Below are 57,671 nucleotides of genomic sequence, written 5' to 3'. Positions count from 1 at the left end.
CATTTATTAATTCATCCACTTCATGCTGATTCTCCGTAAGAAAATTCTTAACTTCGCCGCTATTTTCTTCGACAGCCTGCAAATTCTCTTTTAGGGCCGTCAGCTGTTCTAAGGCTTGATTGATTTCTTGTTGATTTTGAGGCTCTTCCTCTGAATCTTCTTGCCGGTCACTGCTCTGTTCTTGAATATTGATTAATGCTGCTTCAACACTTTCAATATTTTCAATGGATGTTGCTACTTGTTCATCAATCCGTGCACTAAACTGCTTTCCCTCTTCTAAATTAAGATCAGAAGACTGGACTCGATTCATAAAATTATTGATTTCATTCGCTGATGTCTGCACTTTTTCTAAATCTTCCTGTACTCGAGGAGCGATTTCATCGAGACGGTTTTCCGCTTTGTTTAAGTAAGCTGTTGTTTCATCAATTGTCTGTAGTCCCTCTCCTGTCACCCGCTCCGCTTCAGGCAGTAAAGCCTGCGCATCATCAATAATTGATTGTGCGTCATTTGCATCAGATAATGATTTTTCGATTAATTCGTGAGCTTCAGGCAGACTTGCTTCCATTTCGAAAATATAATTCTCAAATCGTTTAATGTCTGGTAAATCACTTTCGAGCTCTACTCCGATTTCATTAAACATTTCAAAGATGACGCCATTGACGGAAGAGATAAATTCACTCGTAATTTGATCTACTATAGTACCAGCACCACTCTCCGTTATTTTTGGAGCGATCGCATTCGTCTTTTCATTAACGTAGTACTCAATATCCGCTTTCTCAGGTTGATCGTTTACAACGGTACCCAGCTTACTAGAAAAATTTTCCGGAATGATTATCGCTGCAAAATAGTCGCCATACTCCACCTGCTCCATGGCTTCTTCACGATCTACAAACTTCCAAGCCATTTTTTCATTGTCTTGAAGTTGTTTGACAAGTTCGGCTCCTACATCAAGCTCTTCTCCTCGTACATCTGCTCCTGCATCCTCGTTTACCACAGCCACGGGAAGCTGATCCGTATTACCGTAGGGATCCCAGGCTGCTTCAATGTTAAACCAGGCATAGAGCGATGGTAAAAGGGTGAGACCTCCGATTAAAATGGCCGCTACCCAGTTCGTTCCTATATTCTTCATATCATTTGAAAAGATTTTCCATATATTTCTCATTATCATCTTCCTGTCCAAAAAAGTGTTATGAATGATTGTTCATTCTGTCACAAGAATCAATTATACCACTTTCAAACAGGAAAATTCTTATTGTTATTTTACAATTTAGTGAAGTAAAAAACTGTTGTAGTAGTCAGCTCTTTCATCGTAGTAGTTATGGATTTATTTTGAGAAGAAATTCTCTCATGGAAGCTCTTCTCTCTATTTATTATAATCCCATAAAATCGTCCATTCTTCTTCTTCCTTGGCTGCGAACACGTTTTGATATAGGTCAAAATGGCCGTACTTCCCTTTATAAGTCTGAATCACTGTCATCATGTACACTTCATTAAGAGCTTCAAGGTCCTCTTCCATCTTCCAATCTTTTATTTTTTCTACCCCTTCAACTTCATAGGAAAAGGTGGTAACCCCAAAATGGTTCATAAACACATGAGCCCGGTCTTGGATATAATGTCCTTTTGTAAACTTGTCTTTCATATAAGGGTGAAGGAGCTGCCATGAAGAAGAGAAATCTCCTTCTTGCTCATATGTATAAAAGTCATGTACCACACGTTTTGCTTGTTGCTCTGAAGAATTAAAAAGGAAGAATAATAGTACTATGATAAGAGCAATGAAGCCAACTGCGAGAATCGGCAGGATTCTAATCCTGTTCTTTTTCATACATACTGTCTCCTTAAACCCGACGTTTTACCACATTGTATGCTTGATCAGCTCAGGATATCATTCAGGAACAAAGGGGCATGAGCCCTGGCGAGATACAAGACGAAAAAGCTAAACGGCCGGAGGGAGGCTGCCTTTCTTCCGCAGATCGATTTGCTTATGGTCCAGGCGCTGGAGATGAATGTCACTTTTTTAAAAAGACAAGAATTTAATTTAATTTATTATTATTCAGACCACAAAATAATTTAATAAAATGGTCCGTGGGGGATTTATGCCGGCTTAACTTCATAGTTACCTGAACGGTCCAACACCGAATCCCTCACTTTTATGTATTACTTTCATTGCACAAGAAAAAAAAGAGTGACTTTCTTTTATAAATCAAAGAAAGTCACTCTTTATCGTTTCACCTCCGTTGATTCCACGATGAGCTTTCAGTGATAACGCCTGATCGATTAAAACCGGCCACGTCCTGTGGCCAACATCTACGCTAGCACGTCCGGAGCGTCGCGGGAACAGCGCGAGTTGAAGATCTACTTGGTCAAGTGATCTTCCTGGCCAACTTAGCTGTGGCCGTGCCCGCGGCAAGCATCCACCACTAAGTGATGTGTGAGAATAACAAAAACGTTAACAGCGGCCTCTTTTAACGAGAGCCTTTTTATCCAAAATATGAATCATTCTTTTTTTTCTCTTCTTTGTGGTGTTCCTGTACCATCCACATAATAAATTCCTTTTCTTCCCTCTTTAACTCTCTTCCCATTTTGTCAGTGAATTCTCTTTTTAAATCTTGATACATTTTCTCCTTATTCACAAAAATCCAACCCACCTTCATCCCCGAAAAACTAAACTTTTATAAGTGTATCAAAAATACAGGTTTAATGTGAGGGTAAAGGTGAAATTTACACTCACTATCTAAGTTTTTTTTATGAAAGAATGTTTAACCCTGCTTCAGCTAGGAAACTAAATACTATTCAATAATAATAAAAGTGGTGATTATATGCTTCAAATCGACAAATACTTTCCAAATACGTACGAAGAATCCAGAAATGAATTTCGTCAGCTTCTTCATAAAATTCAAAAGAAGTGGCCGGATGCTAGTCTCTCAACTAAGTCTATAGGTGAAGAAAAGGATAATACCATTGACACTATTTACTCGGAGGCGCTTAATGCAAATAAACAAGTGGTCTTCCTTACGTCTGGCGAGCATGGAATTGAAGGTTATGCCGGTGCTGCTGTCATTCGAATGTTTGTTGAAAAATATATTGATCAGATAGACTCTTCCACAACCGGCATCTGTTTAATTCACGCTCTTAACCCTTGGGGAATGAAACACTACCGCCGAGTAACTGAGAACAATGTAGACTTAAATCGTAATTATTTTTATCATCCAGATTCCATTCCTTTAGATATAAATGAGAATTACGCAGAAGAGAGTAACTTATTTTTACCAAATGGTAAGATAAGAGATATAAAAAAAGAAAAGACTGATCTCTATCACCAATTAAGCAGAGGGATGACTGATCAGGGTTATGAGGGTGTCAAAAAAGCAAAAGGTATGGGTCAATACGAATTTAAACGCGGTGTTTACTATGGAGGCACCAGTGAAGAGGAGTCTACTCTCTATTTAAAAGATGAGCAGCGCAAATTGCTTTCAACGTTTCCAAAAGTCATTCACATGGATTGGCATACTGCACTTGGTCCTACTAATGAAGTTACAATTGTAGTCTCAGAGCACGATCCACGCAATGAGGATGAAATCAAAGAAGATTATCAGATGCAGAACGTTCAAAAGTTTACCCCTCAAAAGGTAAAAGGCGATTCTACCAATCACTTTTACAAGCTGAAGAATGAGGAATTCCCAGAAACTCATTTATTTTCTGCTCTGTTTGAGTTTGGTACGTTTGGAGCTGACCGCGAAGCAGAACTGCGTGAGTTTACGACAATTTTATTAGAAAATCAATTGTACTGGGAAGGTGCAGAGCGAGAGCAAGATCGAAAATGGCTATTAGAAGAATTAAGAAACATGTTCTATCCCCCCGGAGCGGAATGGAGAGAAGCCGTTATTAAAGAAGCGCAGCTTGTGATTGAATCTGTATTGAGCAAAGAGAAAATTCTTAAGTAGGAAAAGAGGCGGAGTTTCGCCTCTTTTTTTGATGAAAGTATTTTTGCTGAACTAATCCAATTGAGCTTAACTTCTATAATCACTTATCATGTCCAATTTTGATTTATTTTTAACATAAATGATCCGAACTGATTACTACAAAATCGTTCGGATTATTTTATGTTTTATTCAGTGGTGCTCATTTTTTTATGTCCTACCCCCACGTTCTTAAATTTCACCTATCCTCGTACTATAGTCCTTAAAACCTTTAGCCTCTCCTTCAAATCACCTACTTCCACATGGTTACTTGTTATTATTTTCCTCAAATTAAAAGGAATTCCAATATTCATTATTGAAGTGGTCTAGACAATAAAATTTGAAGGAGGATGTTGATTGATGAAGAAAAAAGTCTTATCGGTAGCTTTAGCAGGTAGTTTACTTGTTTCTGGAGCAGCAACAGGAACAGTATTAGCAGGTGATAATGGTGCCAACGGACCAAACTATGAGGGTAATGAAACGATTAAAAATGAGCGCCTTCACAATTATGAAGAGATGATCAAAGTATTGGAAAAGGCTGACAATCAATCTGAAGCTATGGAACTTGAAACTTACGGAGAGTCTGTAAAAGGACGTGACTTATACTTAGCCAAATTTGGTTCTAATGACGATAACCCTACTGTATTGTTCCTTACACAGCAGCATGGAAACGAGACGTTAACGACTGAAGGAGCTCTTAAACTTATTCAGAATTTAACTTCTAAAGGTAAGAAAACTCAGGAAATTTTAGATAATGTAAATGTTCTTATTGCTCCTCGCTTAAATGTAGATGGAGCAGAAGGTGATGTAAACTTCTCTTTGGATGATTACGTATCAGGAACACATACGCGCTACAATGCAAACGAAGTGGACTTAAACCGTGATCACGTGGATCGTGAACAGCCAGAAACGAAGGCTTTTCATGAAAATGTTTTGCAAAAGTACAGCCCCGATTACATGATTGACCTTCACCACCAGGGTACACAAACAACACTCGGGGATTCTGATGAGCTTGTGTCTGGTTCTATATTATATCCAACCACTGAAAATGTAGATGATAAAGTACTCGAACGTTCGAAGCAGCTTGGTTCAGTTGTTTATAATGCTGTAAGTGATAAAGGGTATGGCTTACTTTCTAAGTATCCTGGTGGCTCAGCAGAAACGATCAGCCGTAACGGTCTTGCAGTAGAATATGATGTCGCCACTTTATTGTTTGAAATGCGTGGAATGGCCGATCACGAATACGATGATTATGTCCTGGGACAAAAGAGTAACGGGAAGCTGATCCAGCAAGCTGTTACTGCAATGGAAGCAACACTTGAAGCTTTAGCTGATGGTTCTATTAACAATGCAGACACGTCCTTCTGGGAGGACCTTCCTGAAAGCGGTTATGGAGAGTAAAACAATTTTAAGGAGTGGAGAGCATGAAGAAAAAAGTTTTCACTGTTGTCAGTACTCTAGCCCTTTGTACAAGTTTAGCAATGCCAGCATATGCAGCAGGTAACCATCCAGGTACACCTGATCAGCAAAACTACAACAGCTCTGGTTTTACGGACTATGAACAGCTTGGTAAAAAACTTGAGAAGATTGAACAATCAAGCCAGGGGCGTGTAGATGTTGAAGTTGTAGGTCAATCCAACAACGGTCGAGACATCCATCAGGCACGTGTCGGTGAAGGAGATCGTGTCATTTTAATCGAAAGTGAAATTCATGGCAATGAAAAAACCGGTACTGAAGCGGTTTTAAATCTTCTGCAACATTTAGGATCCAGTAATTCTCCTGAGGTAAAGTCCCTGCTAGAAGAGGTTACGCTTGTCACGCTGCCTAAAATGAACCCAGACGCTTCCGAACTCGATCGTCGCGGCAATGCCATGTCATGGAATGAAGTTCTACAGGACTTCCCTCAATTAGATGGAGCAGATGGTCCGACGTGGAACTACTATTCTTCCTCTTTGCAAGGAGATGACTATTCTTCTCAACCTGGTTTTGATGTGAACCGAGATTTCAATCCAGACTTAGACTACACGCCTGAGCCGGAAGATGTGCCTGGTTCTTCTTCAGAACCAGGATGGTATATAACTCCTGAAGCTCAAACCGTTCGTGATGTATATAAAGGATTAGAAGACGAATTCGGTAAAGTCGATGTATTTGTAGACCTACATCACCAGGGACTTTATTACGTAGAGGGGACCTCAGAGCCCGTCACTCTGTCGCTGTCTGGACAATTCGTTCCTGATCCTTCAAGTGAAGAAGGAGCTAAGTATGCGGAGTACGACGATAACTATGACTACGATTTTTCACGCCAGCTGAATCTAGCTGCCTATGATGCTCTTCAATCTATGGGAAATTCACCATTTGACAACATTACATTGTACAGTCAAGGGTTAGACTTGCCGGGTACAGCACTAGGCTCATTTGCATTAAACGGAAGTGGTACTGTACTCTTTGAAGTTACAGGACAAACACAAAGTATGGGACAAAAGAAAAAAGGAATGCTTGTTAAGGCCGTAGAAACAGGGTTACAAGCAATTATCGCAGGAGTAGCAGACGGCTCAGTAAATGAACTTGATCCTGAACGCTACGAAGATATTCCTGAAACCTCTTATCGACCAGGAATTTAATAGTAAAAAAAGCTGTGCTCTAGTGTAGAGGACAGCTTTTTTTACTATTAATACGCTCGTATGGCACCATCTTCAATTGCCACACCAAAGGATATATCTTCTAAGTACGTCCATATATCATCCTTGTACTGCTCTCCAGGGTTTATGATTTGATCATCTTTAATTTTCCACGGTTCAAATTTCATTTGTACTTCTCCATTATGTAACTCAAGATAAAGCAAACCAGTTTGAGCTTGAGGACCTTCTACATAATCCGGGAATAAAAAATTCCCTAAGGAATAAGCTACAGGTGTTCCCTCAATTGTTTCAAAACCTTGCAGTACGTGAGGATGCGAGCCAATGACAGCATCAGCTCCTGCATGGACCATGCGAGTGGCGTAATCTCTCGTTTCCTGCTCAGGAATGGCTTCGCCTTCTTTGCCCCAGTGCATGTACACAATTGTATAATCTGACATTTCGTTTGCTTTATCAATAAGTTCAATGCATCGCTCTTGTTGATATCCGCTGGCTATTCCTGTCTGCTCCCCTCTGGCATACCAATCCGTACTAGGAAGTACTTGGGAGAACGCTAGTAAACTGACCGTCTTCCCGTTCAATTCAATTGTATGGAATTGATAAGCTTCTTTTTCGTTATGACCAGCTCCTGCGTAATCTAAATTATATGTATGTAAATAAGACAACGTATCTAATAACCCTTCTCTTCCATAATCCAACGTATGATTGTTAGCTAGTGATACAAAGTCAAACCCGGCCCTTACCAACCCTTCAAGATTTTCTGGATCTGTTCTAAAATTATAAACTTTTTCCTCTTTCACTCCCTTATCTGTAACTGCTGTTTCAAGGTTAGTGATCGCATAATCAGCACTTGTAATTTGTTCTGAAACCTGCTCAAACGGATATTGAGGGCCTTTTTCCTCTATTGTTTGTTCCAGCGACCATTCAAACATTACATCTCCCGTGGCTACTAGTTCAATCGGTTCATGCATGTCTGTATTTGTACCCTTAAGAGCTGTAGAATCCTTCCAGTTCCATTCGCTTAACGTTTTATTTGAATGGGCGGAAAACGTTTCTTTTTTTGCTGCTTTTGAGTCCTCCACTACCCCGCTGCATCCCGCCAAAATGAACGATAAAATAAATACTGCTCGTACCAAATATGATTTCCTCCCTATGGTTCCACTGTTAGATGTTCCCATCTATCATAGTGGAAGCCCCTTTATTTGAATAGAGAATATATGACTACCTTTAGATGCTCTTAGATCGTAGAAAAAGCACCCATATATATAAAATAAGACAGGTGCTTTTACCTATTTTTTCAATAAAACAATTTCGGTTTTGGAGCATCATCATGTTTGCCATCGTCCTTCTTTTCTTCAAAGCCATCATTAATTAATGAGGTACACTCTTTTGGAAAGTCAAACGGAATAAACTGCTGATAATTTAACGGATCAATCTTTGCGTTTAAGTAGCGCCTTGATGGATGATCGACTGGTCTGCGACCTCTTTCCTTCTGCCCCTTAAGATGTTCGACAATAACAGAGCCAATGTACCTTCCGAGTCGTAACCCTTCTTCATTGTCTGAAGGAAAGTGAACTCCTCCGTACAAACGACTAACCGCATCATCTTCTGCAATTTTTTTAAGCTTTTTCGCCTCCATGGGGAAGAAGTAACTTAGGATTACTTCCGAACAACCTGACATCGTGGCGTGACCGGACGGATAAGTTGGAAAACGTGGAGTACATAATAAAGTTTCCATTTTTTGATCGTATTGATCTGGTCTTGCTACATCCCATTTATACTTTAAATCCCAAACGATAATCATCGTATCATTTACAGCTGCCTGAACTACAGCTAATACTCTGGCTGCACTTGTTGGACTGACATTATACGTATCAATTAAACGATCAATCACCGGCGTCCACTGCTTCGTTGGAACTCCTGTTCCATAATAAATCCCAATGTTCCTTTCCTCAGTGGTAAGATATTTTAACGTTTTTTGTACTTCCACCAGCTCTTTTTCAAAATCAATACGACTGGGATGTTCAATCGGTAAATTCATTTTTTCACCATTCGGTTTTAGATAATACCCGTATGGATCTCTCTTAAGCATCATAAGCGGCCATGACCCAGCTAAAGGCGTTACTGGATCGTTAGGTGGCTGCCGTTCTCCCGCGTATGGTTCCATGGACCATCTCAGATAATTTTCCCCCAATGTTTATCATCTCCTTGTGTTTATAACCTATATTATGAAAAGTGTCCCAGAAGTTATTGGACTCTTCATAATTTTTTAAGGTTCACTCCTGATGAATAAGGGTATGGATTATCGACGCTTACAAGAAGGGGGATATATATGTTAACAACACAAACATTAACTTCACTAAAAGGAGGCTGGCTTCTCCTTCGATCAGTCGCTGTAATCTCCTCTAGTGTAGCTACGATCATATCAACTATTCTTCCTATGTATCTTTACACCTCGATTTCACCTCAAGAATTATATCTATTATTTTTTCTATTGTTTCTGGGGGCCTTTATTATACACGGCGTCCTTACCCACATTTTAAACGACTATGTGGATCATAGATCTGGGACAGATCAACGCAGTCCCGCGATTTTATCGGGTGGCAGCCGTGTGATTCAAACTGGTTACATATCTCCAGAAAACCTTTGGCGTATAGGGAAAAGTCTTTTATTACTCTTATTTCTCCTAATACTCGCCTTTTTATTTTTTGGGTATTATAAGTTAGCAATCTTGCTATCTATTGGAATATGGGGAGCTGTTTCTTATTCCCTGCCCCCTTTGCAATTTAGTTACCGCCCCTTCATTGGGGAATGGTTTTCAACCTTCCCGTCTGTCTTATTTCTAGGTTTAGCCGGGGCATGGCTGTCGCTAGACCACCTGCCTGAATGGGTATGGCAGAACGCTCTAATTAACGCTCTTTTCTGTATTGCCTGGGTGATGGTGCATCATATACCTGATCGCGATGCTGATAGACAGGCAAGGCCAATGAAGCGAACGAGTGTGGTCTGGTCGATAGAAAAATTCGGCTTAGCATTCAGCAGGCTTCCCGCCCTGCTTTATTTTGGATTCACCGGCACGTGTGCGGTGTGGTTGGGATTGGACAGAATTGAAGCTGCAGCAGGGACGCTTGTGTTAACAATAGCAGCGATCATTCTTGTGCTAAAGATGAGGGTGGGAGACGACGAACAAGTCTCATCTTATGAAAAAATCATCTTGCTTTTGGCGATGATAAATGCCGTTTGGCTCGGTATTTTTATATAAATGTCTTGCTGATCCCGCTGATAAACTGAAGGGGCAGGAAAGGTAGAATTAATTTCCACTCTCACCGCTTTTATTCTAATTTTTAAGAGGTGTGCGCCTTTTATCACTTCATAAGTTTAACGATTCAATTCTTTAACTGGGCAAAATCGGCATTGCATCTTGTATCATACAAACGAGTTTTAAGACTGTTGTCATGAGGAGCATCTCATTCTTGCTCCCTTCTTTTGTATAATAATTTGTTATACTTAGAGGTAAGACAAACACTCATTTGTAAAAACTACTATTAACATTGCTATCAATAAAGCACTATCATTTCACCCCGTGTAAAATATGAATTTATTCGTATCCAAATTCGGTAATTACTACCGAGTATTTATAAAGAATATCAAGTACAAACCTAAAAATAGAAAATTAATTTGGAGGCACATAAATATGCAAGTAAAAGAAAAGTTACTACCTAACGGCTGGAAAGCATTCACTATGGATAATGACACTGGCATGTCCATCTGCGCTTTAAATTATGGCGGCATCATCACAGAAATTAATGTTCCTGACCGCAAAGGTACTGTTGAAAATGTAGTCCTTTCTTACAAAAATTACGAAGATTATGTAGGAGACCCCAATTATTTTGGAGCATTGATTGGACGAGTGGCGGGACGAGTTGATGGAGCCTCGTTCATACTCAATGGGGAGAAGTATGTGTTAGATGCTAATGACGGAGATAACTCACTCCACGGAGGGAAGCAAGGGTTTAATACTAAGATTTGGAACGCTTCCCCCTTTCAAATGACAAATGCAGCAGGAGTAGAATTCACGTTGGAGATTCCAGATTTAGAAGGAGGTTACCCTGGCAGCCTTTCCTTGAAAATCACCTACCAATTAACAAATGAAAACCAATTCTCCATCGATTATCAAGCCGTTAGTGATAAAGACACGGCCGTCACTTTAACGAATCATAGTTATTTTAACTTGAGCGGAAATGCAAAACGGACCATTCATGACCATAAAGTGAAAATAAGCAGTACTCAATTTGTAGAATTGGATGAGAACCTTATTCCTACAGGTGAAATTAATTCTAGTGAGGGGACCCCTTTTGATTTAAGCAAAGACTCTACCTTGCAAGCTGGGATCGACTCCAGCCATCCCCAAATTCTGTTAGCGTCCCAAGGATTTGATCACTATTTTCTTTTTAGTGAAACAGAAGAGGAACATGTCAGCCTAAAAGATGAGGAGAGCGGAAGAGCTTTAAGAGTCTTCACCGATCAACCCGGTATGGTTTTATATACAGGAAATAATTTAAATAGTGAGCACCTCTTAGAAAGCGGTCCTGCTCAAAAACATTCAGGGTTATGTTTAGAAACCCAAGCTTCTCCTGCTTCCCTACATCACAAAGACTTTCCCAGCGTGTTTTTAAAAGCTAATGATGTCTATAAAAAGAAGACAACCTTCATGTTTGAAACCATTTAAGAGACAGGAATAGGCCTGCCTTCTGGAGGTTGAAAAAGCTTAGCCAAATATAATATAAAATTAATTGGTTGGAGGAAAGAAACGATTGAAACCATTATAGGAGGACTGCTCTGCTATCCTCTGATTCCATAAAGGTACAGTTTCGGTTAAGTAAAAACAAAAGACAGGAAAAATCCTGTCTTATTCAGTCTGTCAAAAAACTAAGATGCCCTTCATATAAGTATGGAGAAAGGACAGTAAAAAGCGCCGCCCATAGGAGTCGGCACTTTTTACTGTCCTTTGAACAAAATGGAATCATGGAACCTTCGTAATAATGTGAAGGGCCTTTTGCAATCGATGCTTTTTATACGGGTACAGCTTGAGTAAAAGATTTTGCCAGTGATCTATTACGAAAAAGGGTATGAGGAAATGGGAATAAGATGTGACCCCGGAGGGCTGACAAAGCCTGAGGAAGCACACCATTCGCCCGCGGAGCGGAAAGGGAGTCGCTTCCTAAAACCCTTTACTCTCTAACGCAAGGTATCTACAATCTGCAAAAGACAGGTAAAATCCCCTCTTTTTCTTTAGGAATGCCTTTATCTCTTCCTCAAACGATTACTTTCACCTTTCAGTAGATGGGAAGTTGCGCTCACTGTGTGATATAGTATAAATAAACTATTTTTTACTAAACATTTTTTACTTACTATAGAAGGAGAGTACTTGATGGCGACGATTCGTGATATAGCGGAAAAAACCGGTTTTTCCATCGCTACAGTATCCAGGGTCTTAAATTACGATTCTACTTTATCTGTATCTGAAGCGACAAAGAAACGAATTTTTAAGGTTTCTGAAGAGCTGAATTATCGCACGTTAAAACAACGTGCTTCAAAGAATGATAGAAAAAAGTACCGACTTGGGATTATTCTTTTCCATACCGAGCAAGATGAGATCAGCGACCCTTATTTTTTAGCGATTCGTCTTGGGATTGAAAAAGAATGCGCGGCCAAAAAAATCGATTTAGTAAAAGTTTACCGAAAAAATAATCAGTTAGATTTATCAGCTGTTAATGATATCGACGGGATGATCATTGTGGGAAGAATTCCACAGGAAGAAGTTGAGGAAATAAGTGAAATAACAAGTGCGATTACTTTTGTAGATTTTTCTCCATCTGATTTAACCTATGATTCTGTTGTGATTGACTTTCAAAGGGCTATGATCGAGGTATTAGACCACCTCATATCTTTAGACCACCGTCACATTGGCTTCATTGGGGGAGTTTTAGAAATTGGATCTGACAAAACGTTAATGGACTATCGTGAAAAATCCTTTAGAGAATACTTAATATCAAAAGAAACTTTTAACGAAGATTTTGTTTTTGTTGGTCGATTTGGAACGGAAGAAGGCTACCTTTTAATGAAAAAAGCATTACAGCAGCCAAATCTGCCTACGGCATTTGTTGTAGCCAGTGACTCTATGGCAATTGGAGCGTTAAGAGCTCTACATGAAAACAACATGCGTGTTCCAGATCAGGTATCTATTATTGGTTTTAATGATATTGCCGCTGCCAACTACCTTCAGCCTTCTTTATCAACCGTTAAGGTATATACAGAATTCATGGGAGAAACTGCAGTTGAATTAATGATCGAACGACTGGATACAAAACGGGAAATCCCTAAAAAAGTAGTTATTCCTACAAAATTAATACAAAGAGAAAGCACATCAAAGCTCAAATAATTAGATCTTACTTACAAGCCACGTCTTAAAGGTTGGATGTTTCCTAATGTTCACCTTAACCGTACAGGAACTGAAAAAATTGTTTAGGAATCGAGGCGCCCACGTAAAGCGGAATATAGTGAAGGAGCGTTGGATTACATTCAATTAAATATAAATAATCCGAACTTTGATTTCAATCGAATCGTTCGGATTATTTGTGTTTTATTTAGTTTTGTTCTGTCCTTTTTAAAAATGGTTTATTCTTTGGCTGTTAGCTTGTAAAGGGAGGAGGTGAAGTCTCCAAGTTTTTCGTTCTCCGGAGTTACCGATCCTGAATACTCATTATCGAGCATGAGGCCTGTTCTCATCAGTTCATCACCGTAATAGCTTCCATCTGTGCCTTCGATTTCATACTCTTGCTGGTCATTCAAACCTTTTAAAAACAGTCGTTTAAACCCTGGATTCGGCTCAGCAAGAATCTTGTAATAGCCAACGAGTGCTTCCTTTTGATCGGGAGAAACGACCATCCATGCTACTCGGTTGCCTCCCTCCTCAAACGGACTGAGCAAACGATAAAACGTGCCATACTGGATGAGCTCACGGTGTTGTTTGTAATAGTGTACTTGCTGCTTCACTTCGTCTTTTTCTTCAGGCGTCATAGTCGTAATATCCAGCTCATAGCCAAAGGTTCCAAAGAAAGAGACATCTCCCCGCGTCGATAGACTCGTATTTCGGTGCACCTGGTGATTGGGTACATCTGATACGTGAGCCCCTATCGTACTCAATGGGTAAGCCATCGAGGTTCCATATTGAATTTTCAAACGCTCCACTGCATCAGTATCATCACTCGTCCATGTCTGCGGCGCATAATAGAGCATTCCCGGATCAAATCGGGCTCCTCCACTGGCGCATGACTCGAATAAAACCTCTGGAAATTGAGACGTTAAGCGTTCGTACAGATCATACACTCCTAAAATATAGCGGTGGGCCACTTCACTCTGCCGTTCCGCTGGTAAATCAAGGGAACCGATCTCAGTCATATAACGGTTCATATCCCATTTCACATAAGTAATTGGCGATTCCCTTAAGACTTCTGCCATTTGCTCATACAAATTATCGACTACTTCTTTGCGGGAAAAATCAAGCACATATTGATTTCTACCGGGGGAATGTGTTCTCCCTTTTACCTGAATAATCCAGTCCGGGTGCTGTTTGTACAACTCGCTGGCTTTATTGACCATTTCTGGTTCAAACCACAAGCCGAATTTCATGCCGAGGTCGGTGATTTTCCTGGCTACCCCTTCTACTCCATTAGGAAGTTTTTCTGTATCAGAAAACCAGTCACCGAGTGAAGTTGTATCATCATCACGTTTCCCAAACCAGCCGTCATCCAGCACAAACAGTTCAATGCCAAGCTCTTTTGATTCTTTTGCAATCGACAACAGCTTCTCCTCATCAAAATCAAAATAAGTCGCTTCCCAGTTATTTATTAATACAGGACGTTCCTACTTTTTCCACGGACCGCGCACGAGACGTTCACGGTATAAGTCATGATAAGTTTGACTCATCCCGTTCATGCCTTCATCAGAATAAACCATTACGACTTCTGGTGTTTGAAATGTTTCTCTAGGCTTTATGAGCCAACGAAAATCAAAAGGATTAATTCCCATCGTCACCCTCGCCACATCATACTGATCCACCTCAACTTGAGCAAGGAAGTTTCCACTATACACTAAGTTAAAGCCATACACTTCCCCTTGATTTTCATCCGCTGTCGGACGTTTTAACGCAAGAAACGGATTTTGCTGAGAACTGCTCGTTCCTCTCGTACTCGAGATACTTTGGATTCCAGGGACGAGCTCTCTTGATTTCACATGACGCTCTCTCGACCACGAACCAGAAAGCTGAACCATTTCAAAGTCAGCATCAAATAAATCAACGCTGGTGCTTAGTGCACGCGTTAATTCAAGTTTTTGAGTTCCATTATTAACAAATTCTGTGCTGCGCGTAATGACATTGCGGTTTTCATAAACGGTATACGACAGCTTTATTTCTGCATCAATTAATGAATCAACTAACGTGACGACGAGTGTAGATGCTTCCCCCTCTTCCTCGGTATAAGCAGCGGGCAGTCCGTTCAAAGCAGGTTTTCCGTCAAAAATTTTATGACTTTGATATTCAAACTGAGTCGTCCGGCTGCCGTTTTCTTGAAGAATTTGATAGGCAGGCTCACGGTAGTCGGTCGTCCCGTATGAAGGGTATTCCTGCTTTAGTAAATCAAGTGAAAAAGTAAGATCACCTTCAAATACATTCGACATACCGGCACGGGCTTGAGTTCTTAACAGGTGTTGAAAAGAATCACGGTGGTGAATTTTTTTACCATAATACAGATGACCAAGTTGATTATTTTTCATAATGCAGAAAATATAACTCAGTCCCTGGTTTTGTATATGAAACTCTTTGGTATTTTCGTTAAAGTATATAGGCATGTGCAAGTCCTCCGTTACAACAATTTCAATAATTAGTAGTTATCTTTCAGGAGTATTATCCTTTTACAGCACCAGATGATAGTCCAGCGATAAAGTATTTTTGTAAGAATAGGAATAAAACAGCCATTGGGATCATCGCCATAAATGCTGCTGCTCCAACTAGTCCTAAATTATTTTGGTTCTCTCCAAAGAAACTGGCCATAGCAACCGTTAATGTCTGCACATCACTGCTCTGAAGGAAGAAAATCGCAAATTGATAATCATTCCAGATAAAGACACATGCGATAATTAATACAGATGCCGTTACTGGTTTTAATAAAGGAAATACTACTTTAAAGAAAATTCCGAGGGTGGTGGCACCATCAATCTTTGCTGCTTCTTCCAATTCTTTAGGGATAGTCGAACGAATAAATCCGGAATAAAGAAAAACAGTTAATGGCAGAAAGGCAGCGACGTTATTTAAAACCGCAATCGTCCGAGTATTGAGCATGCCTATATCCACTACAAGCTGATAGAGCGGCACAAGAGCCGTAAGAGGAGGCACTACCATAATAGCGATAAAGAACATCATGGCTGCTTTATTCAATTTTGTACTACGACGAGCCAGTGGATAGGCAGCCATAGAACCAACAAAAATTAATAACACAGCGGCAAAGAACGTGATAATCGTTGAATTAAAGAAAGCAGGCCCAAGGTTTGCTTCCTGCCAGGCTGTACTGAAATTTTCCAGTGTGAAATAATCTGGAAGCACCCAACGAGAACTGAAATCCCCTCTAATTTTCAAGGAGGTCGTAATTAAAATGTAGAAAGGAATCACGTGAACAGCTGCAACAATAAGTGCAAGAACGGATAACAGTATATTTTTCTTACTTTTAAACATTAGGCTTCAATCTCCTTCCGTTTGAAATACCATAACGCTGCTAAGCTGAGTATAAGAATGATAAAGGCAATTAAAACCCCTTGAGTGGCAGCATAACCAGCATCCTGTCTACTGAAATATAGATCGTACATAAATGTAGAGCTGGACTGGGAGGCGTTGCCGGGTCCCCCATTGGTTAAAGCTACGATCACGTCAAAAAGTTTTAATCCACCGATGATATTAATAACGACATTTATGGTGATGGACGGGGCCAGCATCGGAAGTGTAATTTTTTTAAACTTTTGAAAAGCTGAAGCCCCGTCAATGTCAGCGGCTTCATAGAAATCTTTTGAAATCCCCTGCAAACCTGCCAAATAGATGATCATAGCAATTCCGACGAACTGATAAGTATTCACTAATACAATAATATAAGGGTTAATGTCAGCATTCCCAAGCGCATTAATCGGACTAAAACCAAAAAACATTAAAGCATCATTCAAGGCTCCATTTTGATAAGCAAAGAAAAGGTAGAAAATGTAACCCATAATAAGCGGGCTGATAATAACGGGAAGATATACGATCGTACGGGTAATTGTTCTGAATTTAATGGAATTGTTTAAAAGTATGGCATACAGAAGACCCAGCCCGTTTTGTAATATTGTACTTCCGATCCCATATAATAGGGTGTTTCTAATCACAGTCCACGTGGTCGGATCATTGAACATTCTCGTATATTGCTCCAGCCCGACGAAATTAAATGACTGTGAAAAACCATTCCAATCCGTAAATGAGATTCTTACGCCATCCATAAAAGGATAGACGATAAATACGGTGACAAATAAAACAGCAGGAAGGTACATCCACCAGAGGGAGCTTTCTTTGCTGCTTTTCTGTTTCTTACTGGAATTCCCTGCTCTTGACTTCAACTTTCCAACAAGTTCGCTCATCCTGTCATCTCCTTATACTTCACGATGTCTCATAAACATAGAAGGGAGAGAAAGTTCTCTCTCCCTTATTAATCAAATGAATATTTATTCGTCATCGTTTTCTTCTCTTAAACGCTCATATTCAGATTCCATCGTATTAGCTGCTTCTTCAGGTGTTCCACCGGCTAACAATTCCTCGGTAGTGGTGGACATGACATCCCACATACCGCTCGGAAGATAAACACGGTCGAAGTAGCTTACAACTTCAACACCTGAATATTTCTCCAGGTCTTCAGAGAAATAAGTGTCTGCTTCCACCCCTTCAATAGCTGATGCTAAATTTGTACCTTCCGCAATACGTTGAGCATTTTCAGGCTCAGCTATAAACTCAATGAACTGCTCGGCTTCCTCTTTCATTTCAGACTCTTCAAAAATGGCAAGAGCAAAGCGTTCTCCACCAATCCATACCGGCTCGTCTCCTTCATGTACCGTTGGAGTCGGCATTAACCCAACTTCAACCTCTTCATTCAAGGCGGTCGTATCCGGTCCAATCGATCCGCCGGCAAACATAAATGCAGCTTGCTCGCCAGCCATAATTTCAGGAGCCTGTGCATACTTTGCCGTCAGCACGTCTTGGTTGAGAAGATCATTTTCTTGAAGCATTAACAATTGTTCAGGCAGCCATTCATATCGACTCCAATCAAATGACCCATCAAGCAATTCCTCCGTATAATCATTATCTTCGTCGGTTTCAAACATTGGCGTCATCATTTGGTCCACCAACTGACCTAATGGGAACCCATCTCCACCGGCAATCCACAATGGAGCAACTTGTCCATTTGCTTCATCACGCACGGTTTCCAACGCAGATACAAACTCATCCCAAGTCTCAGGAACTTCAATTCCGTACTCTTCTAAAATATTCTCGTTGTAGATCACCCCGTCTTGAGCCATATTTACTGGATAGGTATATACTTTTCCTTCCTCATCTGTCACAACGTCTTCCATTTCAGGCTTCATATTGTCTACCCAGTCCATGTCCTGCTGATCGTGTGTATATTCTCCATATCGAAGCTGTGACCACCCATGAGTATCAAATACATCAGGCAGATCGTTAGCAGCCATCTGCACTCTCATTTGATCTTCATAGCCTCCACCAGGAAAACTAGCTTCCACTTCAACATCATTTTTTTCCTCGAACTCCTCGATTAATCCTTCAAAAGCAGCTCTTTCCCCTTCACTGCTTGCTGTAAGAGCAATGGTTAGTTTTCCTTCTTCACTGCCGCTTATTTCCTCTTCTCCTCCATTTCCGTTTCCATCTCCATTACTTCCTCCACAAGCCGCTAACAGTGTCACCATACCGATACTGCCAACAAATTTTAAAACTGATTTTTTCATTGCCATCCCCCTCGTTTGTATTTAATTTAAAGAGACCTTTACCTTTCCGCCATAACAATTTGTAAAAAGATAAATAAAATTCGTTAACTTTTTACTAAAATTTTCACTTTGTAGTTACGAATATATCAAACTGAGAAATCGCTTACAAGTGTTTTTCAGAAATTTCTTTTAACTTATCATTGTGAATTCAACCTATATTATAAGCAACAAAACAGCCATTTATGGATTAATCTGAAAAATTGTTTTGTATATACTTGTTTTTTATGATAGTTTAAAATTAAGTAAAATTTAGTAAAAGAAATAGAGGTGAAACATGACTAGCTTAAAAGATGTAGCAAAAGAAGCAAACGTATCCATAGCGACTGTATCGAGAGTATTAAGGGAAGATATTACTCTCTCAGTAGCAGAAACGACTAAAAATCGCATCTATGAATCAGCTGAAAAATTAAACTATATGACTTTATCTCATAAGAAAAAATTCTCTTCTCCTCATTCAAGAGAATCTATCGGACTTCTTATTTTTTGTTCAAAGGATTATGAATATGAAGATGAGTACTTTATTAAAATCAGGCGGGGAATTGAGGCCGAATGTTCACGTTTACAATTAAATATCTCTACAGTAATTAGAAAGGTGGAGTCCGCTGATCAAGAGACAAGCCTTAATGATCTCAGCGGAGTGATCGTAGTCGGTAACATAGCTCCTGAAACTGTGCAGCAAATCTATTCCCAATGTGACAGAGTCGTTTTCATTGATGATTCTCCGGGAATTGAAGTATTCGACAGTGTCACTTCTGATCTTTATGGAGCTACTTCGCGTCTTTTGGAACACCTTCTCTCACTCGGTCATAAGAACATTGGGTATATTGGTGGGCAGGAAATCATTCACTCCTCTAATAAGGAAACCGATCTTGACAGTATAGATAATCTCGAAAAATTAAGGTATTTTCCTTATAAGAAAATCATGAAAAGTAAAGGGTACTATGAGGAAAAAAATGTATTTATAGGAGATTGGTCTACCGATGAAGGATATCGATTAATGATGGAGGCAATTAGCAGAGGACAACTCCCTACAGCTTTTGTTGCCGCCAGCGATCCACTTGCCATTGGTGCTCTCCGTGCTCTTCATGAAATGGGAGTTCACGTACCTGAGGACGTATCTATTGTCAGCTACAATGATATAGAACTAGCAAGTTACTTAACCCCTCCCCTGACTACAGCCAGGGTTTATTCTGAACAAATGGGAAAATCAGCGGTCAAACTTTTAAACGAACGTATAAATGGGCGGAAGGTTCCAACTAAAATTATTCATCCCTGTCACATTCAGTTTCGTGATTCAACAGCAGTAAGCCGGAATGATCGCTGTGCAGCAACAGTCTAGCTTATACGTTTAGAAGATCTTATATGAAAAATAGGAGGAAACCATATGTCAAAAATTACTTTTATCGGAGCTGGAAGTACAATTTTCGCGAAGAATATTCTTGGGGACTGCATGTTTGTTCCAGCCCTTGAAGGATTTGAATTTGCCCTTCATGATATTGATGAAAAAAGGCTGAAAGAATCGGAGCACATGTTAAAAAATTTATCACAAAAATATAATCAGTCGATTCACATCGTTACTTACTTGGACAGAAAAGAAGCATTATCTGATGCCAAATATGTGATTAACGCGATTCAAGTAGGCGGATATAAACCAAGTACGGTTATCGACTTTGAGATACCAAAAAAATACGGATTACAGCAAACGATTGGTGACACAATCGGCATCGGCGGAATCTTTCGAACGTTACGGACAATACCTGTAATGCTGGAAATGGCAAATGATATGGAGGAAGTCTGCCCTGACGCTTGGCTCTTAAACTATACAAATCCAATGGCCACCTTAACAGGATTTATGAATCGCCACACAAATGTGAAAACCATCGGTCTCTGTCATAGCGTTCAAGTTTGCACGAAGGAATTATTTGAAACACTCGATATGGATCAAGAAGGAATTGAAGAGCGGATCGCCGGGATCAATCATATGGCATGGCTCTTAGAAGTAAAGAAAGACGGACAAGACTTGTATCCTGAAATTAAGAAACGTGCCAAAGAGAAACAAAAGGAAAAGCATAATGATATGGTGCGTTTTGAGCTTATGGATAAATTCGGTTATTACATTACTGAATCATCAGAGCATAACGCTGAATACCATCCGTATTTTATTAAAAACCAATACCCAGAACTGGTTGAACGCTTTAACATACCTTTAGACGAATATCCACGCCGCTGCGTCACTCAAATTAAAGAGTGGGAAGACATGCGCGAAGAAATCGTACATAATTCCCAGCTATCTCACGAGAGGTCTAAAGAATATGGCTCCCATATCATCGAAGCAATGGAAACAAATTCTCCTTTTAAATTTGGAGGAAATGTAGTGAACACAGGCGGTCTTATCTCAAATCTTCCTGAAAACGCCTGTGTAGAAGTTCCCTGTGTGGCAGACCGAAATGGTATTCTTCCAACCTATATTGGAGAACTGCCTGAGCAGCTGGCTGCCCTGAATCGAACGAATATCAATACTCAATTGTTAACAATAGAAGCTGCTGTAACTGGCAAGAAAGAACACATTTACCAAGCGGCACTGCTGGATCCTCATACGAGTGCAGAGCTTTCCATGGATGATATTATTGCTATGTGTAACGATCTTATAGAAGCTCACGGTGACTGGCTTCCTGAATATAAGTAATTCTTTTATTGAGAAAAGACGACTGAAACGGGCTGGGTGTCAGCCTTATCAGTCGTCTTTTTTACTTTCTGTATATAGCTATCCTTCAATACACGCCGCGAATATGAGCATGAACTTCTTCATTATAAAACTTCCGCAGCCTGCGTAACTCTTCCTGACTATAGTCCTTAACATCTACCGCTCGAATGTTGTCCTTCACTTGTTGTACATTTCGAAATCCTGGAATAACACTAGTAACAGCTTCCTGCTGAATAATCCATTTTAAAGCAGCACGCGTCATATTTTCACGTTCGTCAGCAATCCAACTTAAGTTTTGACTTAATTCGATTCCTTTTGAAAATTCTAAACCACCAAATGTTTCCCCTACGTTAAAAGCTTCGCCGTCTTGATTAAAATGGCGGTGGTCATCTTCTTCAAATGTGTGGTCTCGATTAAACTTTCCTGTCAATAATCCACTTGCCAACGGAACACGAGCTAAAATTCCAACATTTTCTTCAATTGCGGCAGGAAAAAGTTTGTCTAATGGCTTCTGACGGAGAATATTAAATATGACTTGAAGGGCACTTGCATTTGAATTTTTTAACACATGCAACCCTTCTTCAACTGTCTCTACACTTACCCCATAATATCTGATTTTACCTTGCTCTTTTAGTTTTTCAAGAACTTCAAATACAGACCCGTCTTTTATAATCTCAAATGAAGGACAGTGAATCTGGTACAGATCGACCTGATCTCTATTTAACCTCTTTAAGCTGTCTTCTAAATAAGAAGACACTTGTTCCATCGAATAATTAGCGGGATCATTTATATCTCCTTGCCGGCAAAATTTCGTAGCAATTTTAATCTCAGATTCCTTTCCTTTAGTGGCTTCTGCCAGTAGTTCTTCGCTATGTCCCATTCCATATACATCTGCTGTATCAAAAAAGTTAACACCGGCATCCATAGCCGTTTGAAGCCCTTTTAAAGCCGCCCGGTCATCCGTCTTTCCCCAGCTTCCACCAATTGCCCACGTGCCAAAGCTTAATTCGCTGATTTCCAAATCAGTACTTCCTAGCCGATTATATTTCATGTAATTAACCACCTCGCAAATATTTTAGTAAGCCTTTTCATTTCATAGTATCATATATTATTAAACTCTATATGAAATCCGCTTAGCGGATTCCCCAGGTCTAAAAGAAAAACCTTGCAGAGAGTGTCCCTGCAAGGCCATGACTATTTAATTGTTTGTAACAATTGATAGGCTTCTTCTTTCGTTTTCACACTTAGTAAATCATTTCTAAATTCATCATTCATCAATCGACGAGACAACATTTGCAAAATACGCAAATGATCATCGCCTTCTCGTTCTTTAGGTACTGCAATCATAAAGATAAGCTTAGCGTCTGATCCGTCCATGCTGTTCCAATCCACGCCGTCTCGTTTAATGCCAAACACAACAGCCGGCTTCTTAACAGCAGATGATTTTCCATGGGGGATGGCAATATTCATTCCAAGCCCCGTTGTACTTTCATTTTCACGGGCAATAATAGCCTCTTTAAATTGGTGTGGCGACTGTAGAAGATGATTCCTATCGAGTGTTCCAATCAATTCATCAATTACCTCATCACGTGTAGATCCATTTAAATCAGTATTAATAAGCTCTGGTGTAGTAATGTCTGTTAGCTTGTTAATTTCTTTAGACTGTTTTTCATTCGTCTTCTCTGCTTCTTGCGCTGATGGTTTTACTTCTGTTTCTGGTGCAGCCTCCTCTTGTACGATCGGGTCCTCTGAAACCTTTACATCTTTTTTCAACAAATTAACCATTAAAGCGGTCACAACCATACCTATAGCAGCAGCTATAAAGAACATGAATACGTTGTCTACTGCTCCAAGTAGAGCCACAATAGGACCTCCGTGAGCAACACGGTCACCGACACTGCTTAGCATAGCAATGACAGCTCCAACCATTGACCCTGTCACAATACTAGGTATAACCCGGAACGGGTCTTGAGCCGCAAATGGGATCGCTCCTTCAGTAATGCCGAAGAAACCCATTGTAAAAGAAGCTTTCCCTGTTTCCCGTTCAGCTTGTTGATATTTCCGCTTATTCAAAAAGGTAGCCAGTCCCATACCTAAAGGTGGGATACAAATCGCCACGGCTATCGCACCCATAATTTCATAATTCCCTTCTGCAATCATCGCTGAACCAAACAAGAAAGCAACCTTATTAAATGGGCCACCCATATCGATCGCAATCATGGCTCCCAATATCAATGCAAGAAATACAGCACTCGTCCCCTGCATCCCTTCAAGCCAGACCGTTAATCCTTCAAAAATTCCAGCTACTGGTGCCCCTATAACAAAAATAAACAGCATCCCCACAATTAGAGAACCTAAAATGGGAATAAAAATGATTGGCATGACGGGTTGTACTGCTTGAGGAACTTTAATTTTTTTAATCCACAATACAACGTACCCCGCTAGAAAACCAGCAATAATTCCACCTATAAACCCAGCTCCAGCTTCACTTCCGTAAAAGCTTCCGTCTGTAGCGATATAACCACCAATAATTCCCGGAGCCAACCCAGGTCGATCAGCTATACTATAAGCAATAAAACCAGCTAAGATCGGTACCATAAAGCTGAATGAAGCAGCTCCCAGGTTCTCTATCTGCTTCCAAAATGAATCCTCCGGAATAATAATCCCTTCAGCACTCTGTTCTCCTCCAATTGCTAATGAAATTGCGATAAGCAATCCACCAACGACAATAAATGGAATCATGTAGCTTACACCGTTCATTAAATGACGGTAGATGGGATTTTCTTTTTCTTTCTTTTTTTGTTTCACCGTTTCTGCAGATGGCATACTCTCTTTGTAAACGGATACATCTTTATCCACAATTCGCTGAATTAACTGCTTTGGTTCACGAATTCCTTCCTGTACACCAACGACTAGTAGAGGTTTTCCGCCAAATCGCTCTTTGGAAACTTCTTTATCACTCGCAATAATAATCCCATCGGCTTCTGCAATATCTTTTTCTGTAAGTTCGTTTTCTACACCTATAGAGCCTTGCGTTTCTACTTTCATATTAACGCCCATCTCATCAGCTGCTTTTTGCAGGTTTTCCGCAGCCATATACGTATGAGCAATGCCGACTGGACAAGCAGTGACAGCTAGTATTTTCATGGTTTTTATCCCCTCTCTCTTACTTCTACATCAATCTTACTCCAATAAACTCCTCTAAAAAAAATTCATTTTTACCATACCTGCGGTAAAAATGAATTTTTTAAAATGCTTATCGATTAAAATAGTTTTTAATTTCAGAGAACGTAGTTGCTTGCATAAGATTCTCTACATCACCTGGATGCTCACTTATCTGAGAAATCACCTTCATAAGCGGACGAATGAGCGTTTGGTCTTCTTGAGAAATAGCCAGTAAAAATACAACAGATACCTTTTCCTTGCCCCATTCAATAGGTTTATCCAGGATCGCCATCCCTATCGTAGATTCATACACTTCATCTGGGTGAGCATGTGGAATGGCAATCCCGCCCCCGATCGCAGTCGCAGAGGAGCGTTCCCTGAGAATAGCCCGATGTGCAAATGATTCGGTTACTTTTTCCTTTTCCTTTAAGCAGTTCGCAATCATTTCAATCACTTGATAAGGGTGTTCAGCTTTCACACCTATAAAAGTAAAATCTTCTCCTACGTAGTTCTCAAGGTTTTCCCCTCTTGTATCGGCTGGAGTTTGTTGATCAATTTGATCTAAAAATTGATCCAATTTCTTTTTATCTTTTGCTTCTAACAAGGGGGAAATGACAACCGATGGTGGATTTGTCAAGCTAAGGGGTTTAGTGGAGACAATTACATCGATGCTTTGTTCTTTTACAACCTGTTCAATCTCTCGTGTTCTAACACAGGCTACAATATCCATACCTTTATAAGCTTGCTCAAGTTTCGCCTGTAAAAGGTGAGACATGCCCACTCCCAGTTCACATACAATCAAGACCTTTTTTGACGCTTCACGTCTCTTCTCTAAACGTTCTACCGCAGCTTGAAAGTGAAGCACTAAATATGCGGCTTCGTCCTCTGGTATATTTAAGTCATATTTCTCATTCACTTCTTCTAAAGCGAGAACAACCATGCTGAACATGTAAGGGTACATCTTTTTAATATCAGCGAGCATCGGATTACGAATCGTCAATCCATAACGTACGCGGTGAATCGTTGACTCAAGATGGATGCGTAGACCATCTAGTAATAAAGAATCATTTCGAAAATCCATCATCGTCATAATCTGTAATTGAAAAGTAAGCTGATGCACTACTTCTTTTGAAAGATCATCATAGGGGGAAAGAGAAGAAGGTTCTCTACGTTTGCAGCTTATTAAATGCCAAGTAAAGTAAACCTTTTCTTCATCAGGGAAAGTGAGCCGTAAAACTCCCCCCACCTTATGGAAGAACCATTCCGTCATCTCAAATTCTAAAGATCCTACCAGTGCTCTTTTTTCTGTCTCATCAATTTTTATAGGAGAACGCTGTTTTGTACGTTTCATCATCACCAATGCATGAATTAGCAGGCTTTCTATTTCTTCATCTTCAAGTTGAAATGAAAAAGTTAGCTGCATTTTCCTCAATGATTGCCTGACTACATCCACCTCATAAGACGGAAAAAGATGAAGAAGATAATCGCTTGATATGCCCGCTGAAGACACAAGTTCAGGTAAATGGGCCAATGCATTTCTTTTATCGAGTTCTCTTCCAATAATCACACTGCCTAAACGTTGTTTTGAAACGATTTCTAGTTTAAAATTTTCCAGCCAGCGATTGATTAACTCTATATCCTTCTTAATAATAGGCACAGTCGTCAAATGGTTTTCTGCCATTTTTGTTAACGTCATCGATTGCTCCTCAACCAGCAAATGGTACGCTAACTCAAGAATCCGATCCTGATCTGATTTTGATTCTGTTTGATATAAGTATTGAAATAGTCTGGTCTTCTCCTCCGAAGTAGCTGAGAGATACACACCTATTCCAGGCTTGCGAACAATTTCCGCTTCGCTTTGAAGAAACTGCTCTATAGCCTTCAAGTCATTTCTTAACGTTTTCTCGGAACATTCCAGTTCTTCCGCAAGATCGCTCACGTGGAAGACATCTTTAGTTTGAACTACTAACTTCCTTAACAATTCCGTTTGTCGCTCATTCATTTCCGCACCTACTTCATGAATATGAAACCATTTTCATTCTAACGAATAAATGCTAACTTCGACAACTTTTAAGACAATATAATACTTGCAGCTTATGGAAAATCCCCTCATTTTCATATCTTTTAAAAACTCCTGTACTTCGCTCAACCCGGCCAGATGAAGCGGGGCTTTTTCATGTTCGTTTCCCCGATATAGATGAACTATGATTTACTAGTTACCCAAAATATTCTCGAATGCCTGTAAAGTTATACATTGTCGTTTTTAACCATTTTACTCCGAAGGCACCTCGTCTGCCCTATTGATGGTTGTACTATATAGTGGTATGGTTAAGGTGCAAGAAAGATTGAGGAGGGACCTATATGACCCAAACGATCACCATTCAAGATAAGAATCAGAGCCGTGACCTGGCAATAGATCGAATGACCATCTATAAGCAGAGCCGTATTATTGAAGCTAGAGATGCTAAGGGCCACCCCCATTATGTTTTCTTTTACGAGAATGAATATCTGAACTACGTCATTCCAAAAGCGGATACTACTTATCCATATGTAAAAGCCGCCTTTCAAAAAGGCACTACCTTCACTCCGCCTCATCCTTTGGTCCATGCCCAATGTGCTAACACCCCTTTTAAGAAAAAAAGTTTTAACGACTTATTTGCAAAACTACCCAAACAACGCACCTTACAAGAAACTGCCTTGATTGCTACCTATTTCGAAGGTTTTATTATGAAAGAAAAGCTTGTACACCTCATTAAAAAGCTTTATTATCAAAACCGACGTGATGGAAAATTGTTATCCTGTTTTCGAATCCTCAACATTCTCCGAGATTTCGCACCAAATCATAGCGTGACGCACTCCTTTACGAGCGATTTACAGTTTACTCAATACGCAGCCCTGTACAAAACAAATGATGACTCTGTACTGAGCAGAGATCCTATTTATGTCGAAAATCAGGCATATGCAAAGCTTCCTAAATCTTCTGCCTTTCAAACATTAGATCATCTATATCAGCAGCAAAATCGCTGGATAGACCGCCTCACCCTGCACATTTATCGTGTACAGCATACAAAAAATGAAAACCACTACCTTTTCCTTAAAACATTAATTCATGAATACGGTCCCGAAAATCGATTCCAAATATTAAAAGACTTATCAAACCGCGGTTTGACTAATGAATCATTTTCCCAAGACATGCTGCAAGCTTATTTAAACGAATCCCAACTTGAGTCAGCTCTCCAGCTGATCTGCCAGCATGAACTTAATCTCTCTCCCACTCAATCTGAACAGCTGATCACCATCGTTAAACAAAAAGAATTAATAACCCAATCACTTACGCCAGAAGGATTACAAAAGTTAATATTAACCGTTTGTGATAATATCGATGAAGAGCAAGCAAGCACTATTCTTTATGAGGCCTTATCCTCCTTATTGATTGATCAAACACCGGCTTATATTCAAAACTGGGCTCAGCCAATTAAAAATATCAAAATCGCTGAACCTCTTCTCAAAAAAATCGATGAAATGAATATCCTGCTGGAAGATCCGAATCAACAACGACGTCTTGGCGAGCTGTATCATTACTTCCATCAACCGCAAAAAGCTATTGAATGCATGAGCTGGGAAATGGAACTAAATAATGAAGATCCAAAACCTGTTCAATGGCTGTCTAAGCTCTATCACGAAGTAGGTATGCTCGATGAACATAAGGCCTATCAGAAACTATACGTCGATATGGTAAAACGAGCATAAAAAAAGCTGAGGGAGCCTCAGCTTTTTTTACTATTATTCCATTTCTTTTAACTCATTTTCTGTTACCCATTTATGATTGGTGACTTTTTCGTCACTATCTGTTGTCGTGAAATCAACCATGTATGCAGTCGTTTCTTCAGCAGACTCAATATTTCCAGCAGCGCCGTCCATCCCTTCCATGTGAGATGCTTCAATCGTCACTTCATCGCCAGATTCAAATGACTCCTCACCTGCTTCTTCAATTTCTTCATGAATAATCCATTTATGATCCTCTACACGGTCGCCTCCGTTTACAGGATCGTATGAAATCACGTATGCTGTAGTATCATAAGCGCCAACGATTGTGGCTTCCGCTCCTTCCATTCCTTGCATATGAGAAGCTGTAATTATTGCTTGATCCCCCTCTTCAAAAGTTGGATCTTCAGCTTCTTCCAGATCATCCGGGACTTCTCCTGACCCGGAGTGATCCATATCGCTATGGTCCATTTCTCCCTCATCACTTGATTTTTCATTTTCTTCTTCCATTGTTTCCTCACCGTGCTCTGAGTCCTCTTCTGTAGATTCTTCATTATCACTGCCACATGCAGCTAGTGTTAATAAAGAGATAAAAAAAAGTGTTCCAAGTATCCAATTAATCCGATTCATGTTCATCTTCCTCTCTGTAATAGTTGTACATTTGCAGGATACCCAGTAATTATGCATGATTGGTGCAGAGAGAAAAACTTTTCTTTATCCATGTTCAGTCTCTGTTTGTTTCATTTATATCAATTATCGTAATCTTAAAGCCCTGTTCGGTTGTTGTTACTTCATAATCCTTTACCCGGTCATAAATTGTTTCATTCCCCTCGTAATCTGTGAATGTAAATCCTTCATTCGTTGTTACCAAAAACGTCGTCTCATCCAATTGTTCCGTAGAAACCACCTCATTTGAAGTAAAAGTGAACCAGAAGCCTTGATGCTCAATTTCTATTAAATAATCCTGCAGTTCACTTGCCGCATCACTGTCTTCTGCTAAGTAAGAAGAAATATAGCTATAGTCGACTTCATTTAAAGCATTTTCGTAAGCATCTCTAAAAGCCAGTACATGTTGTGATGCTTCATCAGAACGAAAGTTTTCTTCTTCGATCGTTACCTCTTCTACTTCTTTTTCGTATTCAAGATCTGGAAATTCATATTCTCGTTTATTAAATTTGAAAGGGAGAGAGCCCCCGTTTGTATAGTACTGACTGATCTCTTCCGTACGCTGAACCTCTCCATCCTTGTCCGTTCTCTCAGCGTACATAAAGACTTCCTCCTCATCTGGAAAAGGACCAAGTTCCTTAAACTCGCTTAATGTTTTCCCCGTACTCTTTCCATTAATAAATAAAGTAGCATCAGACTGATCGGTTTGAATGGTATACCTTTTATCCGGAAAATTAATTGAAATCGTAGAGAGAGATTCATCATTTAAATTAACATAAATTTCATCCTTGTATTCAAAAACACCAAATGCGTTTTCAGCTTCACCTTTTACTTCGTACGTCCCTGGATAAGCTTGAAACACTTCTTTTTCTTCACCTTCTTCTATCTTTACAGATTGCTCCTCAACATTTAGTTTCGTTGGTGAAAAATTTGTGACGGCTTTAATCGGGTGAGGTTTAGCAATTATCTTATAAGTGGGGTACATCTCAGCAAAAAGGTGATCCTTTTTTAACGTAAAAAGTTCGTTTCCTTCGTAATCTTTAATTAAAAGATTATCTTCTTTCCCAGCGACCACATTTCTTAATTGTCTTTCAATATGTGCCCATCCTGACTCTTCTATATAAGCGAGAAAATCTTTTTTATTTATCAAAGCCTTTTCCTCAAGCTCAATATGTTCAAAAAAAGCATGAGCATCGTTGTTAGAAATCGCTCGATCCATCTCCATAACCATAATCATAGGATCCATTTTCTCAGAGATGAACTGGTGAGCCGTAAATAAAAGTACAGCTAAAGCAATAATGCTCCCCATAACTATTTTCTTTCCTTTTTTCAGCGGCTTCCTTGTCGAGCGCATTTTTCTTGTAGGCTGCGGATTTTGTTGAGTAGAACCATCTATGCACTTCACTCCACAGGAAATACAAAAGGCTTGTTCTTTCAAAAGGGAATAGCCGCATTCTGTACAATACTTCAATAGCTAAATCCCCCTTTCAAAAAATACGATTAAAATTCTCTCCCAGCTCACTTAACTTTTCTATGAGCATCCACCTACCCATAAAATAAGCCAGGAATAAAATAATAACACTCGTACCAATACTTCCATAAAACACGCGTTGTGGGCCGCTTCTCAAGCCATGGTGGTAGATGAACAGAATAGGAGCCACAAGAAGTCCATAAAACATCGAAGCCCCTAATAATAGAAATGTCGCCATAACTGTCCCGCTTAACGCAAATAAAATAGTAATCACATTAACAAAAAGAAAGGGTGTTATCAAACCTCCATACTGAGCAACGAGGGTTTTAGGGCACAACGTAAGCTTCATTATTTTTGAAACAACAAAAATAGATAGAAGGCTGATCACAACTCCTGCTAAGGAGAAGAAAAAAACTCGATAGCTGTACTCAAAAAATGGAATGGCCGTGGGTGCTTCCCAAAAACCAAACTCCTCCATTATCATAGAAGGTTTAAAAACCTTATAAAGAGAGTTCGATATAAAATAAACACTTAATGTAAAAGCTGTCATATACAGCAGTAGAGTTATCATCCCGCGGGCGAAAGCTGATTCATCTGAGCGAAATGCTTCTAATGGCTGTTTAAGGAAACGGAGAGAATCATTCCAAAAGTACTTTACATTATTGATGGAACCACCATGAGACTTATTTTGCTGTACAGTGGCCAGCGCTGTTGTCGGTGGTGGAGATTGAGCAATTTCTTCTTCAGAAAAAGGGGTCCCGCATACTCCGCAGAATTTTCCTGTTGATTGTTCGTTTTGGCAATTTGTACACTTCATTGAACCATCCTTTGCTTTAAAGATTTTTGTAGACTTAATAAAGTATGTATACGTACAAGACCTATGAATTAAGAACTAAGATTTAAATGATTGTTTGGGACAATAATGGTGATTATAAAAAAGAAAGAAACGAACGTGTTTCGATTTAAAATGGAAGGGAATAATGTTTAAAATCACACGCAAAAAGGAGACTGTTATGAGACTAGCATTTATAGCAGATATTCACGGTAATGCACGTGCCCTTGAATCTGTCATAAAAGATATAAAAGAAAGAAATGTCGATCAACTATTCGTTTTAGGAGATCTTGCCTACCGGGGACCTGAGCCGCAGCGCTCTGTTGAACTTGTACAAGAGCTTGATGCTAAAGTAATAAAAGGAAACGCTGATGACTGGATTGTCCGAGGAGTCCAAGAAGGAGAAGTTCCAGACGACGTCATTGAAGGTATGAATGAAGAGAAAGACTGGTCATGCTCAAATATGACGAGTGATGCCATCAAGTACTTGGACAATCTTGAAGAAGAGATTAATGAAGATTTTGAAGGCGTTCATATTCACGGATTTCACGCGACTCCCGAGGATTTATTTGAGGTCGTGCTCCCAACGGAAACCGAGGAAACGATGAAAGAACGCTTAATGGGCAATGATATTGCCGATATTTATGTATATGGCCATATTCATAAACCATACGTCCGCCACATTGATGGTAAAATAATAATTAATACAGGCAGTGTCGGACTGCCATTTGATGGTCTGGCCCAGCCTTCTTACGCGATAGTAGATATTGAAGATGGCGGGGTCCAAACCTCCATTATAAGAACAAGCTATGATTTAGAGGAGGTCGTTGAAGGTGTAAAATCCTCTGACTATCCGGAAAAAGATTTGTTAAGCAAGCTATTAATGAACGCATCCGTATCGAATTAAAAGAAGCTAGATAAGGTGACTCACCTTATCTAGCTTTTATTGATCTACAGGGAAGGAAAAGTATAAATGTCAGATCATACTATTATTGCTAAAAAAATTTTACGCGGCTTTTTTTTATTAAGTTTTTTATTTGGATTAATTATACTCATTCTATTATTCACCTTCGGGCCTGATCGTTTAATTATAAACAGCAGCCCTTCGCCTTCAGACGCCATCATTGTGCTGAGCGGAAATGAAGGCCGTCTTGAACACGCAATTGAGCTGTACGAAGATGATCTCGCAGACACGATCATTCTCTCTAACTCTACAGAAAAAGGCACAAAACCAGAGGAAGCAATAGAATTAGGTGTGAAGGAAGCACATATTATAGAAGAAAAAAAAGCCTCGAGTACATATGATAATGCAGTATACAGCAGAGAGCTTATGAAAGAACATGAGTTGGAATCTGCCATAGTTGTTACCAGTAACTATCACTCGAGGCGAAGCAAGTTCACCTTTGAAAGGGTGTTTGTGGAGGAAGAAATCGAATTGTCTTTTTCAACCGCTCCTTCCTACTACGATCCTGATGACGGATTAACCAAACGAGAAGCCCAAACCGTCTTCAGCGAATGGGTAAAACTCATCGGTTACTTCCCCGTCTATATGTTTGGATGACTTTTTTCTTTTTTATCTGAGTACCAGGTACAGAAGGAGAGCTTTTGTGTACCTGGTACCTTTTTTCTCTTTTTGGGTACCTGGTACACGTAACATTTTCACTCTAAACTTTGAAAGAATTTATCCAGTTCCTGATTAAATTTATCTGGCTCCTCTAAAAACAAACAATGGCTGCTATTTTCAAAAGGTACAAGCTTTGAACCAGGGATTTTTTGTTGAATATACTCCCCTGCCGCTACCGGAAAAAACTTATCATCGCGGCCGAAACAAATCAATGCAGGAACATCAATGTTTGAAAGATTTTCCCTGTAATCTACAGCAGTCTGGTTAAAAACAATAGTGCTGGCAATGGACGCTGGTACTTTCATCATTTCTTTTAGAATCCACTTATGCTCTTGTTTGTCTGGTTTCTCTTTAAACATCCCATAAATAAAATCGGCATTGAACCCTTTTTGATCTTCTTGAATCGCCTGCATCACACCCTTTATGTCATCAAAAGTAAACGCTCCGTATTCCCAGCCTTCCCAAATATAATCAGAGGGGGACTGATCCACCACAGTAATCGCTTTGATATTATTTGTGCCAAATTGATTAATATAATCCCAAACAACAAATGCTCCCATTGACCAGCCTACTAAAATGACATCTTTAAGCTCTAAGTGTTCGATTAACGATTTTAAATCTCTAGCGTAGTTTGCAACTGTATGGCCATACTCAACTTTGCTAGATTCTCCATGCCCTCGAAAGTCAAACATGATTGTACGGTATTTTTCTTTAAAGTAAGGGTATTGCTTATGAAAAAATTGACTGCTCATCATCACCCCGTGAACAAATATCACGGTTTGTCCTACACCTTCGCCTTGATAATAAAGCTTCGTCTTAGAATCTATACTTAAGTAATTCACCCAACCACACTCCTTGAAATAGTAAAAACATTATCATAAAAACTTATTCAAGATAGCGTGAAAATATAGGTACCAGGTACACTTTTTTTGATAGCTGGTACCTGGTACCGAGGGTCACTATTTCTGTACCTGGTACCCAGAAAAAAAAGAAAAAAAGTTACAGCAAATAGCTGTAACTTTTTGTTTTATTTGATGCTTCCTCCTGCTTGTTCATAGCGTGCATTGAATTCTTGTACAAACTGATTGGTGATTTGGTCATCATGGATAAATAGCACGTTTTCATCATTTACATTGTTTCCATTATTGCTCCAATTAGTAGATCCTACCACAGTAGTTGGGTCGCTCGTCGTGTCAGCATCGATGAGCATCGTTTTGCTATGGAGCTTTCGAGATTCCGCATCTTTGTACACTGGCGCAGGGTTTGCCCATCTAGTATTTGGGTTGCCATCACTTTCTTCAGTTGCTGTGCGCCCGGTCATATCAACGCTCGCAGACCACCATTGGTTCCAAAAACTAGAATCAAAGACTCCTCTAAGATCGAATCCAGTTAAAGACCCTGTTTCGTCTTCATAAGATCCTTCATATTTGTACTTTAATTCATCGAGTAACCCCTGATCACTCCAAGCAAAAATAGAAAAGTAGGTATTTTCATCAGCATCCTTTTTTACATAGTCTGTCAGCTGACCGATGGCATCATCGCCTGAAGAAAAATAAACCTCCACAGGTATTCCATTCACATCAACTTCATGCTCAGTATTATCCGTTTTTCGTGTGGCAAAATTAGATTCTGCTAAATTCGGGGAGAAGGTTGGACTCCCCCACATTTCATTGAATTCTGTTTCGTAAATATCTGCGAGTTCTGGAGAATTAATTTCTACAACGTGCTGCTGGTTACCTTCAAATATACCGTTCTCCTGATTCTCTACATTTCCATACAAACCTGTTACTGTAAAATTCCAGCTTCCTGTAAATACCCAGTGCTCATCGACAATCGCAAACTTGTTATGCATTTGATTTCCCGGCGAGTAATACGTTCCTTCTTCGTCTTTCTGTTCTCCTTCTACAAAAAGACGGCCTGTTTCTTCTCCATTTCCAACTTCAACGGTTACCTCGTTAATATCAGATACATCTTCAGGTAAACCGACCTCTGATCGAGTCTCAGCGTCTTCAACTGCCATCATTGGGGAGTCTGATAAGATTTCTACATCATCAGCTGTTCCGATTTCCCCATCAGCCCCGCGCTTGATTTTTTCTATATACAATCTCATCGTTTCATAACGCTCTTCATAATGAGGGTCATCAGCATCCTTCGCATCAGCAATCATTCGTACTTCTACCCCATCAGCTGCCTTAGCAATTAACGCATCAGCAATACGGGGAAGATTAAGTTCATATGTAGCAAAATCGATACGCTCCTCTGCCTGTTCCAGACGCTCAATCAAGCGATCTTCTAAATTGACACCTTCATTCGCTTCATTTCCATCGACCGCATATTTGTGATCAACACACTTATTAAAATAAACATTGATGGCGCCTTCTTCTTCAGAGACATTAGAGATATCTTCTTCACACTTGCCATCAGTCTCGTTACTGGAATTCTCTTCTTTCGGAGTGCCGTAGCCTCCATTATATGCAACAGTGGCATCTGCCCAATTTGTCGAATTAGTACCGCTTATTTCAGGATTCATCCGTTCCATTGCAGCCTTTTTATCATTATCACCCGCGTGCCAATCATCTACAGTATCAACCACATTTTCTGATCCATCTCGGAGCTCAAGGGCTTCATCGCTGTTAGATAAAGCACCAGAATAAATTTGATCAGCTGATACTTCTGTTACTGAGGAATTATCTGTCCGCTCTAACAAATAATACCCGTCAGCAGGAATAGACCCTGATAAACTGATATACGGCGTACCGTCCACAGCTGATAAAGTCCAACTGGATAAGTCGATCGATTCATCCGTTGTATTATGTAATTCAATCCATTCATCGTTGAAACTCTCGGTCGTTCCCATCCATGCCACTTCATTTACGACAACGTCTCCACTAGAAGCTGCCGAAACTTCTTGATCTTCATATCCTAAAGAAATACCGAGCATCAACACAACAACCATCACTCTAGCAAATACTCTCCATTCCCCCACTTTATCCGCTCCCTTTAATAAAATTAAAAATGCCTACACAGCCAGTGTAAAGCATAATCAATAAAGAGGTATGAGACTTTTATAAAATAGTCTGAATGATGCGATGGAAGACGCTTCTAACAAAAATATATGGTGAAATTTATCAATTATATGAGCGAATAGTAGTGTGAGAAAGGATTTGGTACCAGGTACACCCTCTCTTTCTTTGTGTACCTGGTACCGACTTCTCTCATTTGCGTACCTGGTACCGTTCTTTCTCATTTCTTCTATCTATACGCTAAAAACCATGGGTTGCGGAGGTTTTCTTTGTTATATTCGAGGGGTTTTTGGTCATTCGCTACTTCTACTTTTCCACCTGACAGCTCGACTATAGCTTGCCCAGCTCCTGTATCCCATTCCATAGTCGGCGCGTAACGAGGGTAATAGTCGGCTTTTCCTTCAGCGACAAGGCATAGCTTGAGTGAACTTCCCGCTGAGAGAGTTTCTACGTTTTCGTATCGCAATTCTAACTCTTCAATAAAAGCTTTCGTTTCTTCAGACATGTGCGAACGGCTCGCGACAACTTTTACTGTTCCATTATCACTCTTTTCAATAGGCAGCGCTTTTGCGACAACCTTTTTACGAGATAATACCCCTTCCACTTTGTAAGCTCCTTTGTCTTCATCCGCGACGTATAATGTATCGAGAGCAGGGGCGTAGACGACACCTTGGACAGGCTTTCCGTCACGGATCCTTGCTATATTCACTGTGAATTCACCATTCTTTTTGATGAATTCTTTTGTGCCATCAATTGGGTCAACGAGCCAAAATTGTTTCCACTCTTTTCGCTGATCATATGTGATCTGGCTACCTTCTTCGCTAAGCACCGGAATATTAGGATAATGTGTACGAAGGGAAGTCTTAATGATTTCGTGCGATCGCTGGTCTGCTGTCGTTAACGGTGATTCATCTTCTTTGTATTCAATATCAAAATCCGTTTCGTAAATTTTCATAATTTCTTTACCGGCTGATAAAGCGGCTTGGATTATCTCTTTCATTATACTTCCTCCTCTGATTAGGAAAATCGCCAGCCGGGAGCTGGCGATTTAAATATAGGTATGATTTTTTTAGAAGTCAATTCGACAAAATTTGTGTACCTGCAATAACTCAGCTTGTTTTTTGAAAGTCTGCCTTTATCACTTTTGAATCATACCGCTTACGTTTGCTTCATTCCTTTAATAAGAACATCTGCAACTTCAGGACGAGAGAATTCTTTTGGCGGACGTTCTCCATTACGCAGCAGTTCGCGTACCTTTGTCCCACTTAAATGCACATGGTGTTTTTTATCGTGAGGGCATGTTTTAGCGGAAGCCATGTTCTCACAAACCTCACAGTAAAAAGCATGTTCGAACTTGAAAATGTTGATACCTAGTTCATCTTCGTATTCAGCGATCAAATCTTGAGCATCGTACGTTCCGTAATAATCGCCTACTCCTGCATGATCACGGCCTACAATAAAGTGAGTGCAGCCATAATTGCGGCGTACAATAGCATGTAAAATCGCTTCCCGAGGCCCAGCGTAGCGCATAGCCGCAGGATAAATAACCAGCCGTACGCGATCTTCGACGTAATAGTTTTTGAGAATGGTTTCGTAGCTTTCCATTCGAACATCTGCTGGGATGTCATCTGACTTTGTTTCCCCTACTAATGGATTTAATAAAAGACCGTCTACTGCTTCAAGCGCTGTTTTTTGGATGTGTTCGTGCGCACGGTGTACCGGATTTCGCGTCTGAAAGCCTACAATAGTTTTCCAGCCAAGGTCTTTGAATAGCTGACGTGTTTCCGCTGGATCTAGGTAATAGTCTTCAAATCGGCCATGATCCGGTCGATTTAATAGATTAATTGGACCGCCAAGGTAAACGTTTCCTTTTTCGTACACTTTTTTCACACCAGGATGGGCTTCTTCTGAAGTGCCGTATACATTTTCCGCTTCTAATTGTTTATCGTAAGTATACTTCTCTTCAACTTGAATCGTACCGTATGTGACTCCGTCTTCTCCTTTCAGTGCTATCTCTTCACCGACTGTGATTTCTTCTGCATGCTTTTCAGTAACCGGCAGCGTAATGGGAATACTCCAAACGGTACCATCGCTTAAGCGCAGTTCGTTCACAACGTTTTCGTAATCAGCTTGTCTCATGAAACCTTCCAGCGGGCTGAATCCTCCAATTCCTATGAGCTCAAGATCCGAAATCGTCCATGCGGAGATTGTGAGACTGGGTAGTGATGCTGCTCGAGAAAGGGCCTCTTTACGATCGGCTCCTTTTAGTTCTTTGTTTACTAATTCATTTAATTTGTCTGCTTTTAATTGTACGGTCATTGTCTACCTCCGTTTAGTTGTACCGCTTAAGAAGCGGGGCTTTTTCTCCTCCCTAAATCGAAACATACTTCCTTTTATTTCGCAAATATTCTAATAACTATATTATAAAAAAGAACCCTAGCAAAAAACTAGGATTCCATTACAAGTAAATCGATCATTTTTTAACGGCCCATCCAGCCTCCGTCCACTGTAATGATTTCTCCGTTAATATAATCAGAAGCCCTTGATGCTAGAAAAATGGCAGCTCCCACCATATCCTCCGGCTTTCCCCATCTTCCGGCAGGTATGCGCTCTAAAATTTGACGGTTTCGAGACTCATCCTGAATAAGAGCAGTATTCATATCTGTGGCCATATATCCAGGAGCGATGGCATTTACATTTACGTTTTGTGAAGCCCATTCATTAGATAAAGATTTTGTAAATTGAGCGACTCCGCCTTTTGCTGCAGCGTAAGCTGGAACCGTATATCCACCTTGAAAAGAGAGCAATGAGGCTAAATTGATAATCTTTCCGCTTCCCTGCTTTAACATTTTCCTGCCTACAAGCTGGCATAGAAAAAAGACCGCTTTCTGATTAACGTCTATGACAAAATCCCAGTCCTCTTCAGAAAATTCAGCAGCTGGTGAGCGGTGTTGGACACCAGCATTATTGACTAAAATATCAATTTTGCCAAACGTCTCATTAACTGAATCAACGAGTTCAGAAAGGCGGTTTGTTTCTGAGATATCAAAAGAAAACACCTCACATTTTCTACCGAGCTCTCGAATGTTGGTTACTACATCTGTTTCCTCAGTCGATCTTTGGACTATGGCTACATCTGCTCCCGCTTCAGCCAGCCCGTAAGCCATTGCTCCTCCTAATCCACGGTTGCCCCCTGTTACTAAAGCGACTTTTCCATCTAAATTAAAATATTCCATCGTTTAATACCTCCTCCTGTTGATTCTGTTGAAAAAAAAGCCTCTACCTCTGTTAAAGCTTTTGATGCATCTTTGCCAAAGCCCTCCACTTGGATCTCATCTCCGTTATGGAGGCGCAGATTAACTAAACCAAGAAAACTTTTAAGATTAGCTTCAATGATATTCCCATTCACGTTTTTCTTTAGAATAATTTCTGCATCGTATTGCTGGATAATTTGACTAAGCTCCATTATGGTTTGAGTTTCATTAATATTTACTTTGATCGTTTTAGATACTTTTGAAGTCATGATCTACCCTCTCTTCTTTTAAAGGATTAACTAAATAAGCAGGTTTTTTTCCGGTTAATACAGCTGCAGTATTTTCAGCTGCTTTTGTCTTAAGCTCAACTTCTGATTCTTCGGAATACCAGGCCACATGTGGTGTAATGATTACATTCTCCATGCTAAGCAGCGTGTGGCTCTCCACAGGCGGCTCTTGTTCCATAACGTCAAGAGCGGCTCCGGCAATTTCTCTTTCTCTTAATGCTTTGACAAGTGCTCCTTCATCAATTAAAGGTCCTCTGGCCGTGTTAATTAGAACGGCATTTTGTTTCATTTTTTTAAAAGCCGCTTCATCAATCATTCCCTTGGTCTTTTCATTTAGCGGAGCATGAATTGAGACAAAGTCTGAGGATGCAAGAAGTTTATCAAAAGATACAAGAGAGACACCATCAGCCTGCGTGACAAAAGGGTCAAAGACTATTACATTCAATCCGAAAACAGCAGCCTTCACCGCCACTTTTCTAGGGATATTCCCGAATCCAATCAATCCAAGCGTCTGCTTTGTTAGCCGTGGGACCGGCTTCGCTTCGTTAAAATCCCAGATCCCATTTTTTACACGGTTGGATAAGAGTGAAACTTTACGAGCTGCGTTCAGCAACAAGGTGACCGCATGATCAGACACTTCTTCAATACAATAATCCGTCACATTACATACTGCGATTCCTTTCTCACTGGCAGAGGGAACATCGACAGAGTCATAACCGATGCCATACCTGGCTATCACCTGACACTGTTGCATTTCTTCAATAACTCTTCTTGAAATAGGTGCATATTGTGAAATGATACCGTCAGCATAGCGGCAGACCTCAATGACCTCTTCTTCTGTTTGACACTGGTGAGCCTCTAATTCAATTCCGTGTTTTTTTAACACAGTTTCTTCAGGCAACAGAGAATCGTATTCATAATCCGTAATAACCACTTTCATTGCGGGAAACCTCCTCTTTTTAACTAGTTATATATACATCATGAGTAGAACTGGTATCGTAATCACGCTTAGGAGTGTGGTCGTTAATGTAATACTAGAAACAAGTTCAGGTTTAGATTTGAATTGAACCGCGTAAATCATCGTCGTAGCAGTAAACGGCATGGCGGCAGAGACAATTAATACACTCGCCATTAAATCGCTCATCGGCCAGCACAATGATTAAAGCAAATGCTATCAATGGTGATGCAACTAAACGAACACCAGCAGCATAGGATACTTTGCTCCACTCCCATTTGTACGACTTTTATTTCTGCAAGATGCATACCGAGAATAACCATGGAGATATTCGCTGCAGCGAGGAGTTCCACACTAGATATAAGGTTCTCAGGCATCGGAACGAATGATAGATTCATAAACAGGGTCCTAATTACTGCATATGTAGGCGGCATTTTGAAGACAGAAGTCTAGTTAACAACCCAAAGTCCCTTGTATGACACAAGGGACTGGGCAAGGTGGAGGTCATACCTCATTACTCACTAAATTGAAGAAGCCATAGAGATAATTCTGGTATAAAGGTAATCATTAATAATGAAAAGATCATCGCTAGGAAGAAAGGAATGATCGCTTTTGATAACTGTTCAATAGAAAGTCCAGATATTCCTGAACCGACGAACAGGTTCACACCTAATGGTGGTGTGATAAAACCAATCGCCAGGTTTACGACCATAATTATTCCAAAATGAATCGGATCGTATCCCAGATTTACTGCGATCGGAAGCAGAATAGGCGTTAAAATAATAATGGCCGCTAACGTATCCATAAAACATCCGACTAATAACAAAAGTAGTGTAATAAGTAAGATGATGACGATCTCACTTTCTGAGATCGATAAAAGGAAATTTGCGACTTGTGTTGGAATTTGCTCGATCGTTAATAATCTTCCAAAAGCGGTTGCCGTTCCTACAATGATTAGAACTGTCGATGTGGTTAAAGCTGAGTCTGCTAAAATTTTTGGCAGATCTTTTATTTTCAGTTCACGGTAAAGCAGTAAGCCAGCTAAAATGCCGTATACTACTGCAATAACTGCCGCTTCAGTTGGTGTGAAAATGCCCCCGTAAATCCCACCAAGGATTATTAATGGAATGACTAACGCCCATTTTGCTTCCCAGAAGGACTTCCAGATATACGAAAATGAGGTTTTCTCAAACGTGCCTCGGTAACCTTGTTTCTTAGAATAGATGTACGCCCAAACCATAAGAGACAAACCGACCAATACTCCTGGAATTATGCCAGCAATAAACATATCACCAATTGAAGCATTTCCAACTACTCCATAAATAACCATTGGAATACTTGGTGGAATAATAACTCCAATCGAACCAGCCGCTGCTACAGTAGCCGTAGCGAACTTCTTATCATAACCTTGTTTTACCATAGCCGGGATCATAATACCCCCGATAGCAGCAACTGTTGCAGGGCCGGATCCTGAAATAGCCGCAAAGAACATACATGTCACAATCGTTGCCATCGCAAATCCACCGGTTTTGTTTCCTACCAGTGCGTTCGCGAAATTAAACAACCGCTCCGAGATTCCGCCTTTTCCCATGATCTCACCCGCAAGGATAAAGAAAGGAACCGCCATTAATGGAAAGGAATCAACTGCTGTAACAAGTTCTTTCATTAAAAATTCGATAGGGATCGTGCCTGAATATACAATGGTCAATAATGTAGAGACTCCAATAGCAATCCCGATTGGAACACTTAAAAGTAAGAGCAGGGCGAAGGAGCCAAATAGAACAATGGTCGTCATTGATCATCCTCTCCTTCCTGATTAAGCATTCGATCACGTTCATCAGCAACATCAAGCTCTTTTTTCCCAATTAACATCTTAAACTGAGCAACGAGATTTTGAATGAGTCGAATCGATGTAAGAGCAAATCCTAACGGAGTGGCAAGATACACCACTCCCATTGGAATATGTAAGGCAGGAGAAGCTTGACCAAACCCAAATAACTGACTTGAAATGGTATAACCATAGAACACGACAAATATAGAAAACGCTAAAAAGATAATATTTGCAACAATAGCTAGTAATAGTTTTCCTTTGCCTTTAAGCAATAGAAGCATGACGTCTACTTTAATATGACGCTGCTTTTTTACCCCATAACTAATTCCTACATACACAAGCCAAATAAAGCAATATCGTCCCAATTCCTCTGACCAGGACAACGAATTACCTGATACTCGCATGACTACTTGAAAAAAAATAACGCTAACCATAACCGTTGATAAAACAACAAGCAGAAATTCTTCAATCCTTCGATCGATTACACGAATGATATTCATTAAATTCACCTCAACTGACCCTCTTTATCTCTCTTATGAAAAAGCAAGAGGGGACTAATCCCCTCTCCCTTTACTGAGCATCTTCAATCGCCTGGTAGACTTTGTCTACCGTTTCTTCTCCAATTTTCTCTTTATAATCTTCAATGACCGGCTGCACGGTTTCTACCATTTCTTCACGATCTTCATCCGAGATTTCTGTATACTCCATGCCTTCATCTTGAAGAGACTGCAAATATTCTTCATTTGCTTCACGGTTCATTTCACGCTGTTCCTGCCCAGCTTCAACAGCTGCATCCTTCATAATCGTCTGCTGATCTTCAGTCAGGCCATCGTAGAAAGACTTACTCATAAGGAAGACGAACGGGCTGTAAATATGGTGCGTATCAGATACATGCTCCTGCACCTCATACAGCTTCTCTAAATAGATTGTTGCGTAAGGATTCTCCTGTCCATCAACAGTACCTTGCTGCAAAGCTGTGAATAATTCAGTAAATGCCATCGGTGTTGGGTTAGCACCCAGCTCTTTAAATGCATCTAAGTGAAGATCGTTTTCCATCGTACGAATCTTAAGACCATCAAAATCATCTACAGAAGCAACGGCTCTTTTACTGTTTGTTAAATCACGGAACCCATTTTCCCAGTAAGTAAGACCTACCAAGTCTTGATCTTCTAGTTTAGTAAGAAGATCCTGGCCAACTTCACCATCTAATACTTCATCAGCTACCTGCTCATTCGGAAATAGAAATGGAATATCGAAAACACTGAAATCAGATACAAAGTTTGCCAGAGGGGCCGTTGAAGGAATGGTAACTTCCTGGCTTCCCAGTTGAAGTGCTTCTGTCATAGAACGGTCATCACCAAGCTGTCCGCTGTGATACGTTTCCACTTTAATAGCTCCATCAGTTTCTTCTTCAACAATTTCCTTAAACTTTAACAATCCTTTATATTGAGGATGATCATCATTTAGACCAATACCAGCTTTGATTACTTTTTCCTCACCACCTGAAGCGCTTTCATCTCCGCCGTCACTATCTCCACTGCTTGACTCAGAATCTGCATTGCCGCAAGCTGCTAGTACTCCTATTAAAAGAACAAAAAATAATGCCATAAAAAATTTTTTCATAATGAAACCCCTTTTAAATATAATTTCCGAGGACTTACTAGCCTCGAATTGTTAACTCTCTCGTCCTGATCTTCTTTATAACTTTGAATAAACGATTGGTATGTATATTAGATACACCACAGAGGTAACCGCTTACAATAAATGTTATAAAAAAAGACCGTTCTTGTTTTCATTCACCTCGCTTTCTGTAATATGAATGAAATATTTTTTCTATAAGTTTGATTATACAATAATATTTTTTTATTACAATGGAATTATCGAAAAATTTTTTATTTTTTTCTAAGAAAAAGAAATATATTATTATAATCTACTTAAAAAGCCATCAGAGTCACGTTTTGTGACTATTGATCGCTCTTTCCCTTATACCATTTAATCTTATACTCTTTTTATAATAGGTTAACTGAATCCAGGTCCAAGCCACGATTACTCCTGCCGCGTCTTTACCAAGATCAGCTGCTGAAAAAGATCTCCCCACTACAAATAGCTGATGAATTTCATCCACAACACCATACATCACAGCGATGACCGCAGCAATCAGACTTGTCGTGCGGCTGAACTGTTGATTGGCTGCCAATGCTACAATAATCAAAAGATATAAGATTGCAAATTCAATAAAATGTAAGTTTTCTAATAATGTATTAATGGTCATTGGCCGGTCCCTATGAAACTTTTAATGGCGGTGACGGAGTAGCTGGGCTGGATCCATATAAGAATCATATAGATAATTGGAAGCAGAGTGAAAAGAATTTTTTTCATAAAAAACTTTCCTTTCTTTTGGGAGACATATTCCCATTTTGGAAAGGTTAGCTTTGTTTAATACTAAATGAACTTAAGTAAAAAAGTGCAGGAGTGCGTTCTTTCCTTTCTGAGGAAATTGAGCCGTGCCTACGGAAGCGGAGTACAATCGATGTCATATAAATAATCCGAACTGATTCAATAGAATCGTTCGGATTATTTATATGCCGTCCTACTCTTTTATTTACGATCTTACTTGCCATCTTCTTCTTACTAGAGGAACTAAGAAAGATAACAAGCTTATAATAAGCAGCGTAAGAGAGATCGGTTCAGTAATAAACACCATATAATTTCCATTAGATGCTGTTAATGCCTGACGAAGAGATTGTTCCATCATCCCTCCCAGAATAAAGGCCAGGATAAACGGCGCAGCTGGAAAAGATGTCAGTCTCATTAAGTAACCGATGACTCCAAAAATCAATAAGACGTACAAATGAAAGATGTTAAAACTCACGGAGTACACTCCGATTAAGCTGAAAATAATGACCAGTGAGATCAGAAGTGGCCGTGGAATCTTTAACAGTTTTGATATATAAGGAATCAGCGGTAAATTCAACACGAGAAGAATGATATTCCCGATGTACATACTGGCAATGATGCCCCAGAAAATATCAGGATGATCCTGCACGAGTAAAGGGCCTGGTTGAATGCCTAAGACGAGAAAAGCACCAAGCATGACGGCTGTCGTTCCTGATCCTGGTATTCCTAAGCTGAGCAGTGGTACGAAGGCCCCGCTTGTAGCTGCATTGTTTGCGGTTTCAGGAGCTGACAGTCCCCGGACGGACCCTTTTCCAAACTCTTCTGGTTTTTTGGCGATTTTCTTTTCTGTAATGTAGCCGATAAAAGAAGCAATGGTCGCGCCGGCGCCGGGAAGCACGCCTAACACAAACCCTAAGAAAGATTGGCGTGACATAGGGCCGCGCATTTCTTTCAAGTCTTCTTTTTTCAATTTAATGCTTCCGACATTTGCCTTATCTGATAAAGAGGTATCTTTTCGATTGATAATGAGAAAACAAACTTCGGCTAAAGCGAATAACCCAAGAGCAATGACAAGAAAGTCGATGCCTTCTAGTAAATTGGGATTGTTGAACGTAAAACGCGGTGTGCCTGTTTGTCCGTCAATCCCAATCGTTACGACCATAAAACCAAGCGTGGCTGAGATCAGTGCTTTGATCGTTGAGCCCTCTGAGAGACTTGAGATCGCCATGAGTCCCATAAACATGAGAGCAAAATATTCGGGAGGACCAAAGGTCACAGCTACCTGAGCTAAAGCAGGTGCAAACAGCATAAGTAACACAACGGATACCGTTCCACCTACAAAAGATGAAACAGCAGCGATAGCTAGCGCTTTCCCAGCCTCACCACGCTTCGCCATCGGATAGCCGTCAAACGCCGTAGCTACCGTCCCCGAAATCCCAGGAGCATTCAATAAAATGGAGGCGGTCGATCCTCCAAATACAGCGCCGTAATATACACCTGCCATCATGACGAGCGCAGTCGTTGGATCCATCCCGTACGTGACCGGGATCATAATAGCAATCGCACTGATCGGCCCAAGACCTGGCATCATGCCGATAAAGGTCCCTATAAATACGCCAATAAAGACAAATAAAATCCCTTCTATACTAAACGCGACTTGAAAGCCTTGCAGCAATCCGTCTAGTCCACCCATATGATATCAACACCTTTTAAAATGGTAGTATGCCTTGTGGCAGTCTAATCTGTAGTAAATAATTAAATACGTAGTATAAAGCCCCAGGAAACACGATGGATACGACAAGACTCGTCCCCCATTTTCGATAGCCAAGAAACGTAGAGCAGGCCAATATAAATAGAAACGTTGTTATAAGAAAGCCCAGGATTTCAAATAAAAAAATATAGAGGAAAACCATGCCGCCAACCGCTGCCATAACAAGGACTTCTTTCTTTGGCACCACTCGTTTTGATGACTTATCAAAGAACAAAGCAATCGCTAATGCCAGCAGGATGTAACCTAACACTTTTGGCACTAAGTCGGAATCCACCGGAACGTATGGATACTCTTTTAAGTTATAGCTTAAATATAAATAGCCGAGCGCTATAGCAGCGAGTACGAGACTTACTTTCTGATTTAATGTTTGAATCATATGCGTCACCTCCTTTTAATTAAAACTATTCTGCTAATCCCATTTCCTCGAGTAAAACGTTTAGTTCCTCATTTTGTTCATGGAGATATTCTTTGTACTCTTCGCTCGTCATGTACATTTCGTCCCACCCGTATTTTTCACGAATTTCATTAAAAGCTTCAGACTCACTAACTTCTTTAAAAGCCTGCTCGTAATATTTTACTTGCCCTTCGTCCATGTCTTTTGGTCCAAAGAAACCTCTCCAGTTGGTGAATGTTGCGTCAATTCCCTGTTCTTTAGCGGTAGCGAATTCAGACAATACGTCTCCTTCTAATCTTTCTTCTGCCGTAATGCCGAGCACTTTAATTTTTCCAGCTCGAACTTGCTCTACGGTTTCAGCCACCCCTGTTGAGAACACATCTGCATTTCCGTTTAGCACTTGTGTAAGCGCGCCGCCGTCTTGTGAAGAAACGTATTTAATTTTTGTAATATCAACGCCTGCTTCCTTAGCAATTTTCACGAACTGCATATGGTCCATTGAGCCGGGGGATGAAGTGCCGACAACGGTAATGTCTTGAGGATTTTTTTTCATATCGTCGAACAAATCATTTAAGTTATCCCACTTTGCATCCTCTCTCACGGCAAAAGCAGCATAGTCCGCAATCATGTTCGCCAATGGAGTGAAGTCCTCATAACCGAGTTGCGACTGGCCGTTTAACGGAATAAAAATTAATGGAGGAGATCCCACAAAAAGATTGTGAGGATTGCCTTGTTTCCCATCGATATAAGCCCAGCCAACAGCACCGCCTCCGCCAGGTTTGTTCACAACGCCAATATCTTCATCTACTATTCCTTCTTCTTCCATCACTTGACTCACACTACGGGCCGTTGTGTCCCAACCGCCTCCTGCACCTGCAGGGGCAACCAGCTCAATCGGCTGCTGCGGCTTCCACTCGCCGTTTTCGGAACTGGCGTATTGATCCTTATTGCACGCCGTCAATATCATTAATAAAAGGATGATGCCGAACACTACAATTTTCTTCATATGAGCTCCCACCTTTTTTAGAAAATTTAGAATTAATTCATATAGTAAAGGAGTAGAGTAGTTATGTAACCGTTTTCAAAATTAGCTTTTTTAAAAACGTTAACGTAATTAAATACATAAAATTTATGAACTGGACCGATAAACTTGGTGAATTTCTTAATTTGGCCGTATTTTCACTCAAAAAAATAGCCGCTTTAAGCGACTATTTGTGATAAAAATATTTTCTTTCCGGGCGTCCTACTTTGCCATACCTCATTTCCGCGACACCTTCATTAATAGAAATTAAATACTCTAAATAGCGGCGGGCTGTCGTTTTTGAGGCGCCCATATAGTGACTGGCCTGCTCTGCCGTTATCCCTTCCTCTGCATTATCTTTTAACAGCTGCCTTACTTTTTTTAATGTCAGCTGGTCGATCCCTTTTGGAACAGATGCTTCCTGCGGTTCTTCCGGCTTCTCCTTTCTAATTAATTGATCAACTGTTTGCTGATCAAACGTCTCCTGGCTGTTCATGAAATGCTTTTTCTTTTGGTAGGATTCAATGGTATGTAAAAATCGATCCATTGAGATTGGCTTAATAATATAATCAACGACACCGTAATTGAGTGCCATTGTGATCATTTCTTTTTCCGTAGCGGCAGTAATCATAATGATATCGAGTTCAGGAAACGTCTTTCTTAATTCATGCAGCAGCTCGGTCCCTAAGCGATCCGGCATATACACATCTAATAATAGCAGGTCCGGCCGATGTTGATTCACTGCCTGTAATGCCTCTTCTGCATTTAATGCCTTTGCTGCCACCTCTATACCATCTACTTCTTTTAAAAATTTTTCATGCAGATCGGCTACACGAAAATCATCTTCTGCTATGACTGCTTTGATCAATTTTCTCACTCCTTTCTATTTTGTTAAAAACACAGAAAAAGTAGTTTCAGTTGATGGGTTGGAATCCAGTTCAAATGTTCCTCCAAGTTCTTCCACAATTTCACGCACATTGGAAAGTCCGAACCCCCTATGTTCTCCCTGCTTCGTTGAAAATCCTCTTACAAAAATATAAGGTATAACCTCTTCAGGAACCCCCGGTCCGTTATCGCTGACTTCAAATATAATTTCACGTCCTATATCGGTTGCAGAAAAAGTGACTTTCTTATCGTTTTGGTCTTTAACAGCTTCAAATGCATTATCGATTAAATTACCTAAAATAGTTACGAGCTTCGAACGGCTGATGTGCTCTGGCATAGTTTCGATTGAAGCATTTTCATCGACGACAAAATCAATTTTCAGCTCTGAAGCCTTACTGATTTTCCCCAATAATATTGCCTGCACCGTGTCATCCTTAATTTGCTCCAGACGATTCGATTGATACTGGACAGATTGAAAATCGGCTTGAATTAAATCCACCGCTTCGTCGTAATTTTTTAATTGAAGAAGGCCAAGCAATACGTACATTTTATTGGCATACTCATGGGTTTGAGAGCGCAGTCCTTCAGAGTAACGCTTAATTTCCGATAGAGCTCCAACCATCTCGCGAACCTCAGACTTGTCACGAAAACTAGCGACCACACCTACAACTTCATCGTTTTCTATAACAGGTGTACGTGTAACTATGACCATGCGATCACCAAGTGAAATCTCTTGATCACGCTCTTCCTTACCTGAACGAAGCACGCGTTCCATTTTTGAGTTTGGAAAAATGGTTTGAATATGTTGTTGAGTAACTTCCCCTGATAGGCGAAGCAGCTTTCTCGCGGCTGCATTAATCGTGGTGACGCGGGCATTTTTGTCAATTGCAATGAGTCCTTCTTTCACTGAAGATAAAACAGCTTCACGTTCTTGATAAAGGGCAGCAATTTGATAGGGTTCAAGTCCCATCGTGTCCTTCCGGATACTGCGTGTAAGCATATAACCGCCAAGGCCGCCGATGACTAAAACGAGGAAAGACACCCCGGCAATTTTTCCTAATGTGTTAAAGAACGTCGTATAAATATCTTCCATTAAAAAGCCAACTGAGACGACGCCAATGATCTCATTTTTATCATTAACGATCGGTGCCTTGCCCCTTAAAGACGGACCGAGCGTCCCTTCCGCCTGCGACACGTAATAACGCCCTTCCTCAAGTGCCCGCTCATTATCTCCGCCAACCATCTTTTGGCCGATGAGCGCTTCATTTGGATGAGCATAGCGGATGCTCTGCTCATTCCCAATGACAATAAACTCAGCCCCCACCTGTTTTTGGATTTCCAGAGCAAGCGGCTGAATCTCTTCAGAAGGATTTTCGGTCTCAAACGCCTCTTTTATGGAAGGCATATAGGAAATGGTCGTGGCCGTATGTAATGCCATATCGCCCATGTGCTCCTCCGTCTGCTCAAATTCAAAATAAGTAAAAATACCAGAAAGAATAAGGATGACCGATATGATTAACGTAAAAATCAGTACCTGAATCTTTGTCTTAAGTGAAAATCTAATCCTGCTATTCATCACCATGACCCCTTATGTAAACGCTGCATTTCATATTATCTTAACATGGAGATGTATTTGTCGGTACCTGGTACAGAAAGTTGATTGTGGTGTACCTGGTACCTTTTAATGAAGATTATGTACCTGGTACCTTTTTATCCCTTCTGCGTACCAGGTACACCGCACTGTATCAATTTCCTCTTTCTTCCTCATACTACAATTATGAAAGGAGGGAGAAGTTATGGCTGAATACTTTGAGCGCGTTCGTAAAAATGCGGATGGCGATATTGTAAGCTTTCAGACTTCAAGCGGGAAAGAACTAACTTATGAGGAAGCGATAGCGGCTGTGGAAAGTGGAACAATACAAGGAGCGAACGTAGGTAAGGCGAGGAATGGACGTCCTGTCATTCGCGGCAATGCGGACGGCGATCCTAATAATAACTTAGATAATCTTCCGACGTTTTAATTCACTACAAAAAGAAGTCAAGGGTGCAGTCCTCGACTTCTTTTTGTGTACCTGTTACTTAATTTTTATTTCTGTGTACCTGGTACATACTTCTCTCTTTTCTGTACCTGGTACCGACTTTTGGCTCCTATTCAAAATAGACGGGTTGGCCTGTACGTGCTGATTGATAAATTGCTTCTAAAATCTCACTAACGACGAGCGCCTGTTCCGGCAATACGACTGGCTCTTTATTATTCTGCAGGCTTTCAATCCATAATCTTGCTTCTCGATCGCTGTCACTTTCGTCTTCCCCGCTGTAGAAGTCTACTCCGCCGGCATCTAATTCAGGTTTTGTTGTATGTAGTTTGCCATATTTTTCTCCGTTGATACGCAAACCATCATTCATATCCGCTCCACCTTCTGTTCCACAAAGCGTACTTTTCGCTTCACCTACATCAAGCGAATTTAATGCCCAGCTGGATTCTAAAATGATCGTTGCGCCATTTTTCAAGGTGATAAAGCCGAAAGCAGAATCTTCTACGTTAAATTCTTTGGGATCCCATGGACCAAATGCGTTAGCGGCATCTTTATTATCAGAAAGCTTGTGATATACGTTACCTATGACGCTTCTCACATCATAATTATTCATCAGCCATAGCGTTAAATCGAGGGCATGCGTCCCAATATCAATCAGCGGTCCGCCACCTTGTTCTTCTTCGTTTAAAAAGACTCCCCATGTCGGTACGGCACGTCTTCGAATGGCATGAGCTTTTGCAAAATAAATCTCTCCAAACTCTCCGTCTTCAGAAACTTTCTTTAAATATTGAGAGTCGTTACGGAATCGATTATTATAGCCAATCGACAGCTTTTTTCCGCTTCGTTTCGCTGCTTCTACCATTTCTCTTGCTTCTGCAGCAGTTTTGGCCATCGGTTTTTCACACATGACATGTTTACCTGACTCCAGTGCGGCTATACTGATCTCAGCATGCGACTTATTTGGAGTGCAGACGTGGACCACATCCAGATCTTCATTTAATAAGTCATAAAAATCTGTGAATACTTTAGCATCCTGCGCCCCATAATCCAGTGCCGCTGTTTGCGCTCGTTCTTCAATAATGTCACAAAAAGCGACCATTTCAACAGCTTCTACCTTTGAAAGGCTGGGCATCTGCTTTCCATTGGCAATACCACCACAGCCTACTATACCTATTTTAAGTTTAGGTTTTACCATTTTTCATCCTCCTACAAAATGCTTTTTAAATAATGAAAGCTTTCTTTAATGCTTACTAAAGGATCCTTATCAAAATTCTCCTGCTCAACCGTATACCACTCTACTTGCTGAGCTTTACCGGCACTTACAATTTCCCTGAAGTTCATTGTGCCTTTGCCAATTTCTACGTTTCTTTTCACTTCAAATTTGTCCATATCTTTAATGTGAAGCATCTTGCATCGCTGGTTATATTTTTCGATAAGGTCAATGGACTTAATGCCGCACATTTCAGCCCAATACGTATCCAATTCGATAAAAAGGTTTTCTTTTCCTGTATGATTCACTAAAATATCTAGACCGTACTCGCCATCATATTTCTCAAACTCCACGTGATGGTTGTGATAGCCAAATTGCAGTCCGTTATTTCGACACCTTTCGCCAATTTGATTAAACAACTCAGCCGTTCGTTTATAGGCGCTGGCGCTATTTCGATACTTTTCAGGTAAACCGGGACAGATAATGTAAGGGCTGTTTAATTCCAGCGAGTAATCAATCATTTCGTTTAAATTCTGCTCAAGATCATCAATTCCAATGTGACTGCCCGCTGCTTTTAAATTGAGAGCATCCAGCTTTTTCTTAAGCTTGTGACTTGGGGTATTGAAATACCCAGCAAACTCCACGCCATCATAACCTGCTTGAGCCACTTTTTCGAGCGTACCTAAAAAGTCCTTCTCCGTATATTCCTTCAACGAATAAAGCTGCAACCCAATCTGTGCGATTTCTCCCACTCCTCTTTTTATTTAATTTTTTTCTTTTCTTTCTGGGTACCAGGTACCGGTAGTTAATATCGGTGTACCAGGTACGCAATTTCTCTCTCTGCGTACCTGGTACGCAATCATTTCAATACAAACTGCATGCCTTTTTTGAAGTTTTTGCTGAAGATGATGAATAGAATTAGGATGGGCAGGGTTAATAATACGGACGCGGCATACATCGGTCCGGGGTAACCTCCATAAGGTCCGAACATTTGCGCTAACAATACGTTTAACGTCAGCATATCTTCACTATTGACGACTAGCATATCCCATAACAGTTCTACCCATCTTTCCATAAATACAAATAAGAAAATAATCGTCGTAATCGACTTAGACATCGGCAGAACAATTTTCCAAACGATCTTCCATTGACTGGCACCATCAATCTTCGCTGCTTCTATCAATTCATTCGGCAGCCCTCTAAAGAAGTTGGTATACATAAAGATCGCCCATAAGTTCACGGCCTTTGGAAGAATCATTGCCCAGTATGTGTCATACATTCCAAAGTAACGAATGATTAAGAATAGTGGGATTAATAGAATGACAGCCGGGTAGAACATTTGAAACAAAATGACGTTGTTAATCAGCCGGTTCCCTTTAAATTTAAGCTTTGCTAAGGAGTAACCAACGAGCAGAGCTGTCGCAATCATCAGGATAGAAGAAGTGGTACTTACGATTACACTATTAAAAAAGGAGCGCATCCATGGTCGAGCATTGGCTCCTTCTCCTCCAAAGAAGAGCCATTCATAAGATCGGAGTGTAAATTCAGTTGGAATTAACTTTCGGTCGACTTGATCCCATACAGCAAATGAGCCGAGCACCATGTAAATATAAGGGGAGACCATAACGAGGAGCACAGTAAAGGCCACCGTATACAGCAATGTTAATTTAAGTTTGTTATTCCCAGCCATGTCTCGCACCCCATTTTTCTAGAATTTTACGAAAGACGAGTATTGAACCAAATGTAACAATCGAATTAATAACGGCAATGGCCGTTCCATAGCCTGCGTTTAGTCGTTCAAACGCCTGGCTGTAGATTTCTAACTGCCACGTATGGGTAGCCAGGTCCGGCCCACCGCCTGTTAAAACATAAGGCTCGGTAAAAATACCAAACATGAGTCCGACTGCTAAAATTGTGACCGTATAAAAGGAAGGATAAAGCATGGGAATGGTTACGTACCAAAACTTTTTCAACCCCACAGCCCCATCCATTTCAGCAGCTTCATATACTTCTTTAGGAATGCTTTCAAGACCTGCCACAAAAAGAAGCGCGTAGTAACCGGCAAATTTCCAGGCCATCATAAGTGCAATAATTAATGGTGCTAAAATAGAAGAACCTAACCAGTCGATATCAAGACCAAATGTTCCTCGCAGCCAGATATTAAATGGACTGTTGTGGGATAACACACCGTTTACAACAATTGCCGAAGCTACCCCCGAGGCTAAATAAGGTAAAAAGAATGCCACGGAAAACAATCCTTTAAACTTCGGCAGTGTATGAATAAGCATCGCGAGTAACAAAGCTCCAGCCACTACAATCGGAACGAACATTCCGAGAAATTTGTATGTGACAAAGAAAGCCGCCCGCACACTCTCACTAAAGAAGGCTTCTATGAAATTTTGAATGCCGACAAATTCATAATCTGCAGCGATTAAGTTCCAATTGGTAAAAGCTAGATAAGTGGCCCACAATAAGGGAAAAAGAAAGAAAATGAGTGAATAGATAAGGTAAGGGCTGGCAAAAAGCCAACCCAACCTTGCATTACTCTTGTCCATTTACTCCAACACCCCGTCAATGGAATTGATTACATCTTCCCACGCTTGTTGGGGCTCTTTTTCACCTTTAACGAGAGGGTTTAGTCCTTCCGTGCCGATTAGTTCTTGAATTTCTGCTGTTTGTTCACTATCAATGGGGGGCACGGCATTGGGAATGTTGTCTGCATATTTTGTAAGTTCCGGATGCTCTTCAAGGAATTCTGTGAACGCATCGTTTGTCGCTAAATCATCACGTGCTGGAGGCAGATTCGTATCTTCAAACCACTTTAAGTCGTTGTCTGCATCAGAATAAACCCAGTTCACGAAATCAAAAGCCGCTTGCTGTTGTTCTTCTGTAGCTGATGCATAAATGGAAAGACCCTTCGTATCAGCAAAAGTCTTCGGATTTTCAGTCCCTTCTTCACCAGGGACTGGAGGCATCGTTAGTTCATACGTTTCTCCTTCTTCCATTTCAGGGAATTTATCATCCCAATAAGAAAACGTCCATGGCCCGATGTCCATCATGATCGAATCCCCTGATTCAAATGGATCCGTAGCTTCACGCGTTAAAAGCATATCCCCTTCGGCCATTTCGCTGAAGAAATCAAACGTTTCTACACCTGCTTCCTCCTCTGCAACCACTTCATTCCCTTCTACAAAATTGTTGCCATCAGAAGCCGCATTGTAAAGCATGAAGAAGTCAAACCATCTCGCATGCCACGTCGGTTGTACTAAGTCTGCTCGTGACCAGAGATATTTTTCCGGGTATTCTTCTTTCAGTTTTTCACCAGCTTCTAATACTTCATCGTACGTACGTGGAGCTTCATCAAAGCCTAATTCTTGTAAAATATCTGTTCTCCACGCAAACAGCATAGGGTTTGAATAGACAGGTAAAACAAATTGCTGATCATCAGTAAATTTCCACGATGACATCGTTTCTTCCATTTGACGTTCCTCAATTAGCTCATCATAGCCGTCAAATTCATTGAAAGGAACAATCGCGTTACTGCCCGCTAATTGTGCGGCGAATCCTCTAGAGATATTCTCAGAGATCGCGGGAGCATTTCCAGCTGCAATAGCTGACTGGATGCCCGCTTCAGAAGAAGGACTTTCCGGCATTGGCGTTACGTTAATGCTTACATTCTCCTCTTCCTCCATGTACTGTTGAGCCATTTCTTCCCAGAATGCTTCCTGCGCTGGGTTTGGTGCAGCCCAGAATTCAAACTCAACAGAACCATCCTCACCTGAACCACCATCTCCATTACTTTCAGACTGACAGCCGGCAACGACTAGAACACTCGCAAACATAAGAACGAATAAACGAAGGTTAAGCAGGTTTTTCATTTAAATTCCCCTCTCTTTTTTGTAATCGCCTTCACTATTAAATAAATGGATTTGGCACAGTCGCCTTATGAGCTTCAGCATCACTCACCCCGACATAAAGTTCGGCTTCTCCATTGTCTAAAAATACTAATCCTCCACTAAATAAAACATCCGTAAGATCTGGGCGTTTCGCTTCTCCTTTAGGAAAATCCCTCCGTGTCGCTATAATCTTCATCTTTGTAAATCGATTGGTGTGCCTATCATAGGTACATGCGATTGGATAATAATGACGGTTCCCTTCCTTATCAAACTGAGCGATATGGCCAAGTACTCCGATCTCTCCATTAGCCAGCAGGTAAAGCTCATTCGCTCCTCCCCACTCTTCCTCGATAAAGTGAGATTCAATAAGTGGAGCTCTCTCTATTTTTTCTGGAGTAAGGTCAAATAACGAATTAATTCTCGTAAATCCTATTTTCCCACGGCCGCCTTTTTCACCCTGCGGACGGGTAAAAACACCAATCGTTTCGTCCTGTAACTCCAGTAAACGAATATCCTTCATGCCTTCAGGTCCCGCGGCGAAAAACTTCAGCTTTCGAACGCTCTCTCCTTTATAGAACACCGTTTTCCACGTTAACCTGCTCGCATCTTCGGGATCAGGTGTAACTTTCACCCCGCCAAAAACGATCTGACCATGGATTCGAGCAACAAATGGATCCTGCAGTTCAAAGGTTGGGGCGTCCGGTCGAGGCTCCCATTTTCCGTTTCTTTTTACAAAAAAGTAAACATCAGAATACTCGGTATCTCGGCCTTCCACTCGCCCGGCGATGACCGCTTCCCCTTCATCGGTAAAAGGAGCTGTGATATTGTAAACATCTCTCTCCCCCACGCCGGTAAACTCTAGCTTTTCCGCTTGTTTTGCACCTTCCTGGCGATCGTACGCATCTAGCAATCGATGAACGGTATACGTCATTCAATCGTCCCACCTTCAGGAACCTTCATATAGGTAAGCTGCGCTAAAATATCATCTACACTCATATCCGCTGCGGCCATCGACGTGTCAGCCACTCCGTAATACATCCTGATGTTACGATTTTGTAACGTTACACCACAACTGAAAACAACTTGACTAAAAAATCCACTCACTTCATAATCAGCCTCTGGAACTAAAAGAGGCTCATTTGTTTTCGCCAGTACCTTTGCTGGGTTTTCAAGATCTAGCAGGACAGCGCCTAAACAGTAACGGTCATTTTTATCGGCCGCATGATAAATTTCAATCCAGCCTTCTTCCGTTTTAAAAGGAATGGCGCCTCCGCCAATTCGACCACTGTCCCAGCCATCTTCACTTAAGCCTAAAAGGTGCTGGTGGTTTCCCCAGTGAATAAGGTTGTCAGACTCTGCGATCCAAATTTCCGGACGCCCAATACCCTTAGGGACCGGTCGATGCAGCGTATAATATTTTCCGTTAATTTTTTCAGGAAAAATCGCTACATCTTTGTTTTCGGGATGAAGCATCAATCCGTGACGTTCATATGATACAAAATCCTTCGTTGAGATCAGCCCGACTCCTACACCTACTTCTGAGACCGCACTGTACTGGATGTAATATGTATCGTCGATCTGAGTCACTCGCGGATCTTCAACGCCCCATGCCTCATGTTTCGTTTCAGGATATATAAACGGTTCCTCATCAACAGTGAAATCTTCACCATCTGCACTTCTTGCCAACCGGATATACGAAAGCGATGTTAAGTAAGCTGTCGAATCCTTATCCTGATAGCGAATCGTACGCGGATCCGTGA

The 57,671-nt window shown here is 40.6% G+C and carries 50 protein-coding genes and 1 pseudogene (2 of these 51 cut by a window edge); 12 read left to right on the top strand and 39 right to left on the bottom strand.

The window, feature by feature from the left end; translation table 11 throughout:
* The 3 genes from ACGTNH_RS05915 to ACGTNH_RS05905 form a co-directional block, all read right to left on the bottom strand.
* A protein-coding gene (locus ACGTNH_RS05915) for a YhgE/Pip family protein (protein WP_394585712.1) crosses the window boundary here: on the bottom strand, positions 1-1,162 show its 5' portion. 1,022 nt of this gene lie to the left of the window's left edge; only the first 1,162 of its 2,184 coding nucleotides appear in the window; the start codon lies at positions 1,160-1,162; its stop codon lies beyond the left edge, outside the window.
* Between the two features lie 201 nt (positions 1,163-1,363).
* On the bottom strand, positions 1,364-1,822 hold the full coding sequence (locus ACGTNH_RS05910) for a hypothetical protein (protein WP_394585711.1): 459 nt from the start codon (positions 1,820-1,822) through the stop codon (positions 1,364-1,366).
* A gap of 655 nt (positions 1,823-2,477) precedes the next feature.
* A complete protein-coding gene (locus tag ACGTNH_RS05905) occupies positions 2,478-2,630 on the bottom strand; it encodes a hypothetical protein (RefSeq protein WP_394585710.1) in 153 nt (50 codons plus the stop codon).
* A gap of 186 nt (positions 2,631-2,816) precedes the next feature.
* Here ACGTNH_RS05905 and ACGTNH_RS05900 point away from each other — a divergent pair, with 186 nt between their 5' ends.
* From ACGTNH_RS05900 to ACGTNH_RS05890, 3 genes are all read left to right on the top strand, one after another.
* Complete coding sequence (locus tag ACGTNH_RS05900) at positions 2,817-3,941, top strand: M14 family metallopeptidase (RefSeq protein WP_394585709.1); 1,125 nt, start codon at positions 2,817-2,819, stop codon at positions 3,939-3,941.
* A gap of 375 nt (positions 3,942-4,316) precedes the next feature.
* A complete protein-coding gene (locus ACGTNH_RS05895; protein ID WP_394585708.1) occupies positions 4,317-5,357 on the top strand; it encodes a M14 family zinc carboxypeptidase in 1,041 nt (346 codons plus the stop codon).
* 23 nt (positions 5,358-5,380) lie between these two features.
* Positions 5,381-6,577, top strand: coding sequence for a M14 family zinc carboxypeptidase (locus tag ACGTNH_RS05890; RefSeq protein ID WP_394585707.1), 1,197 nt, complete (start codon positions 5,381-5,383; stop codon positions 6,575-6,577).
* A gap of 47 nt (positions 6,578-6,624) precedes the next feature.
* On the opposite strand, the gene ACGTNH_RS05885 is transcribed toward ACGTNH_RS05890, so the two are convergent.
* Both ACGTNH_RS05885 and ACGTNH_RS05880 read right to left on the bottom strand, forming a co-directional pair.
* Positions 6,625-7,728 (bottom strand): CapA family protein, encoded by a 1,104-nt coding sequence (locus tag ACGTNH_RS05885; RefSeq protein ID WP_394585705.1) that lies wholly within the window; start codon positions 7,726-7,728, stop codon positions 6,625-6,627.
* 161 nt (positions 7,729-7,889) lie between these two features.
* Positions 7,890-8,786 (bottom strand): vanadium-dependent haloperoxidase, encoded by an 897-nt coding sequence (locus ACGTNH_RS05880; protein ID WP_394585704.1) that lies wholly within the window; start codon positions 8,784-8,786, stop codon positions 7,890-7,892.
* A gap of 138 nt (positions 8,787-8,924) precedes the next feature.
* Between ACGTNH_RS05880 and ACGTNH_RS05875 the strand changes: the two genes are divergently transcribed.
* The 3 genes from ACGTNH_RS05875 (at position 8,925) to ACGTNH_RS05865 (ending at position 13,034) form a co-directional block, all read left to right on the top strand.
* Positions 8,925-9,854 (top strand): prenyltransferase, encoded by a 930-nt coding sequence (locus ACGTNH_RS05875; RefSeq protein WP_394585703.1) that lies wholly within the window; start codon positions 8,925-8,927, stop codon positions 9,852-9,854.
* Between the two features lie 432 nt (positions 9,855-10,286).
* A complete protein-coding gene (locus ACGTNH_RS05870; RefSeq protein WP_394585702.1) occupies positions 10,287-11,321 on the top strand; it encodes an aldose epimerase family protein in 1,035 nt (344 codons plus the stop codon).
* Positions 11,322-12,023: 702 nt separating this feature from the next.
* A complete protein-coding gene (locus ACGTNH_RS05865) occupies positions 12,024-13,034 on the top strand; it encodes a LacI family DNA-binding transcriptional regulator (protein WP_394585701.1) in 1,011 nt (336 codons plus the stop codon).
* Between the two features lie 236 nt (positions 13,035-13,270).
* Here ACGTNH_RS05865 and ACGTNH_RS05860 read toward each other — a convergent pair.
* From ACGTNH_RS05860 to ACGTNH_RS05845, 4 genes and pseudogenes are all read right to left on the bottom strand, one after another.
* A pseudogene (locus ACGTNH_RS05860) lies at positions 13,271-15,502 on the bottom strand (alpha-galactosidase).
* 55 nt (positions 15,503-15,557) lie between these two features.
* Complete coding sequence (locus ACGTNH_RS05855; protein WP_394585700.1) at positions 15,558-16,382, bottom strand: carbohydrate ABC transporter permease; 825 nt, start codon at positions 16,380-16,382, stop codon at positions 15,558-15,560.
* Positions 16,382-17,308 (bottom strand): carbohydrate ABC transporter permease, encoded by a 927-nt coding sequence (locus ACGTNH_RS05850; RefSeq protein ID WP_394585698.1) that lies wholly within the window; start codon positions 17,306-17,308, stop codon positions 16,382-16,384. The genes ACGTNH_RS05855 and ACGTNH_RS05850 overlap by 1 nt, the downstream gene beginning before the upstream one ends.
* An 84-nt stretch (positions 17,309-17,392) precedes the next feature.
* Positions 17,393-18,685, bottom strand: coding sequence for an ABC transporter substrate-binding protein (locus ACGTNH_RS05845; RefSeq protein WP_394585696.1), 1,293 nt, complete (start codon positions 18,683-18,685; stop codon positions 17,393-17,395).
* A 313-nt stretch (positions 18,686-18,998) separates the two neighbouring features.
* Here ACGTNH_RS05845 and ACGTNH_RS05840 point away from each other — a divergent pair, with 313 nt between their 5' ends.
* Both ACGTNH_RS05840 and ACGTNH_RS05835 read left to right on the top strand, forming a co-directional pair.
* The gene (locus ACGTNH_RS05840; RefSeq protein ID WP_394585694.1) at positions 18,999-20,063 is read left to right on the top strand and encodes a LacI family DNA-binding transcriptional regulator; all 1,065 of its coding nucleotides are present in this window, start codon (positions 18,999-19,001) and stop codon (positions 20,061-20,063) included.
* Between the two features lie 45 nt (positions 20,064-20,108).
* Positions 20,109-21,410, top strand: coding sequence for an alpha-glucosidase/alpha-galactosidase (locus tag ACGTNH_RS05835; RefSeq protein WP_394585692.1), 1,302 nt, complete (start codon positions 20,109-20,111; stop codon positions 21,408-21,410).
* A gap of 85 nt (positions 21,411-21,495) precedes the next feature.
* Here ACGTNH_RS05835 and ACGTNH_RS05830 read toward each other — a convergent pair whose 3' ends face one another.
* The 3 genes from ACGTNH_RS05830 to ACGTNH_RS05820 all read right to left on the bottom strand — a co-directional run bounded on the left by ACGTNH_RS05830 (position 21,496) and on the right by ACGTNH_RS05820 (position 26,595).
* Entirely contained in the window at positions 21,496-22,479 is a 984-nt protein-coding gene (locus ACGTNH_RS05830; RefSeq protein ID WP_394585690.1) for an aldo/keto reductase, read from the bottom strand.
* Positions 22,480-22,622: 143 nt separating this feature from the next.
* A complete protein-coding gene (locus tag ACGTNH_RS05825) occupies positions 22,623-24,575 on the bottom strand; it encodes a fructose-specific PTS transporter subunit EIIC (protein WP_394585689.1) in 1,953 nt (650 codons plus the stop codon).
* Between the two features lie 109 nt (positions 24,576-24,684).
* The gene (locus tag ACGTNH_RS05820) at positions 24,685-26,595 is read right to left on the bottom strand and encodes a BglG family transcription antiterminator (RefSeq protein ID WP_394585687.1); all 1,911 of its coding nucleotides are present in this window, start codon (positions 26,593-26,595) and stop codon (positions 24,685-24,687) included.
* 359 nt (positions 26,596-26,954) lie between these two features.
* Between ACGTNH_RS05820 and ACGTNH_RS05815 the strand changes: the two genes are divergently transcribed.
* Entirely contained in the window at positions 26,955-28,343 is a 1,389-nt protein-coding gene (locus tag ACGTNH_RS05815) for a hypothetical protein (RefSeq protein WP_394585685.1), read from the top strand.
* Positions 28,344-28,376: 33 nt separating this feature from the next.
* On the opposite strand, the gene ACGTNH_RS05810 is transcribed toward ACGTNH_RS05815, so the two are convergent.
* The 3 genes from ACGTNH_RS05810 to ACGTNH_RS05800 all read right to left on the bottom strand — a co-directional run bounded on the left by ACGTNH_RS05810 (position 28,377) and on the right by ACGTNH_RS05800 (position 31,312).
* Positions 28,377-28,988: a YdhK family protein gene (locus tag ACGTNH_RS05810; protein WP_394585683.1), complete on the bottom strand. Its 612-nt coding sequence runs from the start codon at positions 28,986-28,988 to the stop codon at positions 28,377-28,379.
* Positions 28,989-29,082: 94 nt separating this feature from the next.
* A complete protein-coding gene (locus tag ACGTNH_RS05805; RefSeq protein WP_394585682.1) occupies positions 29,083-30,495 on the bottom strand; it encodes a TcaA NTF2-like domain-containing protein in 1,413 nt (470 codons plus the stop codon).
* Positions 30,496-30,511: 16 nt separating this feature from the next.
* A complete protein-coding gene (locus tag ACGTNH_RS05800) occupies positions 30,512-31,312 on the bottom strand; it encodes a hypothetical protein (RefSeq protein ID WP_394585680.1) in 801 nt (266 codons plus the stop codon).
* A gap of 196 nt (positions 31,313-31,508) precedes the next feature.
* On the opposite strand from ACGTNH_RS05800, the gene ACGTNH_RS05795 reads away from it, so the two are divergent.
* A complete protein-coding gene (locus tag ACGTNH_RS05795; protein WP_394585679.1) occupies positions 31,509-32,234 on the top strand; it encodes a metallophosphoesterase family protein in 726 nt (241 codons plus the stop codon).
* Between the two features lie 66 nt (positions 32,235-32,300).
* Positions 32,301-32,888: a YdcF family protein gene (locus ACGTNH_RS05790; protein WP_394585677.1), complete on the top strand. Its 588-nt coding sequence runs from the start codon at positions 32,301-32,303 to the stop codon at positions 32,886-32,888.
* 98 nt (positions 32,889-32,986) lie between these two features.
* Here the strand turns inward: ACGTNH_RS05790 and ACGTNH_RS05785 are convergent, their stop codons facing one another.
* The 17 genes from ACGTNH_RS05785 to ACGTNH_RS05705 all read right to left on the bottom strand — a co-directional run bounded on the left by ACGTNH_RS05785 (position 32,987) and on the right by ACGTNH_RS05705 (position 50,345).
* Positions 32,987-33,793 (bottom strand): alpha/beta fold hydrolase, encoded by an 807-nt coding sequence (locus ACGTNH_RS05785; protein WP_394585676.1) that lies wholly within the window; start codon positions 33,791-33,793, stop codon positions 32,987-32,989.
* Positions 33,794-33,978: 185 nt separating this feature from the next.
* Positions 33,979-35,937 (bottom strand): phospholipase D-like domain-containing protein, encoded by a 1,959-nt coding sequence (locus ACGTNH_RS05780; protein ID WP_394585674.1) that lies wholly within the window; start codon positions 35,935-35,937, stop codon positions 33,979-33,981.
* A gap of 266 nt (positions 35,938-36,203) precedes the next feature.
* Positions 36,204-36,974 (bottom strand): 3'(2'),5'-bisphosphate nucleotidase CysQ, encoded by a 771-nt coding sequence (gene cysQ, locus ACGTNH_RS05775; RefSeq protein ID WP_394585672.1) that lies wholly within the window; start codon positions 36,972-36,974, stop codon positions 36,204-36,206.
* Between the two features lie 158 nt (positions 36,975-37,132).
* The gene (gene sat / locus ACGTNH_RS05770; RefSeq protein WP_394585670.1) at positions 37,133-38,293 is read right to left on the bottom strand and encodes a sulfate adenylyltransferase; all 1,161 of its coding nucleotides are present in this window, start codon (positions 38,291-38,293) and stop codon (positions 37,133-37,135) included.
* A gap of 161 nt (positions 38,294-38,454) precedes the next feature.
* Complete coding sequence (gene kduD, locus ACGTNH_RS05765) at positions 38,455-39,210, bottom strand: 2-dehydro-3-deoxy-D-gluconate 5-dehydrogenase KduD (RefSeq protein ID WP_394585668.1); 756 nt, start codon at positions 39,208-39,210, stop codon at positions 38,455-38,457.
* Positions 39,192-39,497 carry an HPr family phosphocarrier protein gene (locus ACGTNH_RS05760; RefSeq protein WP_394585666.1) on the bottom strand — a complete coding sequence of 102 codons (306 nt, stop codon included), beginning with the start codon at positions 39,495-39,497 and terminating at the stop codon, positions 39,192-39,194. The genes kduD and ACGTNH_RS05760 overlap by 19 nt, the downstream gene beginning before the upstream one ends.
* On the bottom strand, positions 39,478-40,455 hold the full coding sequence (locus tag ACGTNH_RS05755) for a C-terminal binding protein (RefSeq protein WP_394585664.1): 978 nt from the start codon (positions 40,453-40,455) through the stop codon (positions 39,478-39,480). The genes ACGTNH_RS05760 and ACGTNH_RS05755 overlap by 20 nt, the downstream gene beginning before the upstream one ends.
* Before the next feature lie 27 nt (positions 40,456-40,482).
* Positions 40,483-40,647, bottom strand: a complete 165-nt coding sequence (locus ACGTNH_RS05750; protein WP_394585662.1) for a hypothetical protein — start codon at positions 40,645-40,647, stop codon at positions 40,483-40,485.
* Positions 40,648-40,984: 337 nt separating this feature from the next.
* Positions 40,985-42,265, bottom strand: a complete 1,281-nt coding sequence (locus ACGTNH_RS05745) for a TRAP transporter large permease (protein ID WP_394585661.1) — start codon at positions 42,263-42,265, stop codon at positions 40,985-40,987.
* Entirely contained in the window at positions 42,262-42,801 is a 540-nt protein-coding gene (locus ACGTNH_RS05740; protein WP_394586142.1) for a TRAP transporter small permease, read from the bottom strand. The genes ACGTNH_RS05745 and ACGTNH_RS05740 overlap by 4 nt, the downstream gene beginning before the upstream one ends.
* A 70-nt stretch (positions 42,802-42,871) precedes the next feature.
* The gene (locus ACGTNH_RS05735) at positions 42,872-43,924 is read right to left on the bottom strand and encodes a TRAP transporter substrate-binding protein (protein WP_394585660.1); all 1,053 of its coding nucleotides are present in this window, start codon (positions 43,922-43,924) and stop codon (positions 42,872-42,874) included.
* Between the two features lie 328 nt (positions 43,925-44,252).
* Complete coding sequence (locus tag ACGTNH_RS05730) at positions 44,253-44,573, bottom strand: VanZ family protein (protein ID WP_394585658.1); 321 nt, start codon at positions 44,571-44,573, stop codon at positions 44,253-44,255.
* A gap of 330 nt (positions 44,574-44,903) precedes the next feature.
* A complete protein-coding gene (locus ACGTNH_RS05725; RefSeq protein WP_394585656.1) occupies positions 44,904-46,391 on the bottom strand; it encodes a tripartite tricarboxylate transporter permease in 1,488 nt (495 codons plus the stop codon).
* A gap of 16 nt (positions 46,392-46,407) precedes the next feature.
* Entirely contained in the window at positions 46,408-46,845 is a 438-nt protein-coding gene (locus ACGTNH_RS05720) for a tripartite tricarboxylate transporter TctB family protein (protein ID WP_394585655.1), read from the bottom strand.
* 25 nt (positions 46,846-46,870) lie between these two features.
* Complete coding sequence (locus ACGTNH_RS05715) at positions 46,871-47,869, bottom strand: tripartite tricarboxylate transporter substrate binding protein (RefSeq protein ID WP_394585654.1); 999 nt, start codon at positions 47,867-47,869, stop codon at positions 46,871-46,873.
* 202 nt (positions 47,870-48,071) lie between these two features.
* On the bottom strand, positions 48,072-48,761 hold the full coding sequence (locus ACGTNH_RS05710; RefSeq protein WP_394585653.1) for a response regulator: 690 nt from the start codon (positions 48,759-48,761) through the stop codon (positions 48,072-48,074).
* Between the two features lie 6 nt (positions 48,762-48,767).
* Positions 48,768-50,345, bottom strand: coding sequence for an ATP-binding protein (locus tag ACGTNH_RS05705; RefSeq protein ID WP_394585652.1), 1,578 nt, complete (start codon positions 50,343-50,345; stop codon positions 48,768-48,770).
* Between the two features lie 220 nt (positions 50,346-50,565).
* On the opposite strand from ACGTNH_RS05705, the gene ACGTNH_RS05700 reads away from it, so the two are divergent.
* Positions 50,566-50,790: a DUF3892 domain-containing protein gene (locus ACGTNH_RS05700; RefSeq protein ID WP_394585651.1), complete on the top strand. Its 225-nt coding sequence runs from the start codon at positions 50,566-50,568 to the stop codon at positions 50,788-50,790.
* Positions 50,791-50,917: 127 nt separating this feature from the next.
* Here ACGTNH_RS05700 and ACGTNH_RS05695 read toward each other — a convergent pair whose 3' ends face one another.
* The 7 genes from ACGTNH_RS05695 to ACGTNH_RS05665 all read right to left on the bottom strand — a co-directional run.
* The gene (locus ACGTNH_RS05695; protein ID WP_394585649.1) at positions 50,918-52,000 is read right to left on the bottom strand and encodes a Gfo/Idh/MocA family protein; all 1,083 of its coding nucleotides are present in this window, start codon (positions 51,998-52,000) and stop codon (positions 50,918-50,920) included.
* An 11-nt stretch (positions 52,001-52,011) separates the two neighbouring features.
* Positions 52,012-52,767: a sugar phosphate isomerase/epimerase family protein gene (locus ACGTNH_RS05690; protein ID WP_394585648.1), complete on the bottom strand. Its 756-nt coding sequence runs from the start codon at positions 52,765-52,767 to the stop codon at positions 52,012-52,014.
* A 107-nt stretch (positions 52,768-52,874) separates the two neighbouring features.
* Positions 52,875-53,705, bottom strand: a complete 831-nt coding sequence (locus ACGTNH_RS05685) for a carbohydrate ABC transporter permease (RefSeq protein WP_394585647.1) — start codon at positions 53,703-53,705, stop codon at positions 52,875-52,877.
* Positions 53,692-54,570 (bottom strand): carbohydrate ABC transporter permease, encoded by an 879-nt coding sequence (locus tag ACGTNH_RS05680; RefSeq protein WP_394585646.1) that lies wholly within the window; start codon positions 54,568-54,570, stop codon positions 53,692-53,694. The genes ACGTNH_RS05685 and ACGTNH_RS05680 overlap by 14 nt, the downstream gene beginning before the upstream one ends.
* Positions 54,571-55,893 carry an ABC transporter substrate-binding protein gene (locus tag ACGTNH_RS05675; protein ID WP_394585645.1) on the bottom strand — a complete coding sequence of 441 codons (1,323 nt, stop codon included), beginning with the start codon at positions 55,891-55,893 and terminating at the stop codon, positions 54,571-54,573.
* Positions 55,894-55,930: 37 nt separating this feature from the next.
* Complete coding sequence (locus ACGTNH_RS05670) at positions 55,931-56,842, bottom strand: DUF1861 family protein (RefSeq protein ID WP_394585644.1); 912 nt, start codon at positions 56,840-56,842, stop codon at positions 55,931-55,933.
* Positions 56,839-57,671: the 3' portion of a BtaManbiosPhlase gene (locus tag ACGTNH_RS05665; protein WP_394586141.1), read on the bottom strand. 259 nt of this gene lie beyond the right edge of the window; only the last 833 of its 1,092 coding nucleotides appear in the window; the start codon falls outside the window, past its right edge; its stop codon occupies positions 56,839-56,841. Before ACGTNH_RS05665 ends, ACGTNH_RS05670 begins: the two co-directional genes overlap by 4 nt.

This window comes from Halobacillus sp. B23F22_1 (genome assembly GCF_043497005.1).
Lineage (GTDB): Bacteria > Bacillota > Bacilli > Bacillales > Halobacillaceae > Halobacillus_A.
This window is presented reverse-complemented; position numbering and strand designations above follow the sequence as displayed.

What these genes read in the sequence shown, in the direction of transcription:
- ACGTNH_RS05715 (WP_394585654.1), bottom strand. Translation starts at nt 47,869, where the DNA reads ATGAAGAAAATTGTAGTGTTCGGCATCATCCTTTTATTAATGATATTG.
- ACGTNH_RS05790 (WP_394585677.1), top strand. Translation starts at nt 32,301, where the DNA reads ATGTCAGATCATACTATTATTGCTAAAAAAATTTTACGCGGCTTTTTT.
- ACGTNH_RS05850 (WP_394585698.1), bottom strand. Translation starts at nt 17,308, where the DNA reads ATGAGCGAACTTGTTGGAAAGTTGAAGTCAAGAGCAGGGAATTCCAGT.
- ACGTNH_RS05900 (WP_394585709.1), top strand. Translation starts at nt 2,817, where the DNA reads ATGCTTCAAATCGACAAATACTTTCCAAATACGTACGAAGAATCCAGA.
- ACGTNH_RS05730 (WP_394585658.1), bottom strand. Translation starts at nt 44,573, where the DNA reads ATGACCATTAATACATTATTAGAAAACTTACATTTTATTGAATTTGCA.
- ACGTNH_RS05875 (WP_394585703.1), top strand. Translation starts at nt 8,925, where the DNA reads ATGTTAACAACACAAACATTAACTTCACTAAAAGGAGGCTGGCTTCTC.
- ACGTNH_RS05720 (WP_394585655.1), bottom strand. Translation starts at nt 46,845, where the DNA reads ATGATTCAAACATTAAATCAGAAAGTAAGTCTCGTACTCGCTGCTATA.
- ACGTNH_RS05820 (WP_394585687.1), bottom strand. Translation starts at nt 26,595, where the DNA reads ATGAATGAGCGACAAACGGAATTGTTAAGGAAGTTAGTAGTTCAAACT.
- ACGTNH_RS05910 (WP_394585711.1), bottom strand. Translation starts at nt 1,822, where the DNA reads ATGAAAAAGAACAGGATTAGAATCCTGCCGATTCTCGCAGTTGGCTTC.
- ACGTNH_RS05740 (WP_394586142.1), bottom strand. Translation starts at nt 42,801, where the DNA reads ATGAATATCATTCGTGTAATCGATCGAAGGATTGAAGAATTTCTGCTT.
- ACGTNH_RS05685 (WP_394585647.1), bottom strand. Translation starts at nt 53,705, where the DNA reads ATGGCTGGGAATAACAAACTTAAATTAACATTGCTGTATACGGTGGCC.
- ACGTNH_RS05705 (WP_394585652.1), bottom strand. Translation starts at nt 50,345, where the DNA reads ATGAATAGCAGGATTAGATTTTCACTTAAGACAAAGATTCAGGTACTG.
- ACGTNH_RS05675 (WP_394585645.1), bottom strand. Translation starts at nt 55,893, where the DNA reads ATGAAAAACCTGCTTAACCTTCGTTTATTCGTTCTTATGTTTGCGAGT.
- ACGTNH_RS05810 (WP_394585683.1), bottom strand. Translation starts at nt 28,988, where the DNA reads ATGAATCGGATTAATTGGATACTTGGAACACTTTTTTTTATCTCTTTA.
- ACGTNH_RS05825 (WP_394585689.1), bottom strand. Translation starts at nt 24,575, where the DNA reads ATGAAAATACTAGCTGTCACTGCTTGTCCAGTCGGCATTGCTCATACG.
- ACGTNH_RS05800 (WP_394585680.1), bottom strand. Translation starts at nt 31,312, where the DNA reads ATGAAGTGTACAAATTGCCAAAACGAACAATCAACAGGAAAATTCTGC.
- ACGTNH_RS05795 (WP_394585679.1), top strand. Translation starts at nt 31,509, where the DNA reads ATGAGACTAGCATTTATAGCAGATATTCACGGTAATGCACGTGCCCTT.
- ACGTNH_RS05755 (WP_394585664.1), bottom strand. Translation starts at nt 40,455, where the DNA reads ATGAAAGTGGTTATTACGGATTATGAATACGATTCTCTGTTGCCTGAA.
- kduD (WP_394585668.1), bottom strand. Translation starts at nt 39,210, where the DNA reads ATGGAATATTTTAATTTAGATGGAAAAGTCGCTTTAGTAACAGGGGGC.
- ACGTNH_RS05735 (WP_394585660.1), bottom strand. Translation starts at nt 43,924, where the DNA reads ATGAAAAAATTTTTTATGGCATTATTTTTTGTTCTTTTAATAGGAGTA.
- ACGTNH_RS05745 (WP_394585661.1), bottom strand. Translation starts at nt 42,265, where the DNA reads ATGACGACCATTGTTCTATTTGGCTCCTTCGCCCTGCTCTTACTTTTA.
- sat (WP_394585670.1), bottom strand. Translation starts at nt 38,293, where the DNA reads ATGACCGTACAATTAAAAGCAGACAAATTAAATGAATTAGTAAACAAA.
- ACGTNH_RS05695 (WP_394585649.1), bottom strand. Translation starts at nt 52,000, where the DNA reads ATGGTAAAACCTAAACTTAAAATAGGTATAGTAGGCTGTGGTGGTATT.
- ACGTNH_RS05830 (WP_394585690.1), bottom strand. Translation starts at nt 22,479, where the DNA reads ATGAAATATAATCGGCTAGGAAGTACTGATTTGGAAATCAGCGAATTA.
- ACGTNH_RS05890 (WP_394585707.1), top strand. Translation starts at nt 5,381, where the DNA reads ATGAAGAAAAAAGTTTTCACTGTTGTCAGTACTCTAGCCCTTTGTACA.
- ACGTNH_RS05680 (WP_394585646.1), bottom strand. Translation starts at nt 54,570, where the DNA reads ATGGACAAGAGTAATGCAAGGTTGGGTTGGCTTTTTGCCAGCCCTTAC.
- ACGTNH_RS05700 (WP_394585651.1), top strand. Translation starts at nt 50,566, where the DNA reads ATGGCTGAATACTTTGAGCGCGTTCGTAAAAATGCGGATGGCGATATT.
- ACGTNH_RS05835 (WP_394585692.1), top strand. Translation starts at nt 20,109, where the DNA reads ATGTCAAAAATTACTTTTATCGGAGCTGGAAGTACAATTTTCGCGAAG.
- ACGTNH_RS05725 (WP_394585656.1), bottom strand. Translation starts at nt 46,391, where the DNA reads ATGGGTGGACTAGACGGATTGCTGCAAGGCTTTCAAGTCGCGTTTAGT.
- ACGTNH_RS05870 (WP_394585702.1), top strand. Translation starts at nt 10,287, where the DNA reads ATGCAAGTAAAAGAAAAGTTACTACCTAACGGCTGGAAAGCATTCACT.
- ACGTNH_RS05840 (WP_394585694.1), top strand. Translation starts at nt 18,999, where the DNA reads ATGACTAGCTTAAAAGATGTAGCAAAAGAAGCAAACGTATCCATAGCG.
- ACGTNH_RS05760 (WP_394585666.1), bottom strand. Translation starts at nt 39,497, where the DNA reads ATGACTTCAAAAGTATCTAAAACGATCAAAGTAAATATTAATGAAACT.
- ACGTNH_RS05815 (WP_394585685.1), top strand. Translation starts at nt 26,955, where the DNA reads ATGACCCAAACGATCACCATTCAAGATAAGAATCAGAGCCGTGACCTG.
- ACGTNH_RS05895 (WP_394585708.1), top strand. Translation starts at nt 4,317, where the DNA reads ATGAAGAAAAAAGTCTTATCGGTAGCTTTAGCAGGTAGTTTACTTGTT.
- ACGTNH_RS05670 (WP_394585644.1), bottom strand. Translation starts at nt 56,842, where the DNA reads ATGACGTATACCGTTCATCGATTGCTAGATGCGTACGATCGCCAGGAA.
- ACGTNH_RS05750 (WP_394585662.1), bottom strand. Translation starts at nt 40,647, where the DNA reads ATGGCGAGTGTATTAATTGTCTCTGCCGCCATGCCGTTTACTGCTACG.
- ACGTNH_RS05845 (WP_394585696.1), bottom strand. Translation starts at nt 18,685, where the DNA reads ATGAAAAAATCAGTTTTAAAATTTGTTGGCAGTATCGGTATGGTGACA.
- cysQ (WP_394585672.1), bottom strand. Translation starts at nt 36,974, where the DNA reads ATGAAAGAGATAATCCAAGCCGCTTTATCAGCCGGTAAAGAAATTATG.
- ACGTNH_RS05865 (WP_394585701.1), top strand. Translation starts at nt 12,024, where the DNA reads ATGGCGACGATTCGTGATATAGCGGAAAAAACCGGTTTTTCCATCGCT.
- ACGTNH_RS05855 (WP_394585700.1), bottom strand. Translation starts at nt 16,382, where the DNA reads ATGTTTAAAAGTAAGAAAAATATACTGTTATCCGTTCTTGCACTTATT.